Origin of the sequence: Lentzea sp. NPDC051838 (assembly GCF_040681245.1) — a bacterium.
In the GTDB taxonomy this organism is placed as follows: Bacteria; Actinomycetota; Actinomycetes; order Mycobacteriales; family Pseudonocardiaceae; genus Lentzea.
Genome location: NZ_JBFAYI010000016.1, coordinates 110,488 through 166,557, shown reverse-complemented (window position 1 = coordinate 166,557; position 56,070 = coordinate 110,488). Strand labels below are relative to the sequence as shown.

At 68.6% G+C, this 56,070-nt stretch carries 55 protein-coding genes, 2 tRNA genes and 1 riboswitch (2 of these 58 cut by a window edge); of the genes, 17 read left to right on the top strand and 40 right to left on the bottom strand.

Annotated elements, in window-relative coordinates; translation table 11 throughout:
- A protein-coding gene (locus AB0M24_RS29740; protein WP_363775056.1) for an SDR family NAD(P)-dependent oxidoreductase crosses the window boundary here: on the top strand, positions 1-462 show its 3' portion. Its footprint begins 417 nt before the window's first position; only the last 462 of its 879 coding nucleotides appear in the window; the start codon falls outside the window, past its left edge; its stop codon occupies positions 460-462.
- On the opposite strand, the gene AB0M24_RS29735 is transcribed toward AB0M24_RS29740, so the two are convergent.
- Genes AB0M24_RS29735 through AB0M24_RS29715 form a run of 5 tightly spaced genes read right to left on the bottom strand, consistent with a single transcriptional unit; the run spans position 405 to position 4,324 of the window.
- The gene (locus AB0M24_RS29735) at positions 405-1,622 is read right to left on the bottom strand and encodes an MFS transporter (RefSeq protein ID WP_363775053.1); all 1,218 of its coding nucleotides are present in this window, start codon (positions 1,620-1,622) and stop codon (positions 405-407) included. The genes AB0M24_RS29740 and AB0M24_RS29735 overlap by 58 nt on opposite strands.
- 44 nt (positions 1,623-1,666) lie before the next feature.
- On the bottom strand, positions 1,667-2,341 hold the full coding sequence (locus tag AB0M24_RS29730; protein ID WP_045310622.1) for a uracil-DNA glycosylase: 675 nt from the start codon (positions 2,339-2,341) through the stop codon (positions 1,667-1,669).
- A gap of 16 nt (positions 2,342-2,357) precedes the next feature.
- Entirely contained in the window at positions 2,358-2,879 is a 522-nt protein-coding gene (locus tag AB0M24_RS29725) for a gamma carbonic anhydrase family protein (protein ID WP_363775049.1), read from the bottom strand.
- A gap of 10 nt (positions 2,880-2,889) precedes the next feature.
- Positions 2,890-3,300, bottom strand: coding sequence for a GNAT family N-acetyltransferase (locus tag AB0M24_RS29720; RefSeq protein WP_363775046.1), 411 nt, complete (start codon positions 3,298-3,300; stop codon positions 2,890-2,892).
- Positions 3,301-3,355: 55 nt separating this feature from the next.
- Positions 3,356-4,324, bottom strand: a complete 969-nt coding sequence (locus AB0M24_RS29715; RefSeq protein ID WP_363775043.1) for a thiamine-phosphate kinase — start codon at positions 4,322-4,324, stop codon at positions 3,356-3,358.
- A 97-nt stretch (positions 4,325-4,421) separates the two neighbouring features.
- Between AB0M24_RS29715 and AB0M24_RS29710 the strand changes: the two genes are divergently transcribed.
- Positions 4,422-4,655, top strand: coding sequence for an Lrp/AsnC ligand binding domain-containing protein (locus tag AB0M24_RS29710; protein WP_030467939.1), 234 nt, complete (start codon positions 4,422-4,424; stop codon positions 4,653-4,655).
- Between the two features lie 19 nt (positions 4,656-4,674).
- On the top strand, positions 4,675-5,235 hold the full coding sequence (locus AB0M24_RS29705; RefSeq protein ID WP_363775040.1) for a DUF3515 domain-containing protein: 561 nt from the start codon (positions 4,675-4,677) through the stop codon (positions 5,233-5,235).
- Here the strand turns inward: AB0M24_RS29705 and AB0M24_RS29700 are convergent.
- From AB0M24_RS29700 to AB0M24_RS29690, 3 genes are read right to left on the bottom strand one after another with little or no spacing between them, the layout of a single operon-like run.
- Positions 5,232-6,281 (bottom strand): D-alanine--D-alanine ligase family protein, encoded by a 1,050-nt coding sequence (locus AB0M24_RS29700; protein ID WP_363775037.1) that lies wholly within the window; start codon positions 6,279-6,281, stop codon positions 5,232-5,234. The two genes, AB0M24_RS29705 and AB0M24_RS29700, sit on opposite strands and share 4 nt — an antisense overlap.
- A 45-nt stretch (positions 6,282-6,326) precedes the next feature.
- Entirely contained in the window at positions 6,327-6,773 is a 447-nt protein-coding gene (locus AB0M24_RS29695) for an N-acetyltransferase (protein ID WP_363775034.1), read from the bottom strand.
- The gene (locus AB0M24_RS29690; protein WP_363775031.1) at positions 6,770-8,134 is read right to left on the bottom strand and encodes a PLP-dependent aminotransferase family protein; all 1,365 of its coding nucleotides are present in this window, start codon (positions 8,132-8,134) and stop codon (positions 6,770-6,772) included. Before AB0M24_RS29690 ends, AB0M24_RS29695 begins: the two co-directional genes overlap by 4 nt.
- 67 nt (positions 8,135-8,201) lie before the next feature.
- Between AB0M24_RS29690 and AB0M24_RS29685 the strand changes: the two genes are divergently transcribed.
- Complete coding sequence (locus tag AB0M24_RS29685; RefSeq protein ID WP_363775028.1) at positions 8,202-8,846, top strand: pyridoxamine 5'-phosphate oxidase family protein; 645 nt, start codon at positions 8,202-8,204, stop codon at positions 8,844-8,846.
- Here the strand turns inward: AB0M24_RS29685 and AB0M24_RS29680 are convergent.
- The 4 genes from AB0M24_RS29680 to AB0M24_RS29665 form a co-directional block, all read right to left on the bottom strand.
- Positions 8,827-9,285, bottom strand: coding sequence for a cysteine dioxygenase family protein (locus AB0M24_RS29680; RefSeq protein ID WP_363775025.1), 459 nt, complete (start codon positions 9,283-9,285; stop codon positions 8,827-8,829). The genes AB0M24_RS29685 and AB0M24_RS29680 overlap by 20 nt on opposite strands.
- Positions 9,286-9,403: 118 nt before the next feature.
- Positions 9,404-10,471 (bottom strand): cystathionine gamma-lyase, encoded by a 1,068-nt coding sequence (locus AB0M24_RS29675; RefSeq protein WP_363775022.1) that lies wholly within the window; start codon positions 10,469-10,471, stop codon positions 9,404-9,406.
- Positions 10,468-11,478 carry an NAD(P)H-dependent glycerol-3-phosphate dehydrogenase gene (locus AB0M24_RS29670; protein ID WP_363775019.1) on the bottom strand — a complete coding sequence of 337 codons (1,011 nt, stop codon included), beginning with the start codon at positions 11,476-11,478 and terminating at the stop codon, positions 10,468-10,470. The genes AB0M24_RS29675 and AB0M24_RS29670 overlap by 4 nt, the downstream gene beginning before the upstream one ends.
- A 2-nt stretch (positions 11,479-11,480) precedes the next feature.
- Positions 11,481-12,128 (bottom strand): lysophospholipid acyltransferase family protein, encoded by a 648-nt coding sequence (locus tag AB0M24_RS29665; protein ID WP_363775090.1) that lies wholly within the window; start codon positions 12,126-12,128, stop codon positions 11,481-11,483.
- A 303-nt stretch (positions 12,129-12,431) separates the two neighbouring features.
- Between AB0M24_RS29665 and cofC the strand changes: the two genes are divergently transcribed.
- The 3 genes from cofC to AB0M24_RS29650 all read left to right on the top strand — a co-directional run bounded on the left by cofC (position 12,432) and on the right by AB0M24_RS29650 (position 15,326).
- Positions 12,432-13,055: a 2-phospho-L-lactate guanylyltransferase gene (cofC, locus tag AB0M24_RS29660; protein WP_363775016.1), complete on the top strand. Its 624-nt coding sequence runs from the start codon at positions 12,432-12,434 to the stop codon at positions 13,053-13,055.
- A 45-nt stretch (positions 13,056-13,100) separates the two neighbouring features.
- On the top strand, positions 13,101-14,051 hold the full coding sequence (locus AB0M24_RS29655) for a hypothetical protein (protein ID WP_363775013.1): 951 nt from the start codon (positions 13,101-13,103) through the stop codon (positions 14,049-14,051).
- Positions 14,052-14,189: 138 nt separating this feature from the next.
- Positions 14,190-15,326 (top strand): acyltransferase, encoded by a 1,137-nt coding sequence (locus tag AB0M24_RS29650; RefSeq protein ID WP_363775010.1) that lies wholly within the window; start codon positions 14,190-14,192, stop codon positions 15,324-15,326.
- Here AB0M24_RS29650 and AB0M24_RS29645 read toward each other — a convergent pair.
- Positions 15,257-16,684 carry a hypothetical protein gene (locus tag AB0M24_RS29645; RefSeq protein WP_363775007.1) on the bottom strand — a complete coding sequence of 476 codons (1,428 nt, stop codon included), beginning with the start codon at positions 16,682-16,684 and terminating at the stop codon, positions 15,257-15,259. The genes AB0M24_RS29650 and AB0M24_RS29645 overlap by 70 nt on opposite strands.
- A gap of 159 nt (positions 16,685-16,843) precedes the next feature.
- Here AB0M24_RS29645 and AB0M24_RS29640 point away from each other — a divergent pair, with 159 nt between their 5' ends.
- The 3 genes from AB0M24_RS29640 to AB0M24_RS29630 are packed head-to-tail and all read left to right on the top strand — an operon-like array spanning position 16,844 to position 20,321.
- On the top strand, positions 16,844-17,035 hold the full coding sequence (locus tag AB0M24_RS29640) for a hypothetical protein (RefSeq protein WP_355565820.1): 192 nt from the start codon (positions 16,844-16,846) through the stop codon (positions 17,033-17,035).
- 59 nt (positions 17,036-17,094) lie between these two features.
- Positions 17,095-19,404, top strand: a complete 2,310-nt coding sequence (locus AB0M24_RS29635) for an RNA degradosome polyphosphate kinase (RefSeq protein ID WP_363775002.1) — start codon at positions 17,095-17,097, stop codon at positions 19,402-19,404.
- Positions 19,404-20,321 carry an NUDIX hydrolase gene (locus AB0M24_RS29630; protein WP_363775087.1) on the top strand — a complete coding sequence of 306 codons (918 nt, stop codon included), beginning with the start codon at positions 19,404-19,406 and terminating at the stop codon, positions 20,319-20,321. Before AB0M24_RS29635 ends, AB0M24_RS29630 begins: the two co-directional genes overlap by 1 nt.
- A 290-nt stretch (positions 20,322-20,611) precedes the next feature.
- On the opposite strand, the gene AB0M24_RS29625 is transcribed toward AB0M24_RS29630, so the two are convergent.
- The 3 genes from AB0M24_RS29625 to leuC form a co-directional block, all read right to left on the bottom strand.
- Positions 20,612-21,262, bottom strand: a complete 651-nt coding sequence (locus AB0M24_RS29625) for an HU family DNA-binding protein (protein WP_363774999.1) — start codon at positions 21,260-21,262, stop codon at positions 20,612-20,614.
- Between the two features lie 185 nt (positions 21,263-21,447).
- Positions 21,448-22,050: a 3-isopropylmalate dehydratase small subunit gene (leuD, locus tag AB0M24_RS29620; protein ID WP_363774996.1), complete on the bottom strand. Its 603-nt coding sequence runs from the start codon at positions 22,048-22,050 to the stop codon at positions 21,448-21,450.
- A gap of 5 nt (positions 22,051-22,055) precedes the next feature.
- Positions 22,056-23,462 (bottom strand): 3-isopropylmalate dehydratase large subunit, encoded by a 1,407-nt coding sequence (gene leuC, locus AB0M24_RS29615; protein WP_363774993.1) that lies wholly within the window; start codon positions 23,460-23,462, stop codon positions 22,056-22,058.
- A gap of 73 nt (positions 23,463-23,535) precedes the next feature.
- On the opposite strand from leuC, the gene AB0M24_RS29610 reads away from it, so the two are divergent.
- Positions 23,536-24,237 carry an IclR family transcriptional regulator gene (locus AB0M24_RS29610; protein ID WP_045310640.1) on the top strand — a complete coding sequence of 234 codons (702 nt, stop codon included), beginning with the start codon at positions 23,536-23,538 and terminating at the stop codon, positions 24,235-24,237.
- A gap of 1,216 nt (positions 24,238-25,453) precedes the next feature.
- Here AB0M24_RS29610 and AB0M24_RS29605 read toward each other — a convergent pair.
- From AB0M24_RS29605 to AB0M24_RS29595, 3 genes are all read right to left on the bottom strand, one after another.
- A tRNA-Glu gene (locus AB0M24_RS29605) sits at positions 25,454-25,526 on the bottom strand.
- Positions 25,527-25,643: 117 nt separating this feature from the next.
- Positions 25,644-25,715, bottom strand: a tRNA-Gln gene (locus AB0M24_RS29600).
- A gap of 149 nt (positions 25,716-25,864) precedes the next feature.
- Positions 25,865-26,602 (bottom strand): HAD family hydrolase, encoded by a 738-nt coding sequence (locus tag AB0M24_RS29595; protein ID WP_363774989.1) that lies wholly within the window; start codon positions 26,600-26,602, stop codon positions 25,865-25,867.
- 367 nt (positions 26,603-26,969) lie between these two features.
- Between AB0M24_RS29595 and AB0M24_RS29590 the strand changes: the two genes are divergently transcribed.
- Positions 26,970-28,226, top strand: coding sequence for an FAD-dependent oxidoreductase (locus AB0M24_RS29590; RefSeq protein WP_363774987.1), 1,257 nt, complete (start codon positions 26,970-26,972; stop codon positions 28,224-28,226).
- On the opposite strand, the gene AB0M24_RS29585 is transcribed toward AB0M24_RS29590, so the two are convergent.
- From AB0M24_RS29585 to AB0M24_RS29560, 6 genes are all read right to left on the bottom strand, one after another.
- Positions 28,216-28,875, bottom strand: a complete 660-nt coding sequence (locus tag AB0M24_RS29585; RefSeq protein ID WP_363774984.1) for a response regulator transcription factor — start codon at positions 28,873-28,875, stop codon at positions 28,216-28,218. The two genes, AB0M24_RS29590 and AB0M24_RS29585, sit on opposite strands and share 11 nt — an antisense overlap.
- A 67-nt stretch (positions 28,876-28,942) precedes the next feature.
- Entirely contained in the window at positions 28,943-29,701 is a 759-nt protein-coding gene (locus tag AB0M24_RS29580; RefSeq protein ID WP_363774980.1) for a fumarylacetoacetate hydrolase family protein, read from the bottom strand.
- 10 nt (positions 29,702-29,711) lie between these two features.
- Positions 29,712-31,301 carry a citramalate synthase gene (gene cimA / locus AB0M24_RS29575; RefSeq protein ID WP_363774977.1) on the bottom strand — a complete coding sequence of 530 codons (1,590 nt, stop codon included), beginning with the start codon at positions 31,299-31,301 and terminating at the stop codon, positions 29,712-29,714.
- 232 nt (positions 31,302-31,533) lie between these two features.
- A complete protein-coding gene (locus tag AB0M24_RS29570; protein WP_363774974.1) occupies positions 31,534-32,514 on the bottom strand; it encodes an ABC transporter substrate-binding protein in 981 nt (326 codons plus the stop codon).
- The gene (locus tag AB0M24_RS29565; protein ID WP_363774971.1) at positions 32,511-33,248 is read right to left on the bottom strand and encodes an ABC transporter ATP-binding protein; all 738 of its coding nucleotides are present in this window, start codon (positions 33,246-33,248) and stop codon (positions 32,511-32,513) included. Before AB0M24_RS29565 ends, AB0M24_RS29570 begins: the two co-directional genes overlap by 4 nt.
- Positions 33,248-34,270, bottom strand: a complete 1,023-nt coding sequence (locus tag AB0M24_RS29560) for an iron ABC transporter permease (RefSeq protein WP_363774968.1) — start codon at positions 34,268-34,270, stop codon at positions 33,248-33,250. Before AB0M24_RS29560 ends, AB0M24_RS29565 begins: the two co-directional genes overlap by 1 nt.
- A 33-nt stretch (positions 34,271-34,303) precedes the next feature.
- Positions 34,304-34,427: riboswitch (cobalamin riboswitch) on the bottom strand.
- A gap of 17 nt (positions 34,428-34,444) precedes the next feature.
- Here AB0M24_RS29560 and AB0M24_RS29555 point away from each other — a divergent pair.
- The gene (locus AB0M24_RS29555; protein WP_363774965.1) at positions 34,445-37,237 is read left to right on the top strand and encodes an AAA family ATPase; all 2,793 of its coding nucleotides are present in this window, start codon (positions 34,445-34,447) and stop codon (positions 37,235-37,237) included.
- On the opposite strand, the gene AB0M24_RS29550 is transcribed toward AB0M24_RS29555, so the two are convergent.
- Positions 37,213-38,502 (bottom strand): hypothetical protein, encoded by a 1,290-nt coding sequence (locus AB0M24_RS29550; protein ID WP_363774962.1) that lies wholly within the window; start codon positions 38,500-38,502, stop codon positions 37,213-37,215. The genes AB0M24_RS29555 and AB0M24_RS29550 overlap by 25 nt on opposite strands.
- 149 nt (positions 38,503-38,651) lie before the next feature.
- On the opposite strand from AB0M24_RS29550, the gene AB0M24_RS29545 reads away from it, so the two are divergent.
- Entirely contained in the window at positions 38,652-39,032 is a 381-nt protein-coding gene (locus AB0M24_RS29545; protein WP_363774960.1) for a hypothetical protein, read from the top strand.
- Here the strand turns inward: AB0M24_RS29545 and AB0M24_RS29540 are convergent.
- The 5 genes from AB0M24_RS29540 to AB0M24_RS29520 form a co-directional block, all read right to left on the bottom strand.
- On the bottom strand, positions 38,989-39,765 hold the full coding sequence (locus AB0M24_RS29540) for a hypothetical protein (RefSeq protein WP_363774957.1): 777 nt from the start codon (positions 39,763-39,765) through the stop codon (positions 38,989-38,991). The genes AB0M24_RS29545 and AB0M24_RS29540 overlap by 44 nt on opposite strands.
- A 32-nt stretch (positions 39,766-39,797) precedes the next feature.
- Positions 39,798-41,201: a putative T7SS-secreted protein gene (locus tag AB0M24_RS29535; RefSeq protein ID WP_363774955.1), complete on the bottom strand. Its 1,404-nt coding sequence runs from the start codon at positions 41,199-41,201 to the stop codon at positions 39,798-39,800.
- Positions 41,198-41,719, bottom strand: coding sequence for a hypothetical protein (locus AB0M24_RS29530; protein WP_363774952.1), 522 nt, complete (start codon positions 41,717-41,719; stop codon positions 41,198-41,200). The genes AB0M24_RS29535 and AB0M24_RS29530 overlap by 4 nt, the downstream gene beginning before the upstream one ends.
- On the bottom strand, positions 41,716-42,099 hold the full coding sequence (locus AB0M24_RS29525; protein ID WP_363774949.1) for an SseB family protein: 384 nt from the start codon (positions 42,097-42,099) through the stop codon (positions 41,716-41,718). Before AB0M24_RS29525 ends, AB0M24_RS29530 begins: the two co-directional genes overlap by 4 nt.
- Positions 42,100-42,197: 98 nt before the next feature.
- Entirely contained in the window at positions 42,198-42,686 is a 489-nt protein-coding gene (locus AB0M24_RS29520) for a dihydrofolate reductase family protein (RefSeq protein ID WP_363774946.1), read from the bottom strand.
- A gap of 102 nt (positions 42,687-42,788) precedes the next feature.
- Between AB0M24_RS29520 and AB0M24_RS29515 the strand changes: the two genes are divergently transcribed.
- On the top strand, positions 42,789-43,139 hold the full coding sequence (locus AB0M24_RS29515) for a nuclear transport factor 2 family protein (RefSeq protein WP_363774943.1): 351 nt from the start codon (positions 42,789-42,791) through the stop codon (positions 43,137-43,139).
- A gap of 114 nt (positions 43,140-43,253) precedes the next feature.
- Positions 43,254-43,673: a YciI family protein gene (locus tag AB0M24_RS29510; protein WP_363774940.1), complete on the top strand. Its 420-nt coding sequence runs from the start codon at positions 43,254-43,256 to the stop codon at positions 43,671-43,673.
- A gap of 90 nt (positions 43,674-43,763) precedes the next feature.
- Here the strand turns inward: AB0M24_RS29510 and AB0M24_RS29505 are convergent, their stop codons facing one another.
- The 6 genes from AB0M24_RS29505 to AB0M24_RS29480 all read right to left on the bottom strand — a co-directional run bounded on the left by AB0M24_RS29505 (position 43,764) and on the right by AB0M24_RS29480 (position 54,083).
- Positions 43,764-44,801 carry a 3-isopropylmalate dehydrogenase gene (locus tag AB0M24_RS29505; protein ID WP_363774937.1) on the bottom strand — a complete coding sequence of 346 codons (1,038 nt, stop codon included), beginning with the start codon at positions 44,799-44,801 and terminating at the stop codon, positions 43,764-43,766.
- Between the two features lie 266 nt (positions 44,802-45,067).
- A complete protein-coding gene (locus AB0M24_RS29500) occupies positions 45,068-48,334 on the bottom strand; it encodes a S8 family serine peptidase (RefSeq protein WP_363775084.1) in 3,267 nt (1,088 codons plus the stop codon).
- A gap of 247 nt (positions 48,335-48,581) precedes the next feature.
- A complete protein-coding gene (serA, locus tag AB0M24_RS29495) occupies positions 48,582-50,171 on the bottom strand; it encodes a phosphoglycerate dehydrogenase (protein ID WP_363774935.1) in 1,590 nt (529 codons plus the stop codon).
- A 190-nt stretch (positions 50,172-50,361) separates the two neighbouring features.
- Positions 50,362-53,037 carry a BTAD domain-containing putative transcriptional regulator gene (locus AB0M24_RS29490; RefSeq protein WP_363774932.1) on the bottom strand — a complete coding sequence of 892 codons (2,676 nt, stop codon included), beginning with the start codon at positions 53,035-53,037 and terminating at the stop codon, positions 50,362-50,364.
- A gap of 60 nt (positions 53,038-53,097) precedes the next feature.
- A complete protein-coding gene (locus AB0M24_RS29485) occupies positions 53,098-53,487 on the bottom strand; it encodes a hypothetical protein (protein WP_363774929.1) in 390 nt (129 codons plus the stop codon).
- Between the two features lie 332 nt (positions 53,488-53,819).
- Complete coding sequence (locus AB0M24_RS29480; RefSeq protein ID WP_204763750.1) at positions 53,820-54,083, bottom strand: DUF397 domain-containing protein; 264 nt, start codon at positions 54,081-54,083, stop codon at positions 53,820-53,822.
- A 111-nt stretch (positions 54,084-54,194) separates the two neighbouring features.
- On the opposite strand from AB0M24_RS29480, the gene AB0M24_RS29475 reads away from it, so the two are divergent.
- Positions 54,195-54,341 carry a hypothetical protein gene (locus tag AB0M24_RS29475; RefSeq protein ID WP_363774925.1) on the top strand — a complete coding sequence of 49 codons (147 nt, stop codon included), beginning with the start codon at positions 54,195-54,197 and terminating at the stop codon, positions 54,339-54,341.
- A 55-nt stretch (positions 54,342-54,396) separates the two neighbouring features.
- Here AB0M24_RS29475 and ilvC read toward each other — a convergent pair whose 3' ends face one another.
- The 3 genes in view from ilvC to AB0M24_RS29460 are tightly spaced (at most 21 nt apart) and all read right to left on the bottom strand, a layout consistent with a single transcriptional unit that may run on beyond the window.
- Positions 54,397-55,410: a ketol-acid reductoisomerase gene (gene ilvC, locus AB0M24_RS29470; RefSeq protein WP_363774922.1), complete on the bottom strand. Its 1,014-nt coding sequence runs from the start codon at positions 55,408-55,410 to the stop codon at positions 54,397-54,399.
- A gap of 21 nt (positions 55,411-55,431) precedes the next feature.
- Positions 55,432-55,938, bottom strand: a complete 507-nt coding sequence (ilvN, locus tag AB0M24_RS29465) for an acetolactate synthase small subunit (RefSeq protein ID WP_030467896.1) — start codon at positions 55,936-55,938, stop codon at positions 55,432-55,434.
- Positions 55,938-56,070 carry the 3' end of an acetolactate synthase large subunit gene (locus tag AB0M24_RS29460; protein WP_363774918.1) on the bottom strand. Its footprint extends 1,700 nt past the window's final position, so 133 of the gene's 1,833 nt are visible here — the last part of the coding sequence; the start codon falls outside the window, past its right edge; it ends in the stop codon at positions 55,938-55,940. Before AB0M24_RS29460 ends, ilvN begins: the two co-directional genes overlap by 1 nt.

Below are 56,070 nucleotides of genomic sequence, written 5' to 3'. Positions count from 1 at the left end.
CTGGCGGAGCAGTACCGCAAGCAGTACGGCATGCGGATCCTGCTGCCGCGGCCGTCGAACGTCTACGGCCCGCGCGACAAGCTCGACAGGGTGATCCCGGCGATGATCACCAGGATCACCTCCGGCGAGGACGTCGAGATCTGGGGCGACGGCTCGCAGACGAGGTCGTTCGTGCACGTCCGCGACGTCGTGGCGGCGATTCTGCAGATGGTCGACCACGACACCGACGTCATGACGGTCGCCACCAGGGAGACGATCTCGATCCTCGACCTGGCCCGGACTCTCTGTGCGCTGCTGGAAGTGCCCGAACGCGTCAGGCTCGACCTCACCAAACCGACCGGCGCTCCCCCACGAGCCTTCGACACCACCCGGATGTACGAGCTGGTGACGCCACGGCCGTTGCGTCAGGGACTCGGCGAAACCGTGTCCTGGTACCGGTCGACGCTGCCGCTGGCAGCCTGACGAGGCAGGGCGCGCAGCACGAACACCAGGCACACCACGCCGGCCAGCACCGCACCGGTGCCGCCGATCGCGAACACCACCCGCGGCCCCACGAACAGCAGCAACACCCCCGCCGCGGCGGTGCCGAGCAGGTTCGCGCCCGTCACCGTCGAGCTGACGGCCGCGAACACCCGGCCGCGCATCTCGTCGGGCGTCCGCTGCCGCACGAGAGCGTTCATGGCCACGTTGTCGACGCCGTTGGAGATGCCGCCGAGGAACCACCCGGTCCCGGCGGCCACGACGTAGGGCAACGCGGCCGGGATCAGCACCGCGACGCCCGTGCTGATCCCGGTGAGGGCGAGCGCGACGGCCAGCTGCGCATCGGTCCTCAGCCGGGCGGCGACCCAGTTGCCGACCGGTATGCCGACCATCCAGCACGCCTGCATCGCGCCCAGCAGGAACTCGTCTCCGTGCAGCACGAACCGCACGAACGCGGGATCCGCCACGTTGATCACGACGACGGCACCGACGATGCACGCCAGCCCGGTCATCGGGGCGAGCAGCAGCAGGTCACCCCTGAGGTGCCGGATGCCGGCCAGGGCACTGGGGCGTCGCTCGTGCTCACCGGAGGGCCTGCGTTCCGACTTCACGAACGCCAGCAGCGCCGCGTAGACGACGAACGTGGCGCCGTCGATCAGCATCGCGGCGGGGTAGCCGAAGATCCCGGCGAGCAACGCGCCACCGGTACCACCGGCGATGCTGCCGATGCTGCGAGCGGTGCCGACCATCGCGTAGCCCCGTGTGGACTCCTCCTCGCCCGCGAGGTGCGGCACGAGCGCGGACGTGGCGGGCACGGCGACCGCCAGACCGCAGCCAGAGACGAACACCAGCGCCACGACCAGCAACGGAGTGCTCATCAGCGGCGCGATGGACGCGATCGCGGCGCCCTGGACCAGCAACGCGGTGATCAGCAGCCTGCGGTTGGGCAGCCGATCTACGAGCACGCCCGCGAGGGTCGTGCAGAGCACGAGCGGCAGCAGTTCGGCGACCAGGATCGCGGCCACCAGCAACGAGCTGATCGGCGTGGCCCAGAACAACAGAACCAGCAGCGTCAGCGAGTTGCCGAACTGCGACACCCCCGCGCCGGCAGCCAGCAGTGAAAGATCGCGATTCCCCCGCATGTTCCTCGACGCTAGTCAGAAAACATGCGGGGGCAATCGAAAAACTACGGAAGTTTCCAGTCGACGGGTTCCGCGCCCTGCTTCTCCAGCAGTTCGTTGGCGCGGCTGAACGGCTTCGAGCCGAAGAAGCCCGCGTGCGCCGACAGCGGCGACGGGTGCGCGGACTCGATGGCGGGCAACGGTTCCAACAGCGGGCGCAGGTTGCGCGCGTTGCGGCCCCACAGAATGGAGACCAGTGGTGCGTCACGCGCGGCGAGCGCCTTGATCGCCTGCTCCGTCACGGCCTCCCAGCCCTTGCCCTGGTGGGAGTTCGCCTTGCCCGGCTGCACGGTCAGCGCCCTGTTGAGCAGCAGCACACCGCGCTCGGACCACGGGGTCAGATCACCGTTGGAGGGCAGCGGGTGACCGAGGTCCTCCGCGTACTCCTTGTAGATGTTGACCAGCGACTTCGGGATCGGCCGCACGTCGGGCGCCACGGAGAACGACAGGCCGACCGCGTGGCCGGGCGTCGGGTACGGGTCCTGTCCGACGATCAGCACCTTCACCTGGTGGAACGGCTGCTTGAACGCACGCAGCACGTTCTCGCCCGCGGGGAGGTAGGTGCGGCCGGCGGCGACCTCCGCGCGCAGGAACTCACCCATGGCGGCGATCTGGTCAGCAACGGGGGCGAGAGCTTCAGCCCAACCGGCTTCGACAACTTCGTTGAGGGGACGAGCCACGGCTGTGAACCCTATCTCAGTCGAGGCGGCGCAGCTTCTCCCGGTACACACCGATGTTCTGCACATATTTCTCGACGATGAATGCCCAGGCTTGTTCTGGCACAACATATCCAGCACGCTCGCGAGCCGGAACTCCAAGAACCATCGTGCGTTCGCGGACGTGCCCGTCGAACGACACCACCGCGCCGGCGCCGACGATCGCACCCTTCTCGACGATGGAACCGTTGAGCACCACGGATCCTGACGCGATCAGGCAGTCGTCCGCGACCGTCGCGCCCTCGATGTGCACGTTGTGGCCGATGACGCACGACGACCCGATGTGCACCGGGTGGACCTCGGTGCAGTGGATCACCGTGCCGTCCTGGATCGACGTGCGCTCGTCGACGACGATGCGCCCGTAGTCGCCGCGCAGCACGGCTTGGGGCCACACCGACGAATGCGCGCCGATGCGCACGTCGCCGATCACGGTCGCATCCGGGTGCACGTACGCGTCCGGGTGGATCTGCGGCGTGTAGTCCCCCAACGCATAGATGGCCATGCGCCCGAACCTACAACGGCTTGCCGAAGCAGCGGCTCTCCGGGTGGTCGCGGTAGACGCCGAAGTTGTCGATCCGCTCGTAGCCGCTGGAGGTGTACAGCGAGATCGCCTCGGGCTGCCGGAGACCGGTTTCCAGCACCATCCGCGCCAGACCGGCCTCGCGCGCGGTCACTTCCAGGTGGGCGAGCACGAGCCGGGAGAGGCCCTGGCCGCGCGCGGCGTCGACCACGTACATCCGCTTGATCTCGGCGGCGCCCGCGAGCTCCTCGTTCACCCGCCACCCGCCGCACGCCACCGGCACCTCGTCGAGGTAGCCGATGACGAAGTACCCGAGTGGAGGAGCGAACTGCGCCGGGTCGACCGGCGTGACGTCGACGTCGCCGTAGCGCTCGACGTAGACCTGCTGGAGGTCGGCGATCATCTTGACCGAGTCTGGATGGTCATACGTCCGCGTGCATAGTTCCACATCGACCAGTTTACGCGCGCCAGTGCTCCCAGCCAGGGGGTTTTTCGTAAACCCTGCCGTCGACCGTCACGCCCTCACCTGCGCGGACCGTGCCGATGGTCGTCCAGTTCTCCGGAACGGCCTTGGGACCGGGGAAGGTGGCCGCGAGAGCGTGATCTTCGCCTCCGGTCAGCGCCCAGTGCCGGGCGTCGCCGCCGAGCGCCGACGCCACGTCCAGCAGGCGGGGGTGCAACGGCAGCAACTCGGTGCGGATGTCGATCGCCACGCCTGACGAGTCCGCGATGTGGCCGAGGTCCTGCAACAGCCCGTCGGAGACGTCGATCATCGAAGTGGCCCCCGCCTCGGCGGCCTTCGGGCCTTCCTCGTACGGCGGCTCGGGCGTCCGCTGGGCGTTGACTATCCCGACCGGCGAACGGAAGCCGCGCCCGAGCACGGCGAGACCCGCGGCCGCCCAGCCGAGCCTTCCGGTGACCGCGACGACGTCACCGACGAGCGCGCCGGACCTCGTGATCGGCTCGAGTCCGTTCATGTCACCCATTGCGGTGATGGAGATCACCAACGTGGCGGAGCTGACCATGTCGCCGCCCACGATGCCCGCGCCGGCGTTCGCCGCCTCCTGCCAGAGGCCCGACATGATCCCCTGGACCGTCGCGGCGGGAGTGTCCGGCGGGCACGCGATCCCGACGAGCAGACCGGACGGCAACGCGCCCATCGCGACGACGTCGGCGAGGTTCACCGCGGCCGCTTTTCGGCCCACCTGCTCAGGACTGGACCAGTCGAGTCTGAAGTGGACACCCTCGACCAGCACGTCCATGGAAGCGACGACCCGCCCGTCCGGAACGGCGACGACAGCCGCGTCGTCCCCCGGCCCGAGGATGGTCGTCTCGGGTTGCGCCCGACCGGTCGTCACCCGGTGGATGAGATGGAACTCACCCACTTCGGCGACCGTCTCCGCGTCGCGCGGCGGCTCCGGACGCAAAGTTGCCTCCCAATCTGAGCATTCGGAACCCCAACTGGGGTACGTTGCGTGACACGTTCCTACCTCGACCCAACCTGTCGCGACGAAGGGGCACGCCGTGGTGCATGCATACATCCTCATCCAGACCGAGGTCGGCAAGGCCGCCGCAGTCGCCTCCGAGATTTCCGGGATCGCCGGGGTAGCAACCGCAGAAGACGTCACCGGTCCGTACGACGTCATCGTCCGCGCCGAAGCGGAGACCGTCGACCAGCTCGGCCAGCTCGTGGTCGCCCGCATCCAGAATGTGGAAGGCATCACTCGGACGCTGACCTGCCCGGTGGTGCATCTCTAGTCCGTGCTGTCATGAACGCGTGACACAGCAGGAAACCAAGCCGGCGCTGTCCCGGCCGTCGATCGTGGCGGTCGGACTCGCCGTGCTGCTCGTCGTCGGTTTCGCCGCGCTCGGTCTCGTGCTGAGCGGCAGGAACCAGACGGAGGACGTACCCGGTCGCACGGGTCCCCTCGCGCTGGTCACCATCGACGCACCGGACGCGGGTTCCGAGCTGTGCACGTCGTTGATCTCCAAGCTGCCCGCGGCGCTGCCGTCCGGGAAGGACACTCTGCCGCGCAGGGAGCTCGCCTCGCCCGCGCCGCCCGCGACGGTGGCCTGGGGTGACGCTCAGCACGACCCCGTGGTGCTGCGCTGCGGCCTGCCTCGGCCGAGCGAGCTGACCGCGACCTCGCAGCTGCGGGTGATCTCGGACGTGCAGTGGCTGCAGCTGCCCGGTTCCGGCACCTCGACGTGGGTGGTCGTGGACCGCGGCATCTACCTGGCGCTGACGGTGCCCGACGACGCGGGCACCGGTCCGCTCCAGGACGTCTCCACCGCGGTGCGAGACCTGCTGCCGAAGCAGCCGATCAAGACCTCTTAACGGAGGCCGGATCCGCGCGCGATCGCCGTCTCGATCAGGGTGGTCAGCAGCGCGCTGTACTCGATGCCGGTGGCCGCCCACGCCTTGGGGTACATGGAGATCGGTGTGAAGCCCGGCATGGTGTTGAGCTCGTTCACGATGAGCTCGTTGTCCTCGGTGAGGAAGAAGTCCACCCTGGACAGTCCCTGGCAGTCGAGAGCCTTGAACGCGGCGACCGCCATCTCCCGCAGCCCTGCTGCGATGTCGTCGTCGAGCTTCGCCGGGATGTCGGCCTCGTAGGAGTCGTCGACGTACTTGGCCTCGAAGTCGTACCACTCGACGCGCTCACCGACCGGGCGCAGCTCGCATGGCAGCGAGGCCTCGACGCGGCCGTCCGGGAACTCCAGCACGGCGAGCTCGATCTCGCGCATGTTCGGCACGGCGGCCTCGATGATGACCTTCGGGTCGTGCTGGCGTGCCTCGAAGATCGCGGCGTCGAGGTCGGCCCAGTCGTTCACCTTCGAGATGCCGACGGACGACCCGGCGCGCGACGGCTTCACGAACACAGGCAGGCCGAGGTGCTCGCGCTCGTCCAGCGTCAGGGTCGTCGCGGAACGGTCGAGGGCGACGAACTTGCCGACCGGCAGACCTTCCGCCTGCAGGATCTTCTTGGCGAAGACCTTGTCCATGGCGGCGGCGCTGGCGAACACACCCGGACCGACGTACGGGAGGCCGCCCAGCTCGAGCAGGCCCTGGATCGTGCCGTCCTCACCCCACGCGCCGTGCAGCAGTGGGAAGACGACGTCCACGTCCTTGAGCGCCACGCCGGGCTCGACGGCGACGACCGATGCGTTGCGCAGCGTCGGGAGGTTGCCGGTGCCCGCCTCCAGCGCGTTCGGGTCCGTGCCGAGTGCCCACTGCCCCTGCGGTGTGATGCCGACCGGCACCACGTCGAAGCGGTCCGCGTCCAGGTGGGGAAGGACGCTCTTGGCGGACTGGCAGGAGACCTCGTGCTCGGAGCTGCGGCCGCCGAACACCACGGCCACCCTCGTCTTGCGCTGCGTCATGGGGCCCGACCCTACCCGTTTGGGCGATTGCCCCTACCGACCAGTTCACGCACGGCTGGCATATCGAACCTCGGGGAAGATCCAGTCCCTCTCCAGCCACGCGGAAACCGCGTCGTAGAGCGCCTTGTCCAGGTCAGCGCGGTCCGCACGCACCCAGGAGTGCACCTGCGCCGCCGCGTGGTCGTCGCGCGCCGGGTAGATGTAGACGCAGCCGATCACCTCGTCGCCGTCGAGCACCGAATAGGTGAACCCGGAACGCTGGGTGAAGTCGTCCGCGTGCCTGCGCAGATCCGCCAGGTTGCGGTCCAGCGACATGCCCTCCGCCGGCGGCCAGGTCCAGGTGTCGAAGCCGGGCGTCGAGCGGATGTGCTCGATGCTGGTCGTCCACGCCTGGTGGTCGCGCTCGTTGTGGTGCGGGCCGAGGGGTTCCAGGCGGAAGGACTCGGTGGTCAGTCCGCGGGGGACGTCGAAGTCGTCGGGTACGAAGGTCATCGGGTGAGCAACTCCGTGAGGACGGGCAACGCGCTGATCAGCTGTTCGCGCGAGCAGGCTGAGTAACCAATGGCAAGACCGTGGAACTTGGGCCGGTTGACGTAGTGCCGCCCGAGGCCGTCCACGCGCAGGCCGCGTTCCAGCGCGAGCCGCATGACCTCGCGCTCCTGCTCCGCACTCGGCAGCAGCACGACGACGTGGGCGCCCGCGTCGTCGCCGATCATCCTGATCCCGGCCGAGGCGAACGTGTCGACGATCAACGCGCGGCGCTCGGACAGTTCGCGTCGCAGTTTGCGCAGGTGGCGGCCCAGGTCTCCGGTGCGGGCGAGCTCGACGACGACCCGTTGGCCCGCCGCGGCCGGGCCGGTGCCGGTGAGGTCGCGGTGCTCCAGGATCGTCGTGGCGATGTGCTCGGGCGCGACCATCCAGCCCGCGCCGAGGGTCGGCGTGAGGATCTTGCTCGTGGTGCCGAGGTGGACGACGACGTCCGGGGCCAACGCCGCGAGAGAGGGCAACGGCGCCACGTCGTACCTCAGCTCGCCGTCGTAGTCGTCCTCGATGACCAGCCAACCGTCGCGGCGCGCGCGTTCGACCAACGCGACCCTCCGACCGGCCGACATGCGGCCACCCAGCGGGTACTGGTGGGCGGGCGAGCAGTAGACCGCCTTCACGCCGGGTGGAACGGCCTCGGGCAGCAGGCCTTCGGCGTCGACGGCGGCTTGGACGACCTTCAGCCCGTTGGCGCGAAAGACTCCCACGGCGCGTTGGTAGCCCGGTTCCTCCACGGCCACGGCGTCGCCGCGCTGCAACACCGCGACCGCGATCTCGGTCAGCACCGCCGTGGTGCCGCCGGTCGCGAGCACGGGGTCGGCGTTGACGGCCAGGCCGCGGTGGCGCAGCAGGTGCTCGGCGATGACCTCGCGGTACTCGGGCAGGCCCGCGCGTTCGGGACGGGACAGCGGCGCCACGTCGGCGGCTCCCCGCCAGGCACGACGCCAGGCCGCGCGGTCGAGGCCGCCTGCCCAGGGCGCGCCGGTGCCGAGGTCGACGAAATCGGTGATGGCGGGCGCGACGGTCTTGCGCGAACGTTTGCGCAACGGGCCGGGCGGGGTCGTGGTGACATAGGTGCCGGAGCCGTGCCGGCCCGCGATCCAGCCTTCCGCGTGCAGCTGGTCGTAGGCGGCGGCGGTGACCGTGCGCGAGACTCCGAGCGACTCCGCGAGCGCGCGCGTGGACGGCAGCCGGTCGCCCGCGCGCAGCCGTCCCTCTGACGCAGCGGAACGAAGCGCGTCGGCCAGCTGGACGGCGAGCGGTTCGGCGGACTCGCGGTCCAACGCGACGGGAAGCGCGGTCTCAGCCAAAGCGGCCTTCTCAAATCGGCGAATAATGGCGCTTCAATGATGCCACTTCAGCGCTCACAGTAGGAGCATGACCTCCGACCTGCAGCTCTCCCCCACGCCTCGCAGCACCGTCGTCCGCGGCAAGAAGCGAGCCGTCGAAGACCGCCAGGTGCTCTACGACATCCTCGACGCCGGGCTGGTCTGCCATCTCGCCGTGGAGGTCGACGGGGCGCCGTTCCTGATCCCCACCGCGTACGGGCGGGACGGCAACCGCATCTTCCTGCACGGGTCGACGGGATCACGGTCCATCAGGAGCATGCTCGAAGGCAAGCGGGTTTGCGTCGCGGTCACTCTGGTCGACGGCGTCGTCTACGCGCGGTCGGTGTTCCACCACTCGATGAACTACCGGTCGGCGATCATCCACGCCACCGCGAAGATCGCCGAGGACCCGCAGCACGCGCTGAAGGTCATCGTCGAGCACGTCACGCCCGGCAGCTGGGACTACGCGCGCGAACCGTCCAAGAAGGAGCTCGCGCAGACCGCCGCGCTGGAGATCGACCTCACCGAGGCGAGCGTCAAGGTGCGCAACGGCGGGCCGGGCGAGGAGCCGTCAGACCTCGAAGCGAACCTCGTGTGGGGCGGGCACATGCCGCTCATCACGTCGTGGGGCGCGCCGGTGCCGCACGAGACGGACAAGGCGATCCCGCCGCACGTCAGCGAACGGGGCCGTTGACCGGGTCGTAGCGGTACGGGTTCATCGCGCGGGTGCCGTGGCGGTAGACGTGGATCGACACGGCCGGGTCGACGCCGTCGTTGCGCACCTGGTGCACGTAGCCGGGGCCCCACACGCGCGACTGGCCGGCGTGCAGCGAGTGCACGACCTGGATCCGAGTCGTCACGACCTCGGTCAGCAGGCCGCTGACCACGGTGAACGCGCCGGAGGTGTGGTCGTGGTCGTGCAGCGACGCGGTCTGGCCGGGGAGCCAGCTCATCAGCCAGATCTCCTGGTCGTCGGTCTTGTCGACCAACGTCGAGAAGCGCTCTTCCGGGTCGTAGCGGAGCAGGTGCTTCCAGCGGTCGCGGTCGGCTGCCCACGCCAAGGCAACCCGGACGGGGTGCAGCAGGCGGGTGTTCTCAGGCAGAACGAGGCTGTTCTCAGGAACGGCGAACATCGGGAAAAAGGGTCCTTACCGGGCGAGTCGCGAAAGAGGACGCGGGACTATCGCCAGGTACAACAGCAACACGTGTTGAAGGACATGACGCAGAGGGTCCCGGAACCGGGACCCTCTGTCAAACCAGGCCCAAAGCTTGGGACACGTCCGCGACCAGGTCTCGAGTGTCCTCACAGCCCGCGCTGAAGCGGACCAGCCCCTCGGGCACCGGGTCGCCGAACTGCGCGCGCCGGTCCGCCGTGGAGTGCAGGCCGCCGAACGACGTGGCCGCCGACACGACCTTCAGGCGTGCCAGGAACTCGTCCACCGCGGCCTTGTCCGCGAGCTCGAACGTCAGCACCCCGTTGAACCGCCGCATCTGCTGCGCCGCGACGAGGTACGCGGGATCTTCCGGAGCGCCAGGCCAGCGCAGCCCGTCCACGCGTCCCTTGAGCAGTTCGTAGATCGCGGCGGCGTTCTCCGCCTGCCGTGCGAGCCTCAAGTCCAAAGTGGCCAGTCCGCGCAACGCGAGCCAGGTCTCGAACGGACCGGGAATCGCCCCGTTCGACGTGCGCAGCTCGCGCACCCGAGCGGCGATCTCGGGCGACGACACCGTCACGTGTCCGAAAAGGACGTCGCTGTGCCCGGACACCGCCTTGGAGTCCGACGCCACCACGATGTCCGCGCCGAGCTCCAGCGGCCGCTGCCCGAGCGGGGTCGCCGTCGTGTTGTCCACGGCCAGCAACGCGCCCGCCGCGTGCGCTTCCTCGGCGAGGGCGGCGATGTCGCAGACGTCGAGACCAGGGTTCGACGGCGTCTCCAGCAGCACCAGCCGCACGCCCTCGAAGGACGGGTACGGCCCTGCCGTGGGCACCTCGACGACCTTGACGTCCATTTCGGACACCACCTGCCGGGTCAGGAAGTACCCGTCCGACGGCACAACCAGAGTGTCCCCAGTGGACAGCACCGACCGCAGCAACGTCATCAGCGCGGCCATGCCGGACGGGAAGATGACGCACTCCCCGCCCTCCAACGACCCCAGCGCCTGTTCCAGCGCACGCCAGGTCGGGTTGCCGACACGACCGTAGAAGTCGTCGCCGCCCAGGTGGTACGCGGACGCGAACACCGGCTGGGCACCGAACGGCTCACCCGGCTTGCCCGCAACCGAATGCACCACACGGGTGCCGTCGCCATAGGAGTCGTTCACTGGCGCTCGTGCTTCCTGTCTCGTCCGAGCAGCGCGGCACCGAGGTCGCGCACGCTCAGCCCGTCGTGGCAGACCCCGTTCACGCCTTCGGTGATCGGCATGTCGACGTCGTTCGCCCGCGCCAGCTCCAGGATCGACGAGCACGACTTCACGCCCTCGGCGACCTGTCCGTGCGCGGCCTCCTGCGCCTGCGCGAGAGTGTCGCCCTTGCCGAGCCGTTCACCGAAGGACCGGTTGCGCGACAACGGCGACGCACAGGTCGCCACGAGGTCGCCCAGACCCGCCAGGCCCGCGAACGTCAGCGGGTCCGCACCCAGTGCCGCACCAAGACGTGCGGTCTCGGCCAGGCCACGCGTGATGATCGACGCCATCGTGTTGTCGCCGTAGCCCATGCCCGCCGCCATGCCGCACGCCAGCGCGATGACGTTCTTGCACGCCCCGCCCAGCTCGCAGCCCACGACGTCGGTGTTGGTGTACGGGCGGAAGTACGAGTTCGAGCACGCGTGCTGCAGGTCGACCGCGCGGTCGTGGTCCGTGCACGCGATGACGGTCGCGGTCGGCTGCCCGACGGCGATCTCCTTGGCCAGGTTCGGCCCGGACACCACGGCCACCTGCGACTCGTCGACGCCGGCGACCTCGCGGATCACCTCGCTCATCCGCTTCAACGTGCCGAGCTCGACGCCCTTGGACAGCGACACCAAGGTCGCGTCGGAAGGCAGCAGCTCCTTCCACGCCGACAGGTTCACCCGCAACGTCTGCGACGGCACGGCGAGCACGACGGCGTCCGCACCGTCGAGCGCCTTCGCCGGGTCGGCCGTGGCCGTCAGGTTGGCGGGCAACGAGATGCCGGGCAGGTAGTCGGCGTTCACACGGGTCTCGGTGATCGCCGACGCGACCTCCTGCCGCCGCGCCCACAGCACGACCTCGGGACCGGAGTCCGCGATGACCTTCGCGAACGTCGTGCCCCACGAACCGGCGCCGAGCACCGCAACGCGTTCGATCGCCATGTTCAGGCCTTCCTCGGTCCGTAGAAGCCTTCGGGGGCCTTCTGCTCGCGAATTCCGGCCAGGTGATCCTTGACCTGGTTCATCAGCAGATCGGTGACCTCGCGCAGCAACGGGAGCGTCTCCTCCTTGCCGCGGTACGCGGAGAGGTCGACCGGCTCACCGACGAAGTGGGTGATCGTCTTGCGCGGAAACGGCCGGAACTTCTTCTGGTAGTGGTTGTAGAGGTCGAGCGTGCCCCAGCGGGCGACCGGGATGACCGGGCCGTCGTGCTGCAGGGCCAGCCGCGCCACGCCGGTGCGGGAGTTCGCCGGCCAGCCGTCGGGATCCTTGGTGATCGTGCCCTCCGGGTAGATCACCACCACCTGGCCGGTCTCCAACGCCTCGTGCGCCGCGCGCAGGCTCTGCTGCGCGTCCGTGGTGCCCCGGTAGACCGGGATCTGCTTCGCACCTTTCAGGATCGCGCCCATGATCGGCACGTTCCACAGGCTGTGCTTGGCGAGGAAGTGCGGCACCCGGTCGTTGCGGTGCACGAACACCGCGTCGTAGCACGGGTCGAGGTGCGAGATGTGGTTCATGACGAGCAGCGCCGACCCCTGGCGCGGGATGCGGTCGCCGTGCAGGATCCGATGCCTGCCCAGCACGAACGACATGGGGTAGACGATCGCCGCGGCGACCCCGACCCAGAAGCCGCCCTTCTCCTTGGCCACGTGGACCTCTCCTCACTCCCTGACCTGCAAGTACTGCGCCCATGAGCACAGTAGTGCCCCGACCACAATCCTTGCCCCTCGCTTCCGGCGCCCAGCAGGGCACCTCGTGATGTCGACCCCCGCCCCCCATATGTCCAATATGGCGGGCGGGGGTCGACATCACGATGCACCCGTCTGACCGGCGAAATCGAGGGGCAAGGGTTAGTGGTCGACGCACTAGTCCGTCTGATCGTGGACTATGACGAGGTGAGGGATGAAGTCGACCTCGTCGTACCGGTCAAAACGCTCGACAGGGCAAAGACACGGCTGACCAGCGCGACCGGCGGAGATCCGGTGTCGCACGCGGCACTGGCGCTCGCGCTCGCCCTGGACACGGTGAGTGCGGCGATCGCGACACCGGGCGTCCGGCGCGTGGTCACGATCACATCGGACCCGGCCGTCGCCGCCGAGATGGCCGCGCTCGGAGTCGAGTCCGTGCCCGAGCCGCCGGAGCCCGGACTCAACGAGGCGCTCAGGCACGGCGCGCGCACGCTGCGTTCCGATCGCATCGGCGCGCTCCAGGCCGACCTGCCGGCGCTCAGGTCCGACGAGCTCCAGGCCGCACTCGAAGCGGCAGGTGCGAGGCGGGCGTTCGTCCCCGATCGACAGGGCACCGGCACGACGTTGCTCCTCGCCGCACCCAGTCGTGAGCTCGACCCGCGGTTCGGCGTCGGCTCCGCGGGCCACCACCGGAACTCCGGTGCGATCGCACTGTTCGGGCCGTGGCCGTCGCTGCGCTGTGACGTGGACACAGAAGAAGATCTGCGTCTCGCGTCGATGCTCGGCCTCGGCACGCACACCGCGAACGCCTTGCCCGCCTGGACAACCTGAGCGATCCACACGCGTCCTCCAGGGTGATCACACCCTGGGGAGCAGATGCGCACTTTGGTCGCGTTGGCGGCGATCACCGTCATTTCCGGCTGCACCGTCGCGTTGCAGGACGACGCGTTGCCCGACTACACAGCGCCGAGCAAGCTCGTGTCGTGCGCGGTCGGCCTGCCGGAGCAGTGGAAGGACGAGCTGGCCCGCAACCGGACGGAGGCGGGGTCGCACGAACGCATCACGATCGTCGGCGCCAACGAGAACACCGACACGACACTGGTGCGCACGAAGCGCAACCAGACCACCGAGCTGGTGCTGCGCGACAACGCCAAGCGCCAGCAGGTGATGGCGGTGCAGGACCAGCAGATCTCCGGTGTCGAGTTCGACGGCCGCTGGGTGACGTTCTCCACCGGTGCGGACGAGACGTACGCGTGGGATGCGCGCAACGACGGCGCGCCCGTGCAGATCGGTCGCAACGGTGCCGTGGTGCGCAACGGCAAAGCGGCCTGGTCGGACGGCAAATCGGTACACGTCTACGACCTCGCCAAGAAGAAGGACAGGGTCGTCGGCCAAGGCACGAAACCGGACTTCTTCGGCGACACGGTCATCTGGCTGCAGAACGGGAAGTTCGTGTCTGAGGCAGCGCTGCCCGAGCCGTTGCGGAAGGTGCAGGCGAGCGGGAACGTCGCGTCGGACGGTCGCACGCTGGTGTGGACACAGGGCGAGGACACGTTGCACGGCTGGCGCGCGGACTGGACGGAACCGCGCGAACTGGCCGAGATAAAGAAGGTGCCGAAGACCGAGGGGATCACGGCTCCGCGCGTGAGCGGCGACTTCGTGTCGTGGCGCTCGGAGTCCGGGTACGTCACGGACATCCGCAGCGGGGCGACCATGCACACCACCGAGGGAGCGCTCGAGGTCCACGGTGGCGCGCTCACGCTGGAGGACGGGCGGATCGCGGCCTCGGCTCCCCTGTCGACACTTTCGCCGCTGCCCAACTGTTAAGAGCGTGACGAACGCCACGAACATGTAGTCCCGGGCCACGCAACGGGGAACCCACGCGCCTTCACGTCCGTATCCCCCGATGCACACGGCGTATCCCCCGACGCCGTTCCCCGACGCTCGGCCCAGAGGTGTACCTGCATGACTTCGTTGACGCACGCCGACTACCTGGCGATGCGCCGCTTTCCCGCTCTTGACGGCCTGCGCGCCCTCGCCGCCGTGATGGTCGTGTTCTTCCACTACGGCGGCCCCGACTGGTTGCAGGGCTGGGCCGGTGTCCAGATGTTCTTCGTCATCAGCGGGTTCCTCATCACCACGCTGATGCTGCGCGAGGAGAACCGCACCGGCCGGATCTCGCTCAAGGAGTTCTACCTGCGGCGGGGTTTCCGGATTCTGCCCGTGTACCTGGTGGTTCTGCTCGTCACCGCGGTCGGCTCCGCGCTGTTCGGCAAGTTCGTCAGCAACGGCATCGGTCCCGCGTTGAAGTACTTCCTGACCTTCACCAACGAGTTCGCCGGCGGCAGCCCGTACGACCAGTCGTGGACGCTGGGCATCGAGCAGAAGTTCTACCTGGTCTGGCCCTTGGTGGCGGTCGCGCTCGGCACCGTCGTGCTCAAGCGCCGCGCCGGTGCGGCCGTCCTCTTCATGCTGCTCGGGCTCGTGCTGGTGAACTTCACGGTGGCGCAGCGCAACCCCGGCTGGCCGTTGCACTACTTCTCGATCCTGACCGGTGTCCTGCTGGCCATCGCCCTGCACAGCAGGCGTGGTTTCGCGGTGCTGCGGCCCCTGACGAACCCGGTCGCGCAGGTGATCGTCTCAATCGGATTCATCGGTGTGCACCTGAGCCTGAAGCCCGTCTGCGACTTCCTCAACGGGATCAACGGAATCCAAGGCCACGTGCTGGTCATCCCCATGTACGCGCCCGCGACGGCGCTGCTGCTCGCCGCGCTGCTCTCACCGGGGCTCGTGAGGTCGTCGCTGTCCACGAAGCCGATGCAGTTCGTGGGTGAGCGCTCGTACTCGCTCTACCTCGTGCAGACGATCGCCGCGACGGTCATCTGGTTCTTCTGGCCCTCGCTGTCCGGCATCGGGCAGGCCGTCGCCGTCACCGCGGTGGGACTGGCGCTGGCGAGCGCTCTCTACGTGACCGTGGAGATCCCGATGATCGAGCACGGTCGTCGAGTGATCGCCCGCCAGCGCGCGAAGGCTCAGCAGCAGGAGCCGGCGCCGCAGTCCGAGTCCTCGCGGCCCGCGATCATCGGGCACGCCCAGCCGTAGACGGGGTTCGGGGCGAGCGGCAGGGGTTCCCGGTCGCTCTCCCGCACCTGTTCCTTCGCGTACTGCGTCGTGAGCGTCACCGGAGTTCCGCTCGCCTGCGCGTCGAAGGCGCCCTTCTCCAGGTCCAGGATCTCGACGCCCCGGACGAGGTCGGCGACGAAAACGGTGTTGCGGTGCCAGTACGGCGCCCACGAGGTCGCCGCGTCCGGTCGCCAGTACCCGATCTGGATCGGCTTGGCCGGGTTGGAGATGTCGAGCAGGCGGGTGCCCTGGTTGTACCAGGAGTAGGCGACTATCCGCTTCTGCACGTCGAAGTAGTGCGCCGAGCACGTGACGTTGCCGGGAATCGTGCCCTCCTGGTCGTCCGGGCTCCAGATGCCGACGGTCTTCATCTCCTTGGGAGTCTCGCCCCAGCCCTCACCGTTGTGCGTGCCCTGCAGCGAGGAGATGACGAACCGGCCCTCGGTCTTGCACGTGGACGAGCCGAACGCCTCCTCGGTGTGCAGCAGCAGTGAGCCGGCCGGGTTCTCCGGCGTGGGACGGGGTCCGTCGGTCAGCGTGCGGCCGACAGGGCGGAACGAGTTGTGCGTGAACGAGGTCGGCATGTCCGCCTTCGGCACGGTGCCACCCGCGTACGCGACCGGGTCCCAGGCCTTCGCCTCGCGGTACTTGCCGCTCAACGGGTCGCGGTGCCAGCCCTGCGTGTAGTAGCCGCGGGTGCCGTCGTCACCGGCGACCCACGCGATGCCCTGCGCGTCGACCTGGACGTCGTGCGTGATCTTGCCCTGGCCCGGTTTGCCGCGGACGTCGACCGAGACCGGGAGCTCCTTCGGCGTCTTCGGATCGCGGATGTCGGTGACGAAGATCCGCCCGGTCTTGGCGTCCGACCGGTCGAGCCCCGCGGTCCAGAGGAACTGGCAGTCGTTGACGCAGGTGCTGGTGTGGCCGGTGTTCTGCCGGTGGAAGCTGAGCACCTTGAGGTCGGCGGGGTCCACAGCGGACACGATGTAGTTGCCGGTCGGGCGGTCACCCGGCAGCGCGCGTCCGAACGAGTTCACTTCGCGCGCCAGGAACGCGAGCTTGCGCTTCGGGTCGACGTTGATGTCCTCGTTCTCCCAGAAGCGCTTCGTCGGGTCGTCGCCCGGCAGCGCCATCTCGGCCTTGGTGAGGTGGTCGAGGAGCTTGGGTTGGTCCAGATCGGTGACGTCGAACGTCTTCAGCCCGGTCTCCATGCTGACGAACGCCACGTCGCGCGGCCCGTACTGGGCGAACGCGATGGAGATGGCCCGTTCGGTGCCGGGCAGTGCGGCCTTCAGGCGCACGTTCTTCGCTGCCGCCTGGAGGCGTGGTTTGTCCACTACGGGAGTCTTGGGTTCGGCCGCCGCAGCCGAAGCCATTCCTGCCGTGGTGAAGGCCAACAGGGTCGCCGCGGTCAATGTGGCAATAACCTTCATGGCCTCGACCCTGGCAGCGCTGCAAATGAGACGTGTAGGTCCGAACGTCTAAGCTTCTGCTCCGTGCAGGCGACCGTGTCGACGTTTAACAGTGACGGCTCTGCCGTCGTTCTGCGTGATGACGGTGTTCTGCTCGACGTGAGCGCGGAAGCCGTCACCGCGGGTGGCTGGCGGATGCTGCGTCCGGGGCAACGGGTGACCCTCGAACGTAGTCCCGACGGGGTCGTCACCGCGCTGCGCCTGCCTGTTCTGTGACGAGGAGTTCACCAGACGGACGTCCTGGTTGGGGGCGCTCACGGCGATAGTGCGGAACAATGCCGGACGTGAGCACGGATGACAACGACGACAAGGCGACCCCATCTCGACGCCGCTCGACGCGTGGCAAGGCAGCGGCGACCCCGCGTGCGGCGGCGACCCCGCGCCGGCAGCCTCGCGCGGCGACCAGGCGGGCTTCCACCTCGCGCGCGAAGGCCGAACCCCCGGCCGCCGAGCCGAAGGTGAGCACGAGTGCGCCGACGCGCGGTGTGCCCTCGGCGCCGCCCGCGACGACGTCCGCCATCCTGCCCACGGATCTGCCGGACGACCGGTACTTCAACCGTGAACTGTCCTGGTTGGACTTCAACTCCCGGGTGCTCGCGCTGGCCGAGGACTCCTCGCAGCCGCTGCTGGAGCGCGCGAAGTTCCTCGCGATCTTCGCCTCGAACCTGGACGAGTTCTACATGGTCCGGGTCGCCGGGCTGAAGCGGCGCGAGGAGACCGGTCTCTCGGTGCGCAGCGCGGACGGGCTCACGCCGCGCGAGCAGCTCGTGGCGATCTCCAAGCGCTCGCAGGAACTCGTCGAGGAGCACGCCCGCGCGTTCCTCGACCACATCCGGCCCGGCCTGGAAGAGCACCGGATCAGCATCGTGACGTGGGGCGACCTCACGGACTACGACCGGCTGCGGCTCTCCAACTACTTCAGCGAGCAGGTGTTCCCGGTTCTGACGCCGCTCGCGGTCGACCCGGCGCACCCGTTCCCGTACATCTCGGGGCTGTCGCTGAACCTCGCGGTGACCGTGCGCGATCCCGAGGGTGGCGGCGAGCGGTTCGCGCGCGTGAAGGTGCCGGACAACGTGCCGCGTCTCGTTCGCGTGGAAGCGGACCGGTCTTCGTCTTCCGCGACTTTCCTGCCGTTGGAAGAACTCATCGCCGCGCATCTGGGCGAGCTGTTCACCGGTATGGAGGTCATCGAGTGCCACGCGTTCCGCGTGACGCGCAACGCGGACCTCGAGGTCGAGGAGGACCGCGACGAGGACCTGTTGCAGGCGCTGGAACGCGAGCTCGCGCGGCGCCGGTTCGGTCCGCCGGTTCGTCTCGAAGTGGCCGACGACATGACCGAGCACATGCTCGAGTTGCTGCTGCGGGAGATGGACGTCGACCCGCACGACGTCGTCACGGTGCCTGGATTGCTCGATTTGTCGTGCCTGTGGCAGCTGTACGGCATCGACCGCAAGACGTTGAAGGACCCGGCGTTCGTGCCGGCGACGCACCCGGCGTTCGGTGAGCGCGAGACGCCGAAGAGTGTTTTCGCGACGCTGCGCGAGGGTGACGTGCTGGTGCACCACCCGTACGACTCGTTCTCGACCTCGGTGCAGCGTTTCATCGAGCAGGCCGCGGCCGACCCGCACGTGCTCGCCATCAAGCAGACCCTGTACCGCACCTCGGGCGACTCGCCCATCGTGGACGCGCTGATCGACGCGGCCGAGGCGGGCAAGCAGGTCGTGGCGCTGGTGGAGCTCAAGGCGCGCTTCGACGAGCAGGCGAACATCAAGTGGGCGCGGGCGCTGGAGAAGGCGGGCGTGCACGTGGTCTACGGCCTGGTGGGCCTGAAGACGCACTGCAAGACGTCGTTGGTCGTGCGCCAGGAGGGGTCGACGATCCGGCGTTACTGCCACATCGGCACCGGCAACTACAACCCGAAGACCGCGCGGCTGTACGAGGACGTCGGCATCCTCACGGCCGAGCCGACGATCGGCGCGGACCTCACCGACCTCTTCAACGTCCTCACGGGATACGCGCGCCAGGACGAGTACCGCTCGTTGATGGTCGCCCCCTACGGCGTCCGCAAGGGCATCGTGGAGCGGATCGACCGTGAGATCGAGCACGCGCAGGCGGGTGCGGTCTCCGGTGTGCGCATCAAGGTGAACTCGCTCGTGGACGAGCAGGTCATCGACGCGCTGTACCGCGCGTCACAGGCCGGTGTGCCCGTCGACGTGGTGGTGCGCGGCATCTGCGGCCTCAAGCCGGGTGTGAAGGGCATGTCGGAGAACATCCGCGTGCGCTCGATCCTGGGCCGGTTCCTGGAGCACTCCCGGATCTTCCACTTCGCGGGCTGCGACGAGTACTGGATCGGCAGCGCGGACATGATGCACCGCAACCTGGACCGCCGCGTCGAGGTGGCCGTGCGGGTCATCAACCCGCGCCTGGCGGCTCAGCTCGCCGACATCTTCACCTCCGCGCTCGACCCGCAGACGCGCTGCTGGGTGCTGCGCGCTGACGGAGAATGGGAAGCGTCGCCGTCGGACGGTTCGTCGGTGCGCGACCACCAGTTGGAAACTCTGCACAAGCACGGAGCTCTTGGGTGATCAAAGCTGCTGGGGCGGTGCTCTGGCGCGACGCGGACGGTGACGTCGAAGTCGCGGTGGTGCACCGCCAGCGTTATGACGACTGGTCGTTGCCGAAGGGAAAGCTGGACCGGGGAGAGACGATCCCGGCCTGCGCGGCACGCGAGATCTCGGAGGAAACCGGGTACGCGAGCGTGCTCGGGCGGTATTTGAAACAGGTCTCGTACACGGTGCGAGGCGAGGAGAAGACCGTCGACTACTACGCCGCCGAAGCCGTTTCCGGCTCATTCGAGGCAAACGAAGAGGTCGACGTTCTGCGGTGGCTGCCGGTCGCCGAGGCTGCTTCGCTTTTGACGTACTCGCACGACCGCGATGTGCTGAAGGAGTTCGACCGGCTGCCCGCGGACCTGTTGCTGGTGCTGCTCGTGCGGCACGCGAAAGCCGGCAAGCGGTCCGAGTGGGAGCTGGACGACGACCTCCGCCCGCTCTCAGGCGCCGGCTGGAAGCAGGCTGCCGCGCTGCAGTCCCTGTTGCCCTTGTGGTCGCCCACGCGCGTCCACACGGCGCCCAGGGTGCGTTGCGCGGACACCGTGCGAGGCGTGGCCGAGGACCTGGCCGTCGAGATGGTCGAGGAGCCGCGGCTGTCCGAGGAGGGCTACTGGCCCGATCCCGAGGCAGGACTCGTGCGGCTGCTGGAGGTGGCCGCTCTCGAAGGCCGCGCGGTCGTGTCGTCGCAGGGCGGGGTGATCCCGTCGGTGGTGCAGACGCTGGCCGATCTGGGCGGTCTGCGGCTGTCGGAGTTCCCCTCCAAGAAGGGCAGCGCGTGGGTGCTGGCCTTCACCAGGCCGTTCGGCACGTGGTCCACTTCGGACTCACCTTCGCGCTGGCCAACGCTGGTGTCGGCGCACTACCTGGCCTCGCCGCTGCCGCGTCCCTGAGGCTCGCTGCACACGTTTTCAACCGCCGTCTTCGATGCTCGACGAAAGTTCGCCTCTGGCAACCAAGTCGGGATCTGAGGCGGCGGTTTCGCTTGTCGCGGGGGCGTTCGCAGGCGTGGCGGCGTTATTTCTATTGGGGCTTCAGCGTTCCCGGGAGCGTTCCGGAACGGATTCTTATACCGGTGTGCCAACCGGGAATGTCCCAGACACGCGGAAGGCCCCGGTGTGCGCACACCGGGGCCTTCCGCGTGGTTACTGAAGTGACGCAGCCTCCCTGACGGAGGCCCGTCTCACTTCTTCTTGGCAGCCGTCTTGCGAGCCGCGGGCGCCTTGGCGGCCGTGGTCTTCGCGGCGGGCTTGGCCGCAGCCGTCGTCTTGGCGGCAGCGGGCTTCTTGGCAGCGGTCGCCTTGGCGGCCGGCTTCGCAGCGGTCTTCGTCGCGGCCGCCTTGGCAGGCGCGGCCTTGGCAGCAGCGGGCTTCGCGGCAGCCGTGGTGGTGCGACGGGTCGCGGGCGCCTTGGTGGCGGCCGCAGCCGTGCGGGTGCGCGTCGTGGTGGCGCGCGTCGTGGTGGCACGCGTAGCCGGAGCCTTGGCAGCAGCGGGCTTCGCAGCCGCAGCGGCAGCGGGCTTCGCGGCCGGCTTGGCCGCAACGGCCTTCGGCAGCTTCTTCGCACCGCTGATGACGTCCTTGAACGTCGAGCCGGGGCGGAACGCGGGCACGTTGGTCTTCTTGACCTTCACGGTCTCGCCCGTGCGCGGGTTGCGCGCGGTGCGAGCCGCACGGGCGCGCTTCTCGAAGACGCCGAAGCCCGTGATGTTGACCTTCTCGCCCTTGTTGACGCTTCGCACGATCACATCGACGAGGCCATCAACAGCAGCACCCGCGGTCTTCTTGTCTCCCAGGCGCTCGGCGAGCGCCTCGATGAGCTGGGCCTTGTTCACCTTCAGTCCCTCCCAGGACGCTCACGGCCCTAGCGTCGGGCCGACTAGAACGCAACGGTAGGCCCAAATCGCGAGAAATACCAATCGCCACGCCAAAATTTTCGTTGTGGCGTGGCTAATTGCGCCCCTTCGAGGGACAGGAGGCGCCGGATTCGCCCCTCTGAAGGGGAGAATCCGGCCCCCTCTCAGACCGCCTGAAGCGGATCCGTTGTGGGCAACCAAGTCTGGCGATTGCCTTCAAATCCGCTGATCTCGGCCTCGTGGCGCAGCGTCAAAGCGATGTCGTCGAGGCCCTCGAGAAGGCGCCAGCGGGTGTAGTCGTCGATCTCGAACGGGGCAACCAAGTCCTTGGCGCGAACTGTCTTGTCGGTGAGGTCCACGGTGACCGGCGTGCCGGGTTCGGACTCCAGCAACTTCCACAGCAACTCGACATCGGACTGGCTGCACTGCGCCGCGACGAGACCCTGCTTGCCGGAGTTGCCCCGGAAGATGTCCGCGAATCGGGACGACACGACGACGCGGAAGCCGTAGTCCATCAACGCCCAGACGGCGTGCTCCCGAGAGGACCCGGTGCCGAAGTCGGGGCCCGCCACGAGGACGCTGCCCGTCTTGAAGGGCTCCTGGTTGAGGATGAAGTGCTCGTCACCGCGCCAGGCGGCGAAGAGCCCGTCCTCGAACCCGCTGCGGGTCACGCGCTTGAGGTAGACCGCGGGGATGATCTGGTCGGTGTCCACGTTGGACCTGCGCAGCGGCACGCCGACGCCCGTGTGGGTGGTGAAGGCTTCCATGGCTTTCAGTTCTCCAGGTCTGCGGGGGCCGACAGGGTGCCGCGAACGGCGGTGGCGGCTGCGACGAGCGGCGAAACGAGATGCGTCCGGCCGCCCTTGCCCTGCCTGCCCTCGAAGTTGCGGTTGGAGGTCGAGGCGCTGCGCTCACCCGGCGCGAGCTGATCCGGGTTCATGCCAAGGCACATCGAGCAGCCCGCCTGACGCCACTCGGCGCCCGCGTCGAGGAAGACCTTGTCCAGTCCCTCGTCCTCGGCCTGCTTGCGCACCCGCATCGAACCAGGGACGACCAGCATCCGTACTCCAGAAGCGACGTGCTTCCCCTTGATGACGTCCGCGGCGGCGCGCAGGTCCTCGATGCGCCCGTTCGTGCACGACCCGAGGAACACGGTGTCCACGTGGATGTCGCGCAGCGGCGTGCCGGGCTGCAGGCCCATGTACGCCAGCGCCTTCTCCGCGGCCACGCGCTCGTTCTCGTCCACGATCTGCTCGGGGTCGGGGATGTTCGCACCCAGAGGCAAACCCTGGCCGGGGTTCGTGCCCCACGTGACGAACGGCGTGAGCTCGTCGGCGTCGATGCTCACCTCTGCGTCGAAAGTCGCTTGCTCGTCGGTCTTGAGCGTCTTCCAGTACTCGACGGCCGCGTCCCAGTCCGCGCCGGACGGTGCGTGCGGGCGACCCTTGATGTAGTCGAAAGTCGTCTCGTCCGGTGCGATCATGCCGGCACGCGCGCCCGCCTCGATCGACATGTTGCACACCGTCATGCGCGCTTCCATCGACAGGTTCTCGATGGCTTCGCCGCGGTACTCGAGCACATAGCCCTGTCCGCCACCGGTTCCGATCTTCGCGATGACCGCGAGGATGATGTCCTTCGCCGTGACGCCGGGCTTGAGCGCGCCGTCGACGTTGATGGCCATCGTCTTGAACGGACGCAACGGCAACGTCTGCGTCGCCATCACGTGCTCCACCTCGGACGTGCCGATGCCGAACGCCAGCGCGCCGAACGCACCGTGCGTGGACGTGTGACTGTCGCCGCACACAACGGTCATGCCGGGCTGCGTGAGGCCGAGCTGCGGGCCCACCACGTGGACGATGCCCTGTTCGAGGTCACCCATCGGGTGCAGCCGCACGCCGAACTCCGCGCAGTTGCGCCTCAAGGTCTCGACCTGAAGGCGCGACACGGGATCCGCGATCGGCTTGTCGATGTCGACGGTCGGGACGTTGTGGTCCTCGGTGGCGATCGTCAGATCAGGCCTGCGCAGCTTGCGGTTGGCGAGCCTGAGGCCGTCGAACGCCTGGGGGCTGGTGACTTCGTGCAGCAGATGGAGGTCGATGTAGAGCAGGTCCGGCTCCGCACCACTGCCGTGGCGCACAACGTGTGCCTCCCACACCTTCTCCGCGAGCGTGCGGCTCATCGCGACATCTCCCACAGTATGGACAGGCCGACAGGTCTGGACTTCTCACTGCTTGGGAAGTTAGTATCGGCCTGTGGGACAGCATAGCGGGATCGGCGTGCTGGACAAGGCAGTGGCCGTGTTGAACGCCGTAGCAAAAGATCCGTGCGGCCTGGCCGAGTTGTGCAATCGCACCGGCCTGCCGCGAGCAACCGCGCACCGCCTGGCCGTGGGCCTCGAGGTGCACAGGTTGCTGCGCCGAGGCTCCGACGGCCGCTGGCGCCCCGGAGCGGCCCTCGCCGAACTGGCAGGCGGCGCGACGGACCCGTTGCTGGACGCGGCTTCCTCGGTGCTGCCGCGCCTGCGCGACATCACCGGCGAAAGCGTGCAGCTGTACCGCCGCGACGGCATGCAGCGCGTCTGCGTCTCGGCCGCCGAACCGCCATCAGGCTTGCGCGACACCGTTCCCATCGGGGCTAGGTTGCCGATGACGGCCGGCTCAGGCGCCAAGGTCCTTGCGGCGTGGGCAGACCCGGGCACTCAGCGCGCGGTCCTGGCCGACGCCGTCTACGGCGAGCGGACTTTGCTCGAGGTACGCCGCCGCGGCTGGGCGCAGAGCGTGGCCGAGCGTGAGCCAGGCGTGGCTTCGGTTTCCGCACCGGTGCGCGACTCCTCGGGCGCCGTCGTAGCAGCCGTCTCGGTCTCGGGCCCCATTGACCGAATGGGCCGTCGCCCTGGCGCGCGCTGGGCAGCCGATCTGCTGGCAGCCGCGGAAGCGCTCCAAAGCCGCCTCTAACGCACCAACGCCCTTGCGGCCGCTCTCCCTTTTGGGAGGGCGGCCGCTTGCGTTTGGTCCCGCGACACGCCGCTCGGTTTTGCGCGACACGCGGTGTTTCGGTGTCTCAACAGGCGGACCCCGCTCCGGGTTTGGATCGCTCCAGAACGACCGCCGCCGAAGCCTTCAGCGCGTTGTTGGGCAGCCCGCTCGGTAGGGGGCGGCCTTCGCGGAGGTGGCAACGGCAGCCACCAGGGTCCGCACACCTCTGGGCCAGAGGCATGCGGGTGGTGCGTCTTGGGGATGCGCTCCGGATGGTGCGTCTTGGGGATGCGCTCCGGGGTGGTGCGCTTTGGGGGGTGCGCTCCGGGGTGGCGCGCTTTGGGGGGTGCGCTCCGGGGGGTGCGCTTTGGGGGCGGAGCGCCATCTGGGGTGGAGGCTCTGAGGGCGGAGGCTCTTAGGTATGGAGACTCTGGGGGCGTGTGCCCTTCAGGTGATGGGCTTCAGGGAGTGGCGCGGTGCTCCTGGGGAGGGCGAAGCCCAGAGGGTGGTGCGGTCTGGGGACGTGTGGACCTTGGGGGCGTAAGCAGCCCTGGGGGCGTGAGCGGCCTTGAGGGTGCGGTGCGGCCCTGGGGACGCGGCGGCCTTGGGGACGCGATGCAGCCTTAGGGACTGGGCGGCCTTAGGGACTGGGCGGCCTGGAACGCGGTGAGGCCTTGGAACGCGGTGAGGCCCTTGGGATGGTGGGCGGCCTTAAGGGCGTGGGCGGCCCTACGGATGTGGTGCGGTACTGGGGGGCGCGGGCGGCACTGGGGCGTGGGCAGCCTTAGGGATGAGGTGCGATCCGGAGGTGGTGCCCGATGACTGACGTGCCGCGTGCACAGACTCAGCGCTGCGGCGTGGAGAACCAGAGCAGCCGGACCACACCGAAGCGGAAATACCCGCCACTAACCCGCGAAGCGACATCGCCCACGTTTTCAAACCCGCGAAGCGAAGCGAGCCCGCCGCAAGCGAAGCGAGCGCCCCAACAATCAGCCAGCCCATTCTTAAGGGACGTGACCCCAGTCACCCCAACATAACGGCGAGCGAAGCGACGCCCCCACCACACAACGCGGGAAACCTACGGGGGTCCGGGGGGCGAAGCCCCGCCGGCTGGGGGTCTGGGGGCTCGGCCCCCAGAGGACAAAGCGAAAGAGGCCTGTCAGCGATTTCCGCTGACAGGCCTCTTTCACCTCTGTAGCCCCGAAGGGATTCGAACCCTCGCTACCGCCTTGAGAGGGCGGCGTCCTAGGCCGCTAGACGACGGGGCCCTAGAACTTCTTGCTGGTTTGAACCTTATCAGATCGTTCTGTCCGGTCCAAATCCGGCTATTCAGTTCTTTTCTTTCAGCTCCGGAAGCTTAGCCGAGGGCCGTTCTTCCGTTGCAGCTGGGGTACCAGGACTCGAACCTAGACTAACTGAACCAGAATCAGTCGTGCTGCCAATTACACCATACCCCATTGGCTTTCACGATCGACTTCGCTGTCCCGAAGGAGTTCCGAGGTCTTCGTTGCTGCCGGGAGAAATACTAGACCACGCGGCCACCAGAAGTGAAATCGGCCCCCACCTGCAGGCAAACGCGCAGGTAGGGGCCGGTCTCAAGGCACGATCAGGCGGTGGCGGCGGACAGCTCGCACACGAGGAGCTCGGGCAGTTCCGCCAAAGACGTGATGGACGAGAGTCCGGCGGGCAGTGTGCCGCCGGAAGGACCAACGCGGTTGATCCACACGCCGTGCATGCCCGCGTCGCGCGCGCCGATGGCGTCGGCGTGCAGGCGGTCTCCTACGTGCACTGTGTCGCCTGGCGGGACGCCCAGTGACAGGCAGGCCGTGTGGAAGATCACGCGGTCCGGCTTGGCGCAGCCCACCTCGCCGGCGATCAGCACCGCGTCGAAGTACGACGAGAGGCCGAGCTGGGCGATCTTCACGCGCTGGTGGCGGCCCGACGCGTTGCTGATCGCGGCGATCGGGAGGCCCGTGGCGCGCAGCCAGTCGAGCATCGGGATCACGTCCGGGAACAGGCACCAGCCCGCGGAGAGGACCTCCTGCCGGGCTAGTTCACGGCGGGTGGCTTCCTCCAGTGACAGCTCCTCGCCCAGGGCGGCGAAGAAGGCTTGTGTGCGGATGTTGCGCATCGACTCGTACTGGAGCTCGCCGGCCAGCTGGCGGGTCACGTGGTCGTCGGTGATTCGCTGCCACAACGACCAGGCGTCGGCGTTACCGACCATCGAGGCCAACGCGGCACGCGAGGAGGTGCTGTAGTCGACAAGTGTGTCGTCGACGTCCAGGCACACAGCGCGGATCTCGCCGGTTCTCTTACGCGTGAAAGTCGGGGACGCAGTTGTCACCCCGGAAGGTTAGGTGTGAGGGGGCCTCGTCCGATTCGGCTAACGAGGTGATTCCTCCAGGCCCTTGCACGATCAAGCGGACCTTGAGGCCCCGAACGACCTAGTCACGCTCGTCCGTGCGCCGAATGCAATCACCCGGTCGAGTGGTATCCGAATCTCTGCCCGAACGGGCGGTTCCGCGAGCGCGACACCTTAGCGAGTGCGCAGACATTCCGCACGAGCCGCAACCGTTTCGGGGCCTGGTTTCCCAGACCGTCCACAGTGGACAACCAGCAGCGATCCACGTCACTCGGAACCCAGCTTGACGCACACGGCGATCAAGAGCATGCTGAGTTTATTCAACAGCGGTTGAAATGAGGGGATCAACATGGAGAGGACGACTTGTCTGGTCGTCGGTGGCGGACCCGCGGGCATGGTGCTGGGGCTGCTGCTGGCGCGCGGAGGTGTCGAGGTCACGGTGCTGGAGAAGCACGCCGACTTCCTGCGCGACTTCCGCGGCGACACGGTGCACGCGTCCACGCTCACGCTCATCGACGAACTGGGGCTGGGGCCCGCGTTCGAGCAGGTGCCGCACCAGGACGTCGACAAGATCGAGGCGCTGCTCGACGGTGGCCGCAAGGCCGCGATCGCCGACCTGAGCAGGCTTCCCGGCCCGAACAAGCGCATCGCGATGGTGCCGCAGTGGGACTTCCTGGACCTGCTGGCGGACGCGGGCAGGCTGGAGCCGACGTTCCACCTGCGGATGAACACCGAGGTCACCGGGATCACCAAGAGCGGCAACAGGGTCACGGGCGTGAAGTACCGCGACCGCGTCGACGGGCACGAGGGCGAGATCGCGGCGGACCTGGTCGTGGCGGCGGACGGGCGGAGCTCGATCCTGCGCGACGAGGTGAAGCTGCCGGTCTACCAGTTCGGCGCGCCGATGGACGTGTGGTGGTTCCGCTTGCCGCGCAAGGAAAGCGACGCGGTCCAGGGTGGCGCCGGACGGTTCAGCGCCGGCAGCGCGATGGTGCTCATCCCGCGCGGGGACTACTTCCAGTGCGCGTTCCTGATTCGCAAGGGCACGGACCAGAAGGTGCGCGCCGAGGGCGTCGAGAAGTTCCGCGAGCGCGTGGTCACGCTCATCCCGTGGCTCGCTGACCGCGTCGACCACATCAAGAGCATCGACGACGCGAAGCTGCTCGACGTGAAGCTGGACCGGTTGCGGCAGTGGCACGTCGACGGGCTGCTGTGCATCGGTGACGCGGCGCACGCGATGTCGCCGGTCGGCGGCGTGGGCATCAACCTCGCCGTGCAGGACGCCGTCGCCGCGGCCAGACTGCTCGCGAAGCCGTTGCGGCTGGGTCAGGTCACGCCCAAGGTGCTCGCGAAGGTGCGCGGGCGCAGGCTGTTCCCGACCGTCGTGATCCAGACGGTGCAGCGGATCATCCACCGGCTGTTCCTCGGCAGGAAGCTCAACAGCACCGAGACCGTGTCGTCGACCGGGACGCCGTTCATGCTGAAGCTCGCCCAGCGGTTCCCGTTCCTGCAGGCGGTTCCGGCGTACGTGATCGCGATCGGCCCGCGCCCGGAGCACGCACCGGAGTTCGCGCGGAGGAAGCCGCAGACCATCGCTAGGTCGTGACGAAGGCCTCGGACGACTCCCCGAGCACCATCGCCACGGCGTGGGCGCGGTCACGAGCGCCCAGCTTGCGCAGGATCGCCTTCACGTGGGTCTTCACGGTGTCGTTGCTGATGAAGAGCCTCTGGGCGATGCGCGCGTTGTCCATCCCCTTCGCCATCTCGGCCAGCACGTCGAACTCACGAGCCGACAGCCGGCCGAGCGAGGCGGGCGGAGGCATCCGCGCCGGCAAGCGAGCAAGCGACCCCACCCGTGCGTCGATCGCCGCGGGAGCACCCCGCACGGCGGCCGCGATCAGCGGTAACAGTTCGGCCACGGGTGAGGTTTTCAGCAGGTAGGCCACGGCGCCGGCGTCCAGCGCGGCCTGAGCCCAGCTCGGACTGTCCGCATTGGACAGCACGACGACGCGGGCGCTCGGGCGGAACTGCGCCGTGTCGCGCACGGTGCGCAGCGGCCCGGCGCCCGGCACGTCGAAGTCCGTGACGACCAGGTCCACCAGGACGCTGCGCAGACAGCGCGCAGCATCGGCCACGGTGTGGGCGATGCCCACAACGCGGAAGCAATGCGTGCGGTGCAGGGAGAGTCGCAGCCCTTCGGTGATGAGCTGCGAACCGTCTACCAACAGCACACGGGTGGACGCCAGGTCCGTCATGACACCGGGAAGTTACTAGCGGGTACCCGAGTGCGTAACCTGCCGGACGCCGGATTGCTCCGTACGGCTACCTATTTGCGACCGGATTGGTGAGCGTGCCAAGGCCATCCACAGTCACGGAGACCGTCTGTCCGGCCTTCATCGGCCCGACGCCGGCCGGCGTCCCGGTGAGGATCACGTCGCCGGGAAGCAGCGTCATGACGCCGGAGACGTACTCGATGAGCGACGGAATGTCGTGCACCATCAACGAAGTACGCCCGTCCTGCTTGACCTCCCGGTCGAGCTCGGTGACGACTCGGACGTCGGAGGGGTCGAACTCGGTCTCGATAAAGGGACCCATCGGGCAGAACGTGTCAAAACCCTTGGCACGCGTGAACTGCACGTCCTTGCGCTGCAGGTCGCGAGCGGTGACATCGTTGGCGATGGTGTACCCCATCACCACGCTCATCGCCTTGGCCTTCGAGACCTCGCGGCACGGCTGGCCGATGATCACGGCCAGCTCGCCCTCGAAGTCCACGCGCTCCGACGCCGCGGGGATCTTGATCTCCACGTTCGGGCCGATCACGGACGTGTTGGGCTTGAGGAAGACCAACGGCTCCGAGGGGACCTCGTTGCCGAGCTCGGCCGCGTGGTCGGCGTAGTTGCGGCCGATGCCGATGATTTTGGTCGGCAGGATCGGCGCCAGCAGCCTGACGTCGGCCAACGGCCATTTGCGGCCGGTGAACGTGGGGGTGCCGAAGGGGTGTTCGGCGATCTCCGCAGCCTCGTCGCCGTGAACAGCGACAAAAGCTACGCCAGCAGGATGAGCGATTCGGGCTATGCGCACGTACTACACCTTAGACGGGCTTGGACCGCATGGACTTGTGGACGAGCGCGTCGCACAGCGCCAGCCAGGAGGCCTCGACGATGTTGCCGTGCACACCCACAGTGGTCCACTCGCGCTCGCCGTCCGTGGACTCGACCAGAACGCGCGTCACGGCGTCCGTGCCAGGGTGCTCGGTGAGGATGCGCACCTTGTAGTCGGCCAGCTCCACAGTGTCCAACCAGGACAGATGCGGCAGCAACGCCTTGCGCAGCGCGGCGTCCAGCGCGTGCACGGGACCGTTGCCCTCGGCCGTGGCGATGACCCGCTCCCCCGCCACGTGCACCTTGACCGTGGCCTCGGACACGATCTCGCCGTCCGAGCGGTGATCCAGCACCACCCGGTACGACTCCAAAGCAAAAGGAGGAGTGTCCAGTTCGGACAGCTCGGAGCGCAGCAGCAGCTCCATCGAGGCGTCGGCGGCCTCGAACGACCAGCCCTTCGCCTCCAGCTCCTTGACGCGCTTCAACGCGCTGCCGACTTCGGTTGACCGGCCGGCCAGGTCGAGTCCGAACTCACGTCCCTTGAGCTCGATACTCGCCCGGCCGGCCATCTCGGTGACCAGCACCCGCATGTCGTTGCCGACGCGGTCCGGATCGATGTGGTTGTACAGCTCCGGATCCACTTTGATCGCGCTCGCGTGCAGACCCGCCTTGTGAGCGAATGCTGACGACCCGACGTAAGCCTGGTGGGTGTCGGGTGCGATGTTCGCGATCTCGGCCAACGCATGGGAGACACGGGTGAGCTCGGCCAGCGCCCCGGTCGGGAGCACCTCCATGCCGAGCTTGGTCACGAGGTTTCCCACGACGGCGAACAGGTCCGCGTTGCCTGCTCGCTCGCCATAACCATTGGCAGTGCACTGAACGTGCGTCGCGCCCGCCTGAACGGCCGCGAGGGTGTTCGCCACCGCGCAGGACGTGTCGTCCTGGCAGTGGATTCCTACTCGGAAACCGGTCTTCTCGATGACCTCCGAGACCGTCTCCGCAAGACCCAGCGGCAGCTGACCGCCGTTCGTGTCGCACAGCACGACGACGTCCGCACCACCCTCCACAGCGGACTCCAGCACGCGCAGGCTGGTCTCCGGCGAGAACGCGTAGCCGTCGAAGAAGTGCTCGGCGTCGAGGAAGACGCGCCTGCCGTGGTCCTTGAGGAACTTCACGGTGTCGCGCACCATCTTGAAGTTCTCTTCGGCGTCGGTGCGCAACGCCCGCTCGATGTGCCGCAGGTCCGACTTGGCCACCAGCGTGACGACCGGCGCCTGACTGTCCAGAAGCGCCTTGACCTGCGGGTCTTCCTCGACCTTGATCCCAGCCTTGCGCGTTGCCCCGAACGCGACCAGCTTGGCGTGCTTGAGCTCCAGATCCCCTGCCGCCGCTCGCGCGAAGAACTCCGTGTCCTTGGGCAGAGCGCCGGGCCAGCCGCCCTCGATGAACCCGACGCCGAGCCCGTCCAGCAGCCGCGCGACCGCGAGCTTGTCCGTGACGGAGTACGAAATGCCCTCACGTTGTGCGCCGTCGCGCAACGTCGTGTCGTAGACGTGGAATTCGTCGTTCGGGCCGGCCATCGCGGGTCATCTCCTCATCCGGGCAAACAAAAAGACCCCCCGCGGGATGCGAGAGGTCTGCGCGTCGGGTGCCAGGGGCGGCACTACCCGACGCGCTCGTCAATAATGATGGCGAGGTGCTGAGCCATGTAGCGGATGCTGCCACAGCTCAGCACGACGTACCAAGCGCCGGGAAGAAATCTCCCACTATCTGGTCACGGTGAGTACTGGCGCACGCCTGGCAGTACAGGCTTCACGCCTGGGCAAGGAACTTCGCGAACGCCTCGATCGAGGCCGGGTTGCGCGGCGACTCCACCAGCGCGGCGTACGGAAGTGCGAAGAAGCGCTTGTTCTTGATCGCCGGGGAGTTCGAGAGCGGCGCGAACCCCTCCAGGAACGCCTGCTTCTGCGCGGGCGTGTTCGCCTCGCCGTCCGCGTAGTCCACGATCAGCACGACGTCCGGGTTGCGCTGCACGACGGTCTCCCAGTTCACCGTGGCCCAGCTGTCGTTGAGGTCGCCGAAGACGTTGTCGCCACCGGCCTTGGAGATCACGTCCTGCGGCGCGGCGTTCTTGCCGGACGTGAACGGCTGGTCCTGGCCGCTGTCGTAGAGGAACACCTTCGGGCGCGGCTTCCCGGCCATCAGCTTGCCCGCGTCGGAGATCTGCTGCTGGTAGCCCTTGATGAGCTCCTCGGCCTTGGCCTCGACGCGGAAGATCTTCCCGAGATTGCGCAGGTCCGTGTACAACGCGTCGAGGGCGGGCATGATGCCGCGCTGCTTGCCCACGCCGTTGCGGCACGCCTCGGTGAGCTGGTAGGTGCCGATTCCGAGCTGCTTCAACGCGTCCGGGGTGAAGCCGGTGCTCTCGCTAAAGCCGTAGTTCCAGCCGGCGAAGACCAGATCGGCGTTGGCGCCCTGCACGACCTCCTTGGAGATCTTGTCGGAGAGCCTCTTCGTGCTGTCGAAGTCGGCTTTCCACGGCGAGGTCTTGAGGTCGACAGAGTTGTCGTCACCCGACACGACGTACCCGGCCATGCGGTCCTTCAGCCCCAGCGCGAACATCAGCTCGGTGATGCCGGTGTCGTTGGTGACCACTTTGGACGGAACCTTGTCGAACGTCACCTGCTCACCGCAGTTCGTGACGGTCACCGGGTCTGTGCCCGACTTGTCCTGCGCGACCGTGGCCCCGCAGCCCGACACGAGGAGCAGCAGAGCGCAGAGGGCGGTTCTCAAGGGGTGACCTCCTGGTCGAACAGGAGCTGGGGAACTCCTGTGGTGGGGTGGGGCACGACGTGTGCCGTGACGTGGAAGACCTTGGCGATCAGCTCGGGCGACAGGACTTCGGCGGGCGTGCCGGACGCGACCAGGCGGCCTTCGTCGAGCACGCACAACCTGTCGCAGTAGGACGCGGCGAGGTTCAGGTCGTGCAGCACGGTCAGCACCGTGATGCCGAGGCCGCGCGCCAACGCCAGCACGTCGAGCTGGTGGCGGATGTCGAGGTGGTTCGTGGGCTCGTCCAGCACGAGGACGCGCGGTTCCTGGGCGATGGCACGGGCGATGAGCACGCGTTGACGTTCGCCGCCGGAGAGGCTGAGGAAGCTGCGCGACGCGAGGTGCGAGATGTCCACTGTGGCCAGTGCCTCGCGCACGACCTCCACGTCGCGCGGGGAGCGTTCGTGCGGCAGGCGACCCATCTCCACGACCTCGGCGACCGTGAAGTCGAACTCGACCTGCGACTCCTGCGTCAGAGCGGCCAGATGACGAGCCAGGTCGCGTCGCTTGTGGACATCGGCGCCGTCGATGAGCACGGCACCGGAGTCCGGCTTCAGAGCCCGGTAGACGCAGCGCAACGTCGTGGACTTGCCACTGCCGTTCGGGCCGACGATGCCGACGACCTCGTTCTGAGCAGCCAGCGAGATGTCCGAGATGATGTTCGAGACGGTGACGCCGGAGACCTCGATGCGCATCAACGGCCTCCGAAGACGTAGGACTTGCGGCGCATGAGCAAGATGAAGCACGGCACGCCGATCGCGGCCGTGATGACGCCGAGCGGGAGCTCTTCCGGCGCGGCCAGCATGCGGGCGGCCACGTCCACCCACACCAGGAACGACGCTCCGGCAAGGGGTGCGAGCGGCAGCACGCGCCGGTGGTCCGCGCCCACGACCATGCGGGTGAGGTGCGGCAGCATCAGGCCGACGAAGCCCACCGCGCCGCTGACCGCCACCAGCACACCGGTGATGCCGGCCGTGACGATGAACAGCTGCGTGCGGAACCGGTTGACCGGGACACCCAGTGTGGTCGCGGTCTCGTCCCCCATCGCCAATGCGTTGAGCTGCCGCGCCCTGGTCATCAAGTACGCGATCCCGGCCAGCGTGACGACACCGGCGACCGGAAGCTGCTGCCAGGTCGCGCCTCCGAGGCTGCCCAGCAACCAGAACATCGCCGCCCGCGCCGCCTCCCCGTGCGGTGCCTGGAAGACGAGCAGCATCGCCACCGCGGAGAACCCGTACGCCAGCGCGGTTCCGGTCAGCACCAGCCGCAACGGTGTGAGCCCGCGGCTCGTGCGCGCGGTGAGGTAGACCAGCGCGGTGGCGCCGAGCCCGGTGAGGAACGCTCCCGTGGACAACGCGTAGACCCCCAGACCCGACAACACTCCGAGGGTCGCCACGGCCGTCGCCCCGACGCTGGCGCCGGATGAGATGCCGAGCACATAAGGGTCTGCGAGCGCGTTGCGGACCATGGCCTGGATCGCCACACCGACCGTGCTCAAACCAGCGCCCACGACTGCGGCGAGCAGCACGCGAGGCAGCCGGATGTCCCAGACGATGTGGTACTGGCCCGCATCTGCGGCGGAGATCACTCCGCCGGTGATGGCGGCGTGCAGGAGCTCGACGGTCTGCCCGAACGGAATGCTGACGGGGCCGAGCGAGACGCCCGCCACAACGCTGACGACGAGCACGCCGACGAGCGCGCAGATCTTCCCGATCACTGGTTCCCTTCCCGCAGTCCACGGCAGGAGAGTTGCGTTTGGTCTGCCGTGTGCGGGTATTCGGGCTCACCCTCCATCAGGAGGGCCTACCGTTGCGGGTCAGCGCCGGACTTCGACCGGACTTCCCCCACGCACGACCCACGCATGCTAACCCGAAGGCAGGTCCACCGACGCATGGCTGAGTTACCCGGCCGGGCACGCGAAGCAGGCGTCCTGCGCGGAATGCTGGCAGCGGACGGCGCCCGGTGCGTCGTGGTCACCGGTGAACCGGGGATCGGCAAGAGCAGACTGCTGGCGGAGCTGACGACGCTCGCGACGGGCTGGATGGTCCGCGGCGCACGCGCGGCGGAGTTCGAGTCCCACGTCCCGTTCGGAGTGTTCGTCACCGCCCTCGACGACCTTCTGGAACCGGCCGCGTTGGCCGTACTGGGTCCCGAACGGCTCGGGCTGCTCGCGACGATCTTCCCGGCGATCCCGGCGGACGGCCCGACGGACCTGGTCGACGCGGAGCGGTACCGGTTGCACAGGGCCGTCCGCGCACTGCTGGAGCTGCTCGCCGAACCGTCCGGACTGGTGCTCGTGCTCGACGACCTGCACTGGGCGGACGAGGGTTCGGTGGAACTGCTCGACTTCCTGTTGCGGCACCCGCCACACGGACGCGTACTGCTGGCGTTGGCGAGCAGGCCTCGGCAGACCTCGTCCCGACTGTGGCACGCGTTGTCGCGCGCCACCGCGGACGGCGTGGCCGACCTGCTGGAGCTCGCGCCGCTGAACCGGGCCGACGCCGATCTGCTCCTCCCCGTACAGCTCAGCCGGGCCCGGCGCGAGGAGATCCACCTGGCGGGCGCGGGAAACCCGTTCTACCTGGAGGCGTTGGTGCGAGCCGACGCGAACGGCCTGCCGGTGGCGGTCCACGCGGTGCTCGCCGCCGAACTGGCCGCGTTGACACCGCAGGAACAGCTCGTCGCCCACGCGGCTGCGGTCGTCGGCGACGACTTCGACGCCGACTCGCTCGCCGAGATCGCGGCGCTGGCACCCGAGTCGGTGCTGACCGCGCTCGACCGGCTCGCCGAACGGGACCTGGTGCGGCTGGACGCCTCCGGCCGGTTCCGCTACCGCCACCCGCTCGTGCGCAGCGTCGCCTACCAGGACGCGGGTCCCGGCTGGCGGCTCCGGGCACACGCCAGGGCCGCGGTGGCGTTGCGCCGTCGTGGCGCGCCTGCCGCGGAGTTCGCCCGGCACGTGGAGCGGTCCGCCGCTCGGGGCGACCTCGACGCGGTCGCGGTGCTCGGCGAGGCGGCCGAGGCGACGATGCACTCCACTCCTGCGACGGCCGCGCACTTCCTGCGGGCGGCCATCAGGCTGCTGCCCGACGCGGAATCGGCCACGCCACAACGACTTCTGCTGCTCGGGCGACTCGCCCAGGCGCTCGGAGCCACCGGAGATCTGCGGCAGGCGAGCGAGACGATGCACGAGGTGCTGCGGTTGCTGCCAGTCGAACTGACGGCCGCACGGGCGCAGACGGTACGGCTCTGCGCGACGGTGGAACGGCTGCTTGGGCGTTATCCCGAGGCCACGGCGATGTTGCGCACCGAGTGGCGGCGGATCGCGGACACGGATGCTCATTCGGCGGCGGTGCTGCAGGTCGCACTTCTCGCGGGCCGCAGCGTCGAACGGGAGCGTGAACCGGGGCGCGAGGAGGTGGCCGAGGTGATCGCGTCCGCACGAGAGGTCGACGATCCCACCCTGCTGGCCACCGCGCTGTCGGTCGCGACGCTCGTCGACCTTCGCGCGGACCGGCTGGACGAAGCCGCCGCACTCGTCGACGGGCTGCCCGACGGCGATCTGGTTCGCGACATCGACGCGGTCTTCTGGCTGGGCTGGGCGGAGGCCTCCGCCGACCGGCTCACGGCGGCGGGCAGGCACGTCGGCCGCGGGCTGCGGCTCGCCAGGATGAGCGGGCAGACGCACGCGATCGCGGTGCTGACCGCGATCCGCGGGATGGTGCACGCCTACGTCGGCGAACTGGCGGAGGCGGCGGCCTGCTTCGAGGACGGCCTGGAGTCGGCCGAGCTGACCGGCAGCGACGAGCTCCGCGTCATGGCGCTGACCTTCGGCTGCTGGATCACGGCGTTGCGCGGCGACCCTGCCGAGGCGGTGAAACTGGGCGAGCGGGCGGTGGCTCTGGACGACCACGCCGTCGCCACGAACACCTGGCGCAGTGGACAGGGCGAGGCGATGCTGGCGAACGCCCTGCTGCACTCCGGCGATCCGCACGGTTGCGTCGACCTGTTGCTCGCCACCGGAGGCGGACCCGATCTGCCCGCGGTGGACCCGCTCACCCGGCCGTTGACCTACCAGCTGCTCGCCGAGGCCGAGGTCGCGATCGGCCGCGACGCCACGGAATGGGCGGATCGCGCCGAGAACGCGGCCGCCCCACTCGACGTACCGCTGCGCACCGCGATGGCCCAGCTGGCCCGCGCGATCGCCACTCTCCCAACGGATCCGGCGGCGGCAGCACCGTTCGCGGTCGCCGCCGCCGACACGTTCACCCGGCTCGGCGTGGCCGTGGAAGCAGGCCGGGCACACCTGCTCGCCGCCACCGCGTTCGGCGGCAGCGCGGAGATCGAGCAGGCCCGTGCGCACTTCGTGGCCGCCCGAGCGTTGTTCACCCGTTGCGACGCAAGTCTGTTCCTGCCTCAGCTGGCGCGGGAGGAGCGGCGCATGAACGCACGCCGCCCCCGCCGCGCCGAGACGTTCCGCTTCGACTTGACCGCCCGCGAGGCAGAGATCGCCGCGCTCGTCGCGGACGGTCTGACCAACCGGGACATCGGCCTTCGGCTGCACCTCAGCCCCAAGACCGTCGAGGTCCACTTGGGACGGATCTACGCGAAGGCCGGGGTGTCCGGCCGGGCGGCGCTGGCCGGAGTGTGGGCGTCCGCTCAGTCGCCGAGGTCACGCACGTAGAGGTTGAGGACCGTGGTGGGGCTCCCGCCGAGGTTGGTGGCGTGGCTCGTGAACGCGACGTGGCGTCCGTCCGCGGAAATCGCCGGCGTCCCGCTCGAGCTGTTGGCCTCCTCACCCGCGGGGCCGACGCTGACCCTGGTGGTGGTCGTGGTCACCATGTCGCGCAGGAAGACGTCCGCGCTGCCGTTGGTGTCACCGGGGACCAGGTCCCACTCGCCGGACTGGAACGCGACGAACCGGCCGTCCGCGGAGATGACCGGCCGGTGCAGGCGCACGTCGCTGGTGCTCACGCCGTCCGGGTTGAGGTTCACCTGGGTGGTCGTCCCGGTCTCCCGGTCGAACCTGAACACGTCGAGGTCCATTCCGTCGCGCGGCGGAGCGTCGCCGGGCACCAGGTACGACGCGTTCGAAACGTAGACGACGTAACGCCCGTCGGCCGAGAGCGACGGCCGCCCGCTCGCGGCGTCGGCCTCGACGTTGGCGCTGGAGACGCTGGCGCGCCTGGTCTCCCGGGTCTCCCGGTCGTGCACGAAGATGTCGGTCGTGCGGTTGGTGTCCGGCCCCGGCAGGAGGTTCGACGCCGCGGACTCGAAGGCGACATAACGGCCGTCCGCCGAGATCGAGGGCACCTGGCTGGACCCGTTGCCCTCGAAGCCGTTCACCCCCACGCTAGCCCTGGTGATGCTCCCGTCGGTCCGATCGTGCACGAAGACGTCGGGGCGTTTGTTCAAGTCGCCCTGGACGAGGTTCGACGCCCGCGAGTCGAACGCGACGAACCGGCCGTCGGCGGAGATCGACGGATTGAGGCTGTCGGTCTCGGCCTCCCGCTCGTAGCGGCCGCGACTGATCAACGTGGTCGTCCTCGTCTGCAGGTCGTGAACGAAGACGTCCCAGTGGCCGAGCGTGTCGTCGGCCACCAGGTTCGTCGCGATCGACTCGAACGCGACGAACCTGCCGTCCGCCGAGATCGACGGGTTGAGGCTGACCTTGTTGCCCTGCACGCCCGCGGAGTCGACGCTGACCCTGGTGGTCTCCCCGGACTGCCGGTCACGCACGAACACGTCGGCCACGCGGTTGGTGTCGCCGGGCACGAGATCGTAAGCCGAGGTCCAGAACGCCACGTAACGGCCGTCGGCCGAGATCGACGGGGCGTCCGCGGGAGCGTTGACCGCGTAGGTGCTCGCCGGTTGGGCGTGCGCGATGCCGCCGGGTGTGAGCGCCGCGAGGATGCCCGCCGCGCAGAGCACACGGATTGCTGTTCTCATTGCCGTCCTTGAAAGTTCGGTTCGCCGCCGGGGCGGTGTCGTGCCCCGGGTCAGCGTTCCGGTTCAGAGCGGCGGAAGCATGAGGGAACCCCCTACACCTCGCGACGGGTGCCACTGCACAAATCGCCGCCGAGACGCGTCTGATGGACATGGGGACACGAAGACACGAGGGCGAGAGTCCTGTCCTGATCGGATTCGCCATGTTCGCGTTCGGCTTCCAGACGACCGCGATCTGGCGCGAGGAGTTCGGCAGCGTGCTGGACCAGGTGTACTGCACGCCCGAGCAGTGCCTGAGCGTCCCGCAGATCCTGACCGGCTGTGCGGTCGCCGCGGCACCCGTGATCGTGTCCATCTGGCACCGGCAGGCGGCGATCTACCTGGGACTGTTCCTGGCCGGCCTGATGGGCATGCTGCTCATCGCGACCGGCCAGGACGGCTATCTCTGGGTGCTGCCGACAGCCTTCTTCACGGCGCTGATCATCGGGATCACAGCGCTCCTCCTGCTCCGAACTCCGGCTCGAAACGCCTGAAGTACTCCATGCAGTTCGCCATCTGGTGCTCGACGAGGCCGAACTTCTCGGTGTCGTGCGGTTCCAGCATCGCGAGCACGTCGACGGACTCGGTCGCCTTCTCGCCGGGCACGAGGATCTCGGCCCGGTCGCCGGGGAAGATCGACACCTTGTGGCCCACGTGCCACACGTCCCGCCTGGATCCCTTGACCAGAACCTTCCACTGCGGGTCGTGCTGCTCGAGCTCGCCGCGGATCTTCATCAGCGCGTCGAACACGGACTCGCCCGTCGCCATCTCGCGGCCGAACGGGCCGTAGACGGCCATGGTGATCTCTTTCATGGTCCGCGCCTGCCAGACGACGCGACCGACCCAGAGCTGTTCCTTGCCGGACTCCGGATCCTTGCCGTAGAGCGGGAGGTTTCGCGAGATCGCAGGGAACTCGCCGTCCTTCGTCCACTCCGGAAGTTCCTCGGCAGGTTGTTGGGGAGCCTGAGGTGTCGGCCGGGGTGGGGTGACTGGCTGCTGCTGGGTCGCTGACGGCGCCGGGCGAGGCGGGGTGGGCTGGGGAACCGGCTGCTGCTGGGTCGGCGACGGCGCCGGGCGAGGTGGCGTCGGCGGCGCAACCGGCTGCTGGTGCGGCGGCGGCGGAACCGGCCGCGATGGTGGTGCGGGCGGACGCATCACGCGCTGAGGTTGCGGCGGTGGCGGCATCTGGCGGTGCGGCGGACGCATCGGCGGCTGTTGGGGGTGCATCGGTGCAAGCTCCTAGAGGTTCGCCGTGGGCGTCAGGCGTGCCGGGCCATGATGTCGCGCATCATCTGCCGCTGTTCGTTGATCGCGCGCTGCATCGCATCTCGTTCGAGCGGGGGAAGCTGCGGGATCATGTCCTGCATCCGGCCGACCGAGTCCTTCAGCCGGAAGTACTCGCCGTGGGCAGGCGGCGGCAACTGGTCCGGATCGGTGATCCTCGGGCGCTCGTCCGGCTCGTGCTTCTGTTGCTCGGCGGGCTGATCGGGCTCGCGGTGCTCCGGTTCCCTGTCGTGCGACGGGAGGTCGTCCGGGTCTGTCTTCTGTGGACCGAACGGTTCGTCGGTGTGCGGGTTGCCGTAGTCCGGCGTGTGCGCCGGCGGTTCGTAGTCCCCGCGCGTCCACGGCGGCATGCCGTCGTCGATGTGCTTGCCGACCTGGGTGGCGGCCTGCTCGGTGGCCTCGCGCGCGGCCGCCTCCATGGCCTCGCGGGCGATGGCCTTCTCCGCCGTGGCGGCGAGGCCGGCACCGTCGGTCGCGATGCCGATGGCGATGTCGCCGATCAGCTGGCCCGCCGTGCCGAACGGGTCCTTCGACCAGCCGTCGGCGTTGATGATCCCTTTGAAGGCCTCGACCGGGTGCGTGACCATGTGCACCATGCCCGAGGCCTGCTTCATCATGTTCGCCGCGTACTCGCCTGGATGCGCGATGTTGTAGGGGTCGAACGGGCTGGTGGCTCGCAACAACGTGACCAGGCTCGTGACGGACCTGCCCAGGCCGTCGCCGAGCTTCTCCATCTGCTCGGACATCTTGTCGAACGTGTCCTCGGCCGTCATGGAGACCTTGGAGAGGAAGCCCGGTTCCTCCGGTGCCCTGTCCTTCGCCTTGTTGATCACCGACGCGGCCTCGGAAGCCGCTGCCTTCAACGCCTTCCGCGCGTCGGCGAGGAGGCGTTCGGCCTGTTCCCGCTTGGCCTTGCCGGGATCGCTGAACGGCGCGAGCGGGCCCGGCATCGCGTCACCGTTGGCGAAGGCGTCCAACGACGCTTTCTCGTGCTGCGACGAGGCGGCGTCGTACTGCTTCTCGGCCGCCTCCGTCTCCGCCTTGGACTCGTTGTACATGCGGATCGCCTCGGCGGCTTCGCGCTGGGCGCGCTCGACCGCGCCCTTGTACGTCGTCAGCGCGTCCACCGCGGGTGCGAACGCCTCGGCGGCGTCCCGCCATTTCGGTGTCTCCGCGCGGAAGTAGCCGCCGAACTTCTCCGCGGCCTCTCCCGTCCAGTGGCCGACGTCCAGTTTGGACACTCCGTGGTACGCCTCCTGGCAGGCGGTCGAGAGCTTGCGCAGCCCGTTCGCCGTCTCCTCCAGGGTCGCGACGCTGCCGGGCACCAGCTCGACGGGGTCGTTGGTGTCGCCGAGCTCGCTGCGGCCGAAGAAGCTCACGAGCGATCACCGGCCTTCTTGAACGAGGTCTCCACGCCGGCGATGTCGTTGACGGACGAGGTCCACGCGTCGTCCGCGCCCTTGGTCACCTTGTCCCACTGTTGGCCAACGGACATCTCCTTCTGGTTCATGCTCGCTTCGGCCAGCTCCATCCAGCCCTTCTTGGTCGGGTCGTCGTGGGAGTTCGGGTTGCCCAGGAGGAGCTGGAACGCCTGCTTGGCCTTGTCCTCCGCCTTCTCGTACACGCTCTTGGTGTCGGTGAGCGCGGAGACCATCTCCGTGCCCTCCTTCACCAGGTGCCGAAGGCCCCACCGCCAGCGCTCGAAGAACTCCTCCAGCGCGTCGGCGAGCACGTCGTCGCCGCACTCGTCCTCGTCCGGGCAGAGCAGGCCCAGGGTGGCGGTGGTGTTCGCGAGGTGGCCGCCGTCCGGCGCGATCTCCTTCAGCGCGGCCACCGTGTCGTTGATGCCCTTGATCGCCTGTCCCATCGCGCCGAGGTCGACGCCGAACCCGGTCACGCGGTCACCACCAGATCGTCGGGGACGATGCCGCGGACGGGCGGCAGGGCCATCATGTGCTCGGAACCGTTGTCGAACACCACACCCGTCGGCTTCGGCAGCGCGCGCAGGTAGTGGTCCAGCAACCGTTCGCCGGTGACCGCCAGGTAGGTGGCCTCCGTGTTCTCACCCCGAGCCGCCAGATGGTGTTGCAGCAGCTCGGGACTGGAGAACGCGGCGAGCCAGTTCAGTCCCTCGATGGTCACGACCGGCAGCGACAGCGGGTCGATCCGCTGCAGGTACACGGTGCTCTCCCGGAAGGCTTTCAGAAACGCTTCCGGGTCTCCCCCGCCGTCGCGATAGCGCCTTGCCGTCGCCACGGCCTCGTTTTCGGTGTGCATGCCTCTCCCGTTCCCACCAATCCCCCCAGATCGGCAGCGCCGTACGTTACCGGTGGATCACGGTGGGTGTCGGACAGGCCGTGCAACTGAGGCTGGCGTCACGCAGCCGTCCGGTAGTTCATCAGCGCCGCGCTTCCCTTGCGCTCCACGGAAATCAGGTGCAAATCGGACATACGACCGGCAAAGAGTCGTTGTCCGGCACCGATCACGGTGGGGAACACCATCAGGCGATATTCGTCGACGAGCCCGGCCCCGGCCAACTGCCGCACCACGCTGACGCTTCCGGTGACGACAACGTCTTGGAGCGCCTTCAATTCACGCACGCGGGTGACGAGATCGCCTTCGAGCAGCGAGGAGTTCCGCCAACCGTCCACATCGGTCAGACTTCGCGAGGCGACGAGCTTCGGGATGGCGTTCATCCTGGTGGAGAACTCGTCGGTGCGGCCGGGCCAGAGCTTCGAGAACAGCTCCCACGTCGTGCGGCCGAGCAGCAACACGCCGGTGTCGAGCAGCGGGCCCAGCCCGAACTTGTCTCCCGCCACGGCTTCCGGGCCGTGCCGGAACGCCCAGCCGCCGCCCGCTGCCATCCGGGCTGGGCGCGGCGAGCACCGATCCGGAGACGCCGCTGGTGCCCGCGTTCGAGGTGCCGTGGCTGGAGCCGTTCCCGGACCCCGCCGGACGACCCCGCGGTGCGGCAGACCGTCGAGGCCTACATCCGCGCGTTCGAGGCAGCGGACGTGACCGCCCTCGTCGACCTGCTCACCGAGGACGCGATCCTGGAGATGCCGCCGGTGCCGCTGTGGTTCGCCGGCCGCTCCGACTACGGCGCCTTCATCCGCCGTGTGTTCGCGATGCGCGGCACAGGCTGGCGCATGGTGCCCGTCTCAGCCAACGGCCAACCGGCCGTGGCCGCCTACACACCGGACAACTGCCTCCACACACTGCAGGTGTTCACGGTCGTCGACGGCCTCGTCGCCCACACCGTCGTCTTCCAGTCCCCGGCGGTCTTCGCGGCCTTCAAGCTCGCCGACACCCTCTGACCTGCACGAACAAAACTTCGAAAAAGTTCTGAGCTCGTGTCGATCCGGCGCACGGCCCGTTCGACCTGTGGATGCCAAGGCCCCGAGGGCCCACGAGACACAGGGAGACACCCCATGAAGTTCATGATGATCTGGCGCGCCACCGACGAGGCCTTCGCGAACATGGGCGAGTTCGACTTCGACAAGATGCTCGAGGTCGTCGGCCAGTACAACGAGGACATGATCCGCGCCGGCGTCCTGCTCGCCGCGGAGGGCCTGTCCGACCCGTCCGAGGGTGTCGTCGTCGACTACTCCTCCGAGCCGCCGGTCGTCACGGACGGCCCGTACGGCGAGACGAAGGAGCTGTTCAACGGCTTCTACATCATCAACGTCGCGTCCAAGGAGGAGGCGATCGAGTGGGCGAAGCGGGCGCCGATGACCGGTCCCGGCTTCAAGACCGAGATCCGCCGCGTGCCCACGATCGACGAGTTCCCGCAGGACAACGAGTGGATCCAGAAGGAGCGGGCGTGGCGCGAGGCCAACGGCCAGCTCTGACTTCCCGGTGTACGCCGAGCAGAACCCCCGCTGGACGCGACTCGGCCCCGGCATCACGAGGATGCCGGGGCCGAAAGCCGGTGAAACCGATCAGCCCGTGCGCACGTTCGACGACACGAGCGCGGCCAGCCTGTCACCGATCGCGTAGGTCGCGCCCGGTGACTGGTGGTCGCGCGTCGCCAGGTCGAAGGCCACGGAGGCCTCGATCCGGCGCGACGCCTCGTGCTCGCCCAGGTGGTCGAGCAGCAGCGCCACGGACAGCACGGCCGCGGTCGGGTCCGCGATGCCCTGGCCCGCGATGTCCGGTGCCGAGCCGTGCACCGGCTCGAACATCGACGGGTTGCGCCGCGTCACATCCATGTTCCCCGACGCGGCCAGGCCGATGCCACCCGTGACGGCGGCGGCCAGGTCGGTCAGGATGTCGCCGAACAGGTTGTCCGTCACGATCACGTCGTAGCGACCGGGGTCGGTCACCATGTGGATCGTGGCGGCGTCGACGTGCTGGTACGCCACCGTGACGTCCGGGTGCTGCAGCGAGACCTCCTCGACCACGCGCGACCACAACGAGCCGGCGTGCGTGAGGACGTTCGTCTTGTGCACCAGCGTCAGGTGCCGGCGCTGGCGGGCCGACGCACGCGCGAAAGCGTCGCGGACCACGCGCTCCACGCCGAACGACGTGTTGAGCGAGACCTCGGTGGCGATCTCGTGCGGGGTGTCCTTGCGCAGCAGACCACCGTTGCCCGCGTACGGGCCCTCGGTGCCCTCGCGGACCACCACCATGTCGATCTCCGGCGGGTCCGCGAGCGGGCTGCGGACTCCGGGGTAGAGACGAGCCGGGCGGAGGTTCACGTGGTGGTCGAGCTCGAACCTCAAGCGCAGCAACAACCCGCGCTCCAGGATTCCGCTCGGCACCGACGGGTCGCCCACCGCGCCGAGCAGGATCGCGTCGTGCTGGCGAAGCTCTCCCAGCACCGACTCGGGCAACAACTCTCCCGTGGCGTGCCAGCGCGCCGCGCCGAGGTCGTAGCGAGTGATCTCGGCCGCCGGAACGACCTCACCGAGGACCTTCAGGGCCTCAGCGATGACCTCGGGCCCGATCCCGTCTCCTGGGATCACTGCGAGCCGCATCCACACACCTCCCAGGTGTCAGTCCCCAATTGGTGGGACTACTTTCCTTCGCGAAAGGCTACCGTCATCGCGGCCGCTCGCCGCATGCCGGACACCCCATCGGGGTGTTATCTCCCGTACTGCGGGACACCCACACGGCCCATTCCCCACTTTCGAGTGTCACTCGACCGCAGTACAGCTGTCGCGTCAAGGGGTGACAGCCCTGCTTACAACACCGGAGGCCCGGTTCCCACGCGGGAACCGGGCCTCCGGGACAAACATCCGATCTAGTACGCGCCGTTGCGACCCGAGGAACGGACCGTGACGACCGACGCGCGGTCACCGTTGGCGTTGTGGTGGTTGAGGACCAGCAGGCCCTCGGACTTGTCGAGCTTCAGAGCCGCCTCGTCCTTGTTCACCACGAGCGCGGTACCCGGCTTGGCGAGGTACGAGAGCGCCGCGTCGCCGCCGCCCTGCGTCCACAGACCCGGCTTGAGCGGGTCGAACGACAGGTTGCGGTCGATCACGTCGATCAGGCCGTTCGCGTTGCCCGGCGCCCGGTAGAAGCCGGTGGTGCCGGCCACGTACGAGATGCGCGCGGTGTCCTTCGTCGCGTCGATGCCCAGTGCCGAGAGCAGCACCGGCAGGACGGCGACGTTGGTGTCGGCGGTGTTGCTGTCGACGTCACCGAACAGGCCGTTGACCGCCTGGATGTCGACCGTCTCGCCCGTCTTGAGGTCCTGCGTCGACGCGACCAGCAGGTCGGTGTCGGTCAGGCGCGTCGCGAAGGTCTCGAAGTCGGCCGTGCCGTCGCCGTTCACGTCGATGTCGATGAACGGAACGGTGTTGGTGCCCAGGCTGTACCAGTTGCCCCACGTCGCGATGCCGAACGCGAGCAGCGCCTCCTCGGGCTTGCCCTGCGCCTTGGCGAGCGGGGCCGTGGAGGCCGCGCCGACGTACCGCAGGTCGCCGCCCTTGGCCGTCTCGTTGAGCGCGCAGTTCTCGGTGACGTTGCGCTTGCAGTCGCGCAGCTTCGGCGACTGGGCCTGCAGCTCGAGAACGCTGACCAGCGAGCGGTACGCCTGCGTGCCGCTGCCCTGGTCGACGCCGCGGCCGGTCAGGTTCAGGATCGCCTGCTTGTCCTTACCGCGGAACTTGAGGCTGTCCGCGGTGTTGATGTCCGCGACCGGCTTCGGCGCCGAGTAGACGGACAGGCGCAGCGGCACCGTGGCGCCGGCGGTCGGCGTGAGGGTCACGCGACCGGAGGCGTCCGCGAGGAACTGCCGCGGCACGTCGAGCTGCGTCGGGACGACGGTCGAGTCGACCGTCTTGCGCAGCGCCTTCGGGTCGTCGATCTTCAGGGTGACCTTGACGCGAGCGATGCCGCGCGGGCCCACCTTCACCTTGTCCTGCGAGAGCACGTAGCTCACACCGGGGATCGACGTGGCGGCCGTGTAGCCGACCTTGTACTCGACGGTCTTCGTCGACTTGTTGACGATCTTGATCGTCTTGGTCTTCGAGACCGGCTTGGAGACCTCGACGACGCCGAAGTTGGCGCTCACGTAACCGGGGTCGTCCTCGACGAACGCGAGAACCTGGTTGTCCAGCGCGGCCTTGCCGTCCACGCGGCCGGTGCCGACGCGGTTGGGGGCGAAGGTCTTGCCGTTCTCCTTCACGTCCGCACCGGACGTGTTCATGATCGCGGCCTTGACCTCTTCGATCGAGTAGTCCGGGTGCGCCTGACGCACCAGGGCCGCGATGCCGGCGACGTGCGGGGACGCCATCGACGTACCCGAGATCACCAGGCGGTCGTTGCCGGAACCGACGGCGGTTGACGAGATCGTGTCACCGGGCGCAGCGACGTCCGGCTTGATCGACTGACCACGCGTGCCACGGCTCGTGAACGAGCTCGGGGTGTCCGAAATGGACTGGTCGTACGTCGGCACCGTGGTGCGCAGCTCGCCAGCGAGGCGGACCGACAACGTGCCCGCGTCCAGCGACGGCCGCAGCGAGGCGGTGGCGTCACCGGTGAACTGGAACACCGGGATGGTCGCGTTGCCCGCGATGCCCGCGTTGAAGTTGTTCAAAGTGGACGAAAGCACCACGCCCTGGGCGCCGGCGGCCTGCGCGTTGTTGGTGCGGCCACCCGAACCACAACGGCGCGTCGCGTCGTTGTCGTCCCACTCCAGCCACACGAACTTGCCGGCGAGGTTCTCCGAGATCGCCTGGCAGCCGTCGAGGTTGCCCGCCTGCGTGAGCTTCACGACCGGCAGGGTCTTGTCGTAGCCCAGGTAGCCGGTGAAGTTCTGGCTGTACTGACCGGGCTTCGCGACACCGTTGGCCACGGCACCGTCGCGCAGCACGAACGAGTCGCGGACAGACGCGACCGTCAGCGCCTCGGGCGTGTTGCCCGGCGAACCGCCGATGTCGTAGAGGTCGCCGCCGTTGCCCGCGGAGAAGACCGGCACGACGCCCGTCTTGTACAGCTTCTTCACGAAGAGGCTGTCGGGGTCGTCCGGTGCGCCGTAGTCGGAGCCGAGCGACAGGTTGACCACGTCGAGGTGGTCGGTGAAGTCGCCGTCGCCGTCGGGGTCGAGCGCCCAGTCGAGCGCCTGCGACGTGACGTTGGTCGAACCCTCGCAGCCGAAGACCTTCAGCGCGTAGATCAGGGCCTTCGGCGCGGTGCCGGGGCCGATCTTCATCGCGTTGAGCTTGTCGCCGTCGAGCTTGGTGTAGTCGCCCTTGAACGTGCTGCCGTCGGCGTTCTCACCGAAACCGGCGGTGGTGCCGGCGACGTGCGAGCCGTGGCCGTTGCAGTCGATGGGGTTCGGGTCGGGCTTCGGCGTGTTGATCGCCGGGTCCTTGCTCTCCCCGTCGTAGTCCTCACCGACGAAGTCGTACCCGCCGACGACCTTCGCGGTCGGGAAGTTCGGGTCCTTGGCGCGCGGGTCGACGGCGCGGAACGCCTCGACCGTGCCGGGGCCGCCGAAGTTCGCGTGCGTGTAGTCGACGCCGGTGTCGATGATGCCGACGCGGACGTCGTCGCCGAGCTTGCCGTACTGCTGCCAGACGTTGAGCGTCCTGGTGAGCTGCACGGCGTTCGAGTTCTCGCGCTTCTTCGGCACGACCGGGTAGACCGCGGTCACGTCCGGGCGGTTCGCCAGCTCGCGGACCTTCGCGGCCTCCGCCGTCACGACCACGCCGGGAACGCCGTTGGCGGTGCGGTAGAGCTCCTTGGTGGCGGTGTCCTTCGCCTTGAGCTCACCGACGACCTGGTCGACCGTGGCCGACGTGTCCTTCTTCGCCTGCTTGGCGGCCTGCTTCGCGGCCTCCTTGCCCTGCGACTGCTTCTCCTCGAAGGCGTCGACGGCAGGCTTGCGGTCGAGCGCGACGAACGCGGTGACCTTGCCGGACTGGTTCAGGCGGGGAGAAACCTTGAGCTGCAACGCTTTCGCGTCCAGCTTCTGTGCACCCTTGACCGGCTGCGCGAGCGGTTCGCTCTGCGCCTGCGCCGTGGCGGGTGCGATCAGCAGTGTGGTGATGGCAGAGAACACCACCAGACTTGATCGTCTCTTCACAACGTTGCCCCAAACGAGGTGTGTGCTTCAGACCCGAATACACAGTGCCGCGCCCTCTACGGCACCGGGTCAACCTCGTGGGGACGCTAATCGCTGACGCGTCCGTGCAACTGCCCCGAAAGTATGAATGTTGTCTACGGAACGTTGCTTGTAACCGGTTTGTTGTGAACGACGATAGACACGGGAAGGGGACTTTGCCGTCCCCCTCCCGGTTTGTCCATGACTATCCGAAGTCGACACTCCGGACCGTGCGAGCACCAACGGCAGCGCCGATCGGGTCGAGCACCGCGGTGTCGACCGGACGGTCCACCCGCAGCACCATGACGGCGTCCGCACCGGTCTGGCTGATCTGCGCGGCCTCGATGTTCACGCCCGCCTCGCCGAGCAGCGTGCCGACCGTGCCCATGACACCCGGACGATCCGGGTACTCCAGCAGCAGCACGGTTCCTTCGGCCCTCAGGTCGAAGTTGCGGCCGTTGATGTTCACCAGCTTCTCGACCTGGGCGATGCCGCTGACCGTGCCGGACACGGTGTTCGTCGTGCCGTCCGCCTGCACGGCCTTGACCGTGACGAGGCTGCGGTGGTTCGGGCTCTCGGTCTCCTTGACCAGGTCCACGCTCACGCCGAGGTCCGCGGCGAGCTGCGGGGCGTTGACGAACGTCACCTGCGACTCGACGACGCTGGAGAAGACTCCGCGCAGCGCCGCGAGCGGGAGAACGGCGACGTCCTCATTGGACAGTTCGCCGCGCACCTCGACCGTGACGCTGGTCGGGGCCTTCGGCGACAGTGCACTGAGGACGGTGCCGAGCTTCTGCACCAGCGGCAGGTACGGGCGAACTTCCTCGCCGACCGCGCCGCCCTGGACGTTGACGGCGTCCGGCACGAAGTCACCGGCGAGCGCGAGGACGACGCTCTTCGCGACGTCCGTGCCCGCGCGGTCCTGCGCCTCGGTCGTGGACGCGCCGAGGTGCGGCGTGACGACGATGCCCGGAACGTTGAACAGCGGGCTCTCGGTGGTCGGCTCGGTCGAGAAGACGTCGACGCCGGCGCCGCCGACCTGGCCTTCCTTCACGGCCTCCGCGAGGGCTTCCTCGTCGATGAGGCCACCGCGAGCGGCGTTGACGATGATGACGCCGCGCTTGGACTTGGCCAGCTGCTCGGCGCCGATCAGGCCCTTGGTCTCCGGGGTCTTCGGCAGGTGGATGCTGATCGCGTCGGCGCGCTCCAGCAGTTCCTCCAGCGACACGAGCTCGATGCCGAGCTGGGCGGCGCGCTGGGCCGACACGTACGGGTCGTACGCGATGAGCTCGACGCCGAACGCGCCGATGCGCTGCGCGAACAGCTGGCCGATCTTGCCCAGGCCGACGACGCCGACGGTCTTGCCGTTGAGCTCGACGCCGTTGAACTTGCTGCGCTTCCACTCGTGGTTCTGCAGCGTCTCGTGGGCGGCCGGGATCTGGCGCGCGACGCTCAGCAGCAGCGCGACGGCGTGCTCGGCGGCGCTGACGATGTTGGACGTCGGCGCGTTGACGACCATCACGCCGTTGGCCGTGGCCGCGGGCACCTCGACGTTGTCCAGGCCGACGCCCGCGCGGGCCACGACCTTCAGCTTGCGCGTGGCGGCGAACACCTCGGCGTTGACCTGCGTGGCGGACCGCACGAGCAGGGCGTCGGCGTCGGCGACGGCCTCGAGGAGGGCCGCGCGGTCGGTGCCGTCTACGTGGCGCACTTCCACGCCATCGCCGAGAGCGTCCAGAACGGACGGTGCGAGCTTCTCGGCGATGAGGACGACAGGTCGGCTCGTGTTGGTCACGGACATCGCTCCCAGAACGGTCGGATCGTGGGGCGCGGGCGTGGTCGAGGCGGCTGGCCCGCGCCGACCGGGCACCGCAATGTGTCCGGACTGTTAACGAGCATAGTCAGGGGCCCTCGCCTCGCCTTCTGGCGGGTGTCTCAGGTCACTGACGGCGTCCTGCGGGCTGGGACGGTGTTTGCGCTGGTTCTCAGCCCAGGGCGGCGAGCTGGGCCCGGACGCGCTCGGACTCCTCGGCCCGGCCCTGCTGCTCGTAGATCTCCAGCGCCTCTTTCCACGCGGCGCGGGCTTCGTCGACCTCGCCGAGTGCGGCGTGGGGCGCGCCGAGTCCCGCCAGTGCTTCGGCGACGCCGTAGTCGTAGGCGAGTTCCCGTTGCAGCGCAAGGGATTCGCGGTAGTGGGCCACGGCCGTCACGTGGTCGCCGGCCAGGTGGGCGATGTAGCCGAGGCTGTCCAGCACACCGGCCTCACCGGACGGGTCGTGGTGCTCGCGGTGGAGGTCGAGGGCGGCCTGGCAGTGCTCCCGCGCCATCTCGTGGTCGCCGAGGCGGGCGGCGGACCAGCCGACGCCGTTGAGAGCCCGCGCCTCCCAGACCGGGTTGCCGATCGCGCGGCAGAGGTCCAGGCAGAGGAAGGAGTGCTCCAGCGCCCTGCGGTCGTCGCCCTGCTGCTCGTAGACCCTGGCCAGGACGGTGTGGGTGTGGGCCTGCGCGGTCTCGTCCCCCGCCTCCACCGCCAGGGCGAGGGCGCGGTGGAGGTGGTCCATCGCCTCGGCGTACGAGGCCAGTTCGGTGTGGGCGATGCCCAGCTGGCGGTGGGCCAGCACGAGCACGTCGAGGTCCGCGACGGTCAGGGCCAGCTGCCAGGAGGCGATCTGGTCGTGGTGGTGGCCGCGGAGCTGGTGGAACGTGGACAGCGACCACGCGAGCTGCCACGCGGCCTTGAGCCAGTCCTGCGCCGACGCGGTGTGCTGGGCGGCCATCACGCAGTGGTGTTCGGCTTGGAACCACTCCAAGGCCGCCGCGGCATCGGCCAGTTCGAGCGGCGCGGAGGTAGGCGGGTCGAGCTCGACGTCCACGCGGTGCAGGTGCACGAGACGGTCGGCGTCGTGGGCGGTGTGCAGGTAGAAGTCGATCACCCGCCGCAACGCCTGCGAGCGCACGTCCGAAGCCAGCGGAAGGTGCGCGGCGTAGGTGCGGATCAGGTCGTGCATGAAGTAGCGGCCGGACGCGTCCTGGCTGATCAGCGACGCCTGCTCCAGGCCGCGCAGCACGGCCCTGACCTGGGGCAGATCGGTGAGCGCGACGGCGGCGGGCAGGCCGATGTCGGGTCCAGGAGCGATCGCCAGCAGCCGGAAGACCAGCGCCTGCGACGAGGTCAGCGCACGGTACGACAACGACAGCACGGCGGGCAGCGACGCGACGGGATCGCCGTCGTCCAGCACGTCGAGCATGCTCTCGCGCAGTTCCGCGGCGACCAGGGCCGGCGACGCGTTCGGGTAGGTGTGGACACGGCCCGCGATGATGCTCAACGCCAGCGGGAACCCGCCGCACAGCCGCACCAGCTCGTCCACCGCCTCCCGCGACGCGTCCACCTGCGCCTCGCCGAGCCGCGCGACGAGCAGCGAGCGGGCCACGGCGTCGGTGAGGACGTCCAGGGCGATGTGCCGGGCGCCGTGCCCCGTGACGAGGCCGGACAGGCGGTTGCGGCTCGTCACCAGCACCGCGCACGTCCCGCCGCCGGGCAGCAGCGGGGTGACCTGGCTGGTGTCGGCGGCGTTGTCGAGCACGAGCAGCATCCGCTTGCCCGCCACGAGACTGCGGAACAACGCCGTCTGCGCGTGCGGGTCGACCGGGATGCGCCCCGGCTCGACCCCCAGCGCGTCCAGGAAGCCGCGCACGGCCGCCGTCGGGTCGAGCAGGTCTCCGTCAGGGCTGAAGCCGCGCAGGTCGACGTACAGCTGCCCGTCGGGGAACCGGTGGGCGTGCTGGTGGGCCCAGTGCAGGGCGAGCCACGTCTTGCCGACACCGCCCGAGCCGGCGATGGCCGTGACCGCCCCTGTCCTGTCCAGCGCTGTCCTGTCCAACTCCTCCAGCTCCGCCAGCCGCCCGACGAACGGCGTGGGCGCCATCGGCAGCTGGCGAGGCACCACCGCGTTCTTCGCAACGGGTTCCGCGGTGAGCAGCTGCTGGTGTAGATCCTTCAGCGCCGCACCGGGTTCGGTGCCCAGCTCCTCGACGAGCCGCGTGCGAACCTGCCGGTAGTGCTCCAACGCGTCGACCGTCCGCCCGGCCTGGTGCAGGGCGAGCATGTACTGGCGCGCGACCCGTTCGTCGAGTGGCTCCTCGGCGCTGCGAGCGGACAGCTCGCTCACCAGCTGACCGCCTTTCCCCAGACCCAGCAAGGCGTCCACGAGCTCGTGCCGGGCGGCCTGCCGTTCCTGCACGAGCCTGTCGCGTTCGGCGTCGGCCCACTCGCCGTCCACCCCGGTGAGCGGCTGTCCGCGCCACAGTTCCAGAGCATCGGTCCACGTCGACACGTCGTCAGCCCGGGACCGCAGCTCGCGGAACTGCTCCAGATCGGTCACCACACCGGTCAGGACGTAACCGCCGGAACGTCGCTCGACACCCGCCTGGCCGCCGAGCGACCGGCGCAACCGCGACACGTAGCTGTGCAGGGTCGCGCGTGACCTCTGCGTCCCCTCCGCGCCCGAGATCCTCGCGACCAGCCGGTCCACCGGCACCGCGCGCCCCGCGTCGACGGCCAGCGCCGCCAGCAGGAGCCGCTGCTTGGGCGTCCCGAGGTCGACCGGCTTCCCGCCGATCTCCGCGGACACCTCGCCCAGCAGCCGTACCAGCACGTTCACGCCCAACCGTCCCCCCGCCGCCTCCGACCATGACACCACAGTCGGAGGCGGCGGTGACGATCAGCCGCAGGGCACGGTGATGCTGCCCGAGGTCTTCACCCAGGCGTGGGTGCCGATGCCGCTCTTGATGAGCGCGCGGTACTTCTTCGACTTGGTGCCGTTGCAGGTGTACGTGGTGATGGCGCCGACGTTGGTCTTCCACACCCCGGACCGCACAACGTGGTCCTTCCAGCTCAGCGTCGTCTTCTCCTGGACCATGATCGTGAAGCTCGTCGTGGCCTGGTCGCAGTTGAAGAACCCGCCGACCGCGTCGACGAAGTTGCCCCGCTTCTGGACGTTGATGCGGACGTGCTTGTCCGGGTCGCACGTGGCCGCCGACGCCGTTCCCGGCAGGATCAGCGTGGTGGCGGCGATCGCGACAGCCGCGGCCGTCCCCAGAATCCTCTTCAAGATCGTCTCCCTCTTCGGTGGTGGCACCACCTTGGGGGAAGGGCCGTACAGGTTTCTTGCGAGCTTTCTGCATTGCGCAGGTCAGGTGGGGTGCACGTCCGAAAACCGGCTGACTGCCGTCGGGGTGCCTTGCTAGCTTCCGGACATGACGTGCCTGACAGAACTCAGGTGGCAGCCCACCGCGCAGGAACTGCGTGCTTCGAACCTCGTCTCGGCGACCACGCTGATCGAGGCCACCGGTGCGCGCCGGCGTGCGGATCGCTTGCGGGAAAAGGACGTTCGGTGTGAGCGCGGCCCGCGGTCACGGGACAGGTTCGCGGGCCTGGGACTGCTCACCAGGGCTCGTCGAACTCCCCGTCTTTGGCGCCCGCTACGAAAGCGTCCCACTCGGCCATCGTGAAGACGAGAACCGGCTCCAGCTGCTTGGAGTTGCGCATGGCGACGTAGGTAGCGCCGTCGGTGTGCGGGACGAAGGCGATCTCGACGTGGCCGTCCTCGGGTTCCGGCTCCGGCGGGCGCTTCCACTCGGCGTCGCGGAGGTCGAGGTTGCCGCGCACGTGGGCCTTGTCGTCGTAGATCGGCGCACTTTCGGTCATGCGCAGAAGCTATCGGATGCCGATGTGAGCGCTGGCCGAGTGGACCCAAAAGGCTTAGCATCGTCGATCGCCGAAATTGGTGCGGGCCAACGGGAATGTCGAGGTGTCCTCATGAAAAGACTGATGGCCGTCGTCGCGATCACGGCCGGACTGCTCGGGTTCGGGGCCGTCGCCGCCAACGCGGCCGAGATCCGCGTCGGTGTCGGACAGCGGTACTCCGTCATCGTGGTCGTCGACCTGCCGGGCCTGCCCGGATAGCGGAAAGGCCCGCGGAGCGTCACACACGCTCCACGGGCCTCCCTTGAGGAAAGACTCAGGCGGTCTCGGTGATCGGCCGGTCCACCCACGACATCATGTCGCGGAGCTTCTTGCCGGTCGCCTCGATCGGGTGGTTCTCACCCTCCTGCTGCAGCTTCTTGTAGTTGGCGCGGCCGTTGTCGTCCTCCGCCACCCACTCGTTCGCGAAGGTGCCGTCCTGGATCTCGCCCAGGATCTTCTTCATCTCCTCCTTGACCGAGGCGGTGATGACGCGCGGGCCGCGGGTCAGGTCGCCGTACTCAGCGGTGTCGGAGATGGAGTAGCGCATGCGGGCGATGCCGCCCTCGTACATGAGGTCGACGATCAGCTTGAGCTCGTGCAGGCACTCGAAGTACGCGACCTCGGGGGCGTAGCCCGCCTCGGTCAGCACCTCGAAACCGGCCTGGACGAGAGCCGACGCGCCACCGCACAGCACGGCCTGCTCGCCGAAGAGGTCCGTCTCGGTCTCTTCCTTGAACGTCGTCTTGATGACGCCGGCGCGCGTGCCGCCGATGCCCTTGGCGTACGACAGGGCGAGAGCCTGCGCGTTGCCGGAAGCGTCCTGCTCGACCGCGATCAGAGCGGGGACACCCTTGCCGTCGACGAACTGGCGGCGGACCAGGTGGCCGGGGCCCTTCGGCGCGACCATGGCAACGTCCACACCGGACGGTGCGGTGATGAGGCCGTAGCGGATGTTGAAGCCGTGGCCGAAGAAGATCGCGTCACCCTCGTTGAGGTTCGCGGCGATCTCGTTCGCGTAGATGTGGCGCTGGGCGGTGTCCGGCGCCAGGATCATGATCACGTCGGCCCACGCGGAGACCTCAGCCGGCGTACCGACCTCCAGGCCCTCTTCCTCGGCCTTGGCGCGGGACTTGGAGCCCTCCTGCAGGCCGATGCGGACCTCGACGCCCGAGTCGCGCAGGGACAGCGCGTGGGCGTGGCCCTGGCTGCCGTAGCCGATCACGGCCACCTTGCGGCCCTGGATGATGCTCAGGTCGGCATCGTCGTCGTAGAAGATCTCGACGCTCACGGTATTTCCTCTCAGAGTTACTTATCGCACCGCGGTGGCGGTGATGGAACGAGCGCCACGGCCGATGGCGACCATGCCGGACTGGACGATCTCGCGAAGCCCGTAGGGCTCCAGCATGCGCAGCAAGGCGTCGAGCTTCTCAGAAGTGCCCGTGGCCTCGATCGTGACCGCCTCGGGCGAGACGTCGACGACCTTCGCGCGGAAGAGCTGGACGGTTTCGAGGACCTGCGACCGCACCGTCGCATCCGCCCGAACCTTAATCAACACCAGTTGCCGCTGAACGGAAGCGGTGGGCTCCAGCTCGACGATCTTGATGACGTTGATGAGCTTGTTGAGCTGCTTGGTCACCTGCTCCAGCGGCAGCTCGTCGACCGACACCACGATCGTCATGCGGGAGATGTCGGGGTACTCCGTGCGGCCGACCGCCAGCGACTCGATGTTGAAGCCGCGGCGGGAGAACAGGCCGGCGACGCGCGCGAGCACACCGGGCTTGTCCTCGACCAAAACGCTCAGCGTGTGCCTGGTCATCAGATGTCCTCGTCGAACAGGGGGCGGATGCCGCGGGCGGCCATGATCTCGGAGTTGCCGGTGCCGGCCGCGACCATGGGCCAGACCTGCGCGTCCTTGCCGACGACGAAGTCGATCACGACGGGGCGGTCG

Coding starts and splice junctions, on each gene's coding strand:
- AB0M24_RS29735 (WP_363775053.1), bottom strand. CDS start 1,622: ATGCGGGGGAATCGCGATCTTTCACTGCTGGCTGCCGGCGCGGGGGTG.
- AB0M24_RS29725 (WP_363775049.1), bottom strand. CDS start 2,879: ATGGCCATCTATGCGTTGGGGGACTACACGCCGCAGATCCACCCGGAC.
- AB0M24_RS29720 (WP_363775046.1), bottom strand. CDS start 3,300: ATGATCGCCGACCTCCAGCAGGTCTACGTCGAGCGCTACGGCGACGTC.
- AB0M24_RS29700 (WP_363775037.1), bottom strand. CDS start 6,281: ATGACGCAGCGCAAGACGAGGGTGGCCGTGGTGTTCGGCGGCCGCAGC.
- AB0M24_RS29695 (WP_363775034.1), bottom strand. CDS start 6,773: ATGACCTTCGTACCCGACGACTTCGACGTCCCCCGCGGACTGACCACC.
- AB0M24_RS29685 (WP_363775028.1), top strand. CDS start 8,202: ATGACCTCCGACCTGCAGCTCTCCCCCACGCCTCGCAGCACCGTCGTC.
- AB0M24_RS29680 (WP_363775025.1), bottom strand. CDS start 9,285: ATGTTCGCCGTTCCTGAGAACAGCCTCGTTCTGCCTGAGAACACCCGC.
- AB0M24_RS29670 (WP_363775019.1), bottom strand. CDS start 11,478: ATGGCGATCGAACGCGTTGCGGTGCTCGGCGCCGGTTCGTGGGGCACG.
- AB0M24_RS29665 (WP_363775090.1), bottom strand. CDS start 12,128: ATGTCGTTCGTGCTGGGCAGGCATCGGATCCTGCACGGCGACCGCATC.
- AB0M24_RS29655 (WP_363775013.1), top strand. CDS start 13,101: ATGCGCACTTTGGTCGCGTTGGCGGCGATCACCGTCATTTCCGGCTGC.
- AB0M24_RS29650 (WP_363775010.1), top strand. CDS start 14,190: ATGACTTCGTTGACGCACGCCGACTACCTGGCGATGCGCCGCTTTCCC.
- AB0M24_RS29635 (WP_363775002.1), top strand. CDS start 17,095: ATGCCGGACGTGAGCACGGATGACAACGACGACAAGGCGACCCCATCT.
- leuD (WP_363774996.1), bottom strand. CDS start 22,050: ATGGAAGCCTTCACCACCCACACGGGCGTCGGCGTGCCGCTGCGCAGG.
- leuC (WP_363774993.1), bottom strand. CDS start 23,462: ATGAGCCGCACGCTCGCGGAGAAGGTGTGGGAGGCACACGTTGTGCGC.
- AB0M24_RS29590 (WP_363774987.1), top strand. CDS start 26,970: ATGGAGAGGACGACTTGTCTGGTCGTCGGTGGCGGACCCGCGGGCATG.
- AB0M24_RS29585 (WP_363774984.1), bottom strand. CDS start 28,875: ATGACGGACCTGGCGTCCACCCGTGTGCTGTTGGTAGACGGTTCGCAG.
- cimA (WP_363774977.1), bottom strand. CDS start 31,301: ATGGCCGGCCCGAACGACGAATTCCACGTCTACGACACGACGTTGCGC.
- AB0M24_RS29565 (WP_363774971.1), bottom strand. CDS start 33,248: ATGCGCATCGAGGTCTCCGGCGTCACCGTCTCGAACATCATCTCGGAC.
- AB0M24_RS29555 (WP_363774965.1), top strand. CDS start 34,445: ATGGCTGAGTTACCCGGCCGGGCACGCGAAGCAGGCGTCCTGCGCGGA.
- AB0M24_RS29550 (WP_363774962.1), bottom strand. CDS start 38,502: ATGAGAACAGCAATCCGTGTGCTCTGCGCGGCGGGCATCCTCGCGGCG.
- AB0M24_RS29545 (WP_363774960.1), top strand. CDS start 38,652: ATGGGGACACGAAGACACGAGGGCGAGAGTCCTGTCCTGATCGGATTC.
- AB0M24_RS29540 (WP_363774957.1), bottom strand. CDS start 39,765: ATGCACCCCCAACAGCCGCCGATGCGTCCGCCGCACCGCCAGATGCCG.
- AB0M24_RS29525 (WP_363774949.1), bottom strand. CDS start 42,099: ATGCACACCGAAAACGAGGCCGTGGCGACGGCAAGGCGCTATCGCGAC.
- AB0M24_RS29520 (WP_363774946.1), bottom strand. CDS start 42,686: ATGGCAGCGGGCGGCGGCTGGGCGTTCCGGCACGGCCCGGAAGCCGTG.
- AB0M24_RS29510 (WP_363774940.1), top strand. CDS start 43,254: ATGAAGTTCATGATGATCTGGCGCGCCACCGACGAGGCCTTCGCGAAC.
- AB0M24_RS29505 (WP_363774937.1), bottom strand. CDS start 44,801: ATGCGGCTCGCAGTGATCCCAGGAGACGGGATCGGGCCCGAGGTCATC.
- AB0M24_RS29480 (WP_204763750.1), bottom strand. CDS start 54,083: ATGACCGAAAGTGCGCCGATCTACGACGACAAGGCCCACGTGCGCGGC.
- AB0M24_RS29475 (WP_363774925.1), top strand. CDS start 54,195: ATGAAAAGACTGATGGCCGTCGTCGCGATCACGGCCGGACTGCTCGGG.
- ilvN (WP_030467896.1), bottom strand. CDS start 55,938: ATGACCAGGCACACGCTGAGCGTTTTGGTCGAGGACAAGCCCGGTGTG.